This is a genomic window from Cupriavidus sp. 22TCCZM04-2 (assembly GCF_057798895.1).
In genome coordinates this window covers 1-56,798 of sequence record NZ_JBYOJS010000001.1, presented here as the reverse complement: position 1 = coordinate 56,798, position 56,798 = coordinate 1, and the positions used below count along the sequence as shown (strand labels likewise).

Sequence of the window (56,798 nt, the reverse complement as noted above, 5' to 3'; positions counted from 1 at the left end):
ATGCGCAGCGATCTGTCGGGGCATTGCCAACAGTTCGATGGTCCTGTTGGCTCCCCGCCGACATGGGCTTGCAGTCGATGTGACCTGCTCGCGCGCAACGTGGCGATCGCGCTGCGGCGTCGGCACGCGCGGTTTGCGGATGCCAAGAGTGCGCACTAGTATCCATCGTGGATGGGGCGTTTGCATGAGTGCGTTCCGCTTGCATCGATATCGGGGCAACGCCGGTGGCCAGTGTCAGAGACCTGATTCAGAAGTTCCAGAACGGCGGGTTGTCCGACGACGAATTCGTTGCGTCCTTCGACATGGCGCTCGCACAGGAGCGCACCACGCCGAGCCAGCTGGCGCGCGTCATCATCGAAGAGAATACCCGCTTCCCGTTTCCGCCCGGCGTGTACGCCGAAGTCATGCGGCGCATCGAGCGCAGCGGCACCACGCAGTTCGATCCGGCAGGCGATTCCACTCACATGGAAGGGCCCGTGACGGGCTCCCTCTATGCCACCGCGCCGGCGGTCGGCACGGTGCCGCCCGCGTCGCGGCCCAAGGGCGTGGGCGATACCCTGAACGGTCGCTTCGTGCTGGAAGAGTGCCTTGGCGTCGGCGGTATGGGAACGGTGTACAAGGCCCTTGACCTGCGCAAGCTGGAGGCATCGGACCGCAAGCCGTATATCGCGATCAAGGTACTCAACCTGCAGTTCAGCGGCCACCCGAAATCGCTGATCGCGCTGCAGCGCGAAGCGCGCAAGGCGCAGACGCTTGCGCACCGGAATATCGTCACCGTTTACGATTTCGACCGCGATGGCCCGGTGGTCTTCCTGACGATGGAATACCTGCCGGGCAGGCCGCTGAGCCAGGTTCTCAAGGCGCCCGGTTTCACCGGCATGCCCGTGGCCAAGGCCATGCCCATCATCGCCGGCATGGGCCACGCGCTGGCCTATGCGCACGAGCGCGGCTTCGTGCATTGCGACTTCAAGCCCGCCAACGTGTTCCTGTCCGACAACAGCGAAGTGAAGGTGATCGACTTCGGTATCGCGCGCGGCTTCCTGCCGCCGGCCGATGAATCGGACAAGACCGTTTTCGATCCAGGCTCGCTCGGCGGCATGACGCCGGCCTACGCAAGCCCCGAGATGTTCGAGCACCGCGAGCCCGATCCGCGCGACGACATCTATGCGCTGGCCTGCGTGACCTACGAATTGCTGACCGGCAGGCATCCCTATGAACGCATGTCGGCGAACCAGGCGCGTGCGGCTGGGCTGAAGCCGGTGCAGCCGCGCGAGCTGTCGCGCACGCAATGGAAGACGCTGCGCGAGGCCTTGTCGCTGGACCGCGAGACGCGCACGCCCACGGTCGATCGCTTCCTGGCGGGCATGAGCACGGCGCCCGGCGTGTCGGCGCGGCAGCGCTCCGCGCTGCTGGCGGGCGCCGCCGTGGCGGCCCTGGCAGGCGTCACGGCGGTGGGCTACTTTGCATGGCGCACCAGCCGGCCGGTGCAGACGCCGCCGGCGGTGGCGCAGGCCGACGGTTCGCCCTCCACGCCCTCCGCGCCGGCCGTTCCTCCTGCACCTGCTGCACGACCACCGTCCGAGCCCTTCTCGATGCCTGCCGTGCTGCGCGTGACGGCCGCGGTGCCATGCTCGCTGCTGGCCGCGACTTCGCCAGAGAACGGCAGGGTGCGCGTGCGTGGCTACCTGGCCGAAAGCGTGGGCGTGTCGCGCCTGCGCGAGCAGCTCAACGCGCTGCCCGGCGTGAAGTCGCTCGATGTCGATACGCAGCCGCTCAGCGCCGACAAGTGCGATGTCGCGCGCATGATCGCGCCGTACTGGTCGGGCCGCCGCGAAGGGGCGGTCGCATCGTCGCTGCGCACGCGCGGCGAAAAGCTGCAGCTCACCGAAGGCACGCCGCTGGTGCTCGAACTGCGTACGCCTGCGCAGGATTCCTACGTGTACGTCGACTACTTCGCGGCGGATGGCAATGTCGCCCATCTCGTCCCGAGTGCGCGCGTGCCGAACCACCAGGCGCCCGCCAGCTATAGCGCCACCATTGGCGATGGCGGCGACTGGGTGATCTCGCGTCCGTTCGGCACGGAACTGGTGGTGCTGCTGACGACGCCGGCACCGTTGTTCGACGTGCGGCGTTCCGACGTGGAGTCGTGGCAGGACTACCTCAAGGCGCTTGAAAAGCCGCTCGGGCAGATGGCCCGCAAGTATGGGCAGGACCGCATCAGCGCGGACCTCGTGGAGATCTCCACGCGCGCGAAATAGGCATCGGCAAAATAGTCATCGGCGAAGCCGGCCGCGTCGACGGCGCTACTTCATGTCGCGCGCGACGCGGAAGCCGTTCTGCGACTGGCGCACGCTCGCGCTGTACTTGAAGCGGGTCGATGACACCATGTAGCTCGCACCTTCAAGCCATGAGCCCCCGCGGATCACGCGCGCGCCGCAACTTGCTTCTTCCCAACTGCGGCCATCGACGGGCGCGTTCTTGTAGCTGCTGTGCCAGCAATCCCGTACCCATTCCCATACGCCGCCATTGACGTCGTAGAGGCCGAACGGGTTAGCCGCGAACGAGCCCACGTTGGCGGGCGCGTCCGCGCTCCACGGCTCGCCGCAGTCCTTGCAGTTGGCCGTGCCCTTGCGCATCTGGTCGCCCCACCAGAATGCCGAGGCGGTGCCGCCGCGTGCCGCATATTCCCATTCGGCTTCGGTCGGCAGGCGGTAGGCCTTGCCGGTGGTCTTGCTGAGCCAGCCCACGTACTGTTGCGCATCATCCCAGCTGACATCGCGGATCGGCGCGGTCTTCGCGCTGTTCGCCACGGTAGCGATGCGATCGCACCCGCCGGTGTCGACGCAGGCGTTCCATTGCTCGACGGTCACCTCATAGCGACCGATCGCGAATGGCTGGCTGATCGTGACATGGTGCGGCGGCCTTTCGGCCGGATCGCTGGCATTGCTGCCCATCGTGAAGCTGCCGGCCGGCAGGCTGACCATCACGGGGCAGACCGGGCAGTCGCGGATCTCGCTGCCCTTGGCTTCGGCCGGCTTGCGCTCCCCGCCCAGGCTGACCGAGCCGGACGCTGTCGTGCCTTGCCGTGCGGATGGCGCTGCCGATGTCGCGGCGCCGGCTGCAACCGCTGCGGGCGCTGCCGCGGTGGCGGGTGGCGTGGGACGTTGCTGCACCGGTGGCGTGGGCGCGGGCTTGGCGGGCTGCGCTGCGGCGGCGGGCGGCTGGGCCGGCTTGGCGTGCTCCGGCGGCGCGCCTTTGACGGCCGGGGCGCTGGCCGCGGCGAGACGTTCAATGCGCGCTTTGGCCAGCGACGCAAAGCGGCCGTTCGGATACTGCTTGAGATAGGCCTCGTAGTCGCCGGCGTAGTTGCTGTTCTTGATCGATTCCCAGAACGTCAGTTCGTATTGTTCATCGCTGTTCTTGGGCAGGATGCCGGCCAGGAACATCGGCGCCGCATCCGGCGCCGACATGGGGCTGGCCATGGCATCCGCAACCGTGCTGGCGGCCAGCACCAATGCGACGAGAAATACAGGAGATGTGCGCCACATTTTCGGACCCTGTTGGAACTGCGGCCAGCCCGATGCGCGCGCTTGGGCGGCGCCTGGGCGCATTGTGGTGTTGCGGTGACGTCGGCTTGCTTCAAGATAGCACAGCGTTTGTGAATCCGGAGGTGCTTGCATGCGGCGCGGTGGCGCGCAGCGCATCGGTGTTGCGGCAAGCCGTGCGCCGATGTCATGGCGAGTTCGCTTTTTGCGGGGTTCCGTTCTAACCTAATACCGAATCGCCGAGCGCTGGCCAAAAGCAACCAGAAGAACATGGGCTTGCGGAACCACGTGATCGGGTTTCGGACACTCTCCGGGGAGGCGCCGCGTATGTCCAGACGATTCCTGTTCCGCCTGCTGGCGGCCATGGCAGTTGCTGTGGTGCCGTCCATCTCGATGCCGACTGCGGCGCCGCAGAATGCCGAGGTCTATATCATCTGGCCGCCCGATGGTGCCGTCATCTCCGGCGGCAAGTTCTGGATCCGCATGGGCTTGCGCAACATGGGCGTGTGCCCCAAGGGGATCGAGTCGACCAAGTGCGGCCATCATCACCTGTTGATCGACACTGACCTGCCGCCGCTGGACAAGGAAATCCCCTCCGACAAGAACCACCTGCACTTCGGCGCGGGGGAAACCGATGCGCGCATCGAACTGCCGCCGGGCAAGCACACGCTGCAGCTGCTGCTCGGCGATGCGAAGCACGTGCCGTTCGACCCGCCGCTGTACTCCAAGAAAATCACTGTCACGGTGAAATAGCGCGAGGGGATCCACCATGCTCAAGCTGCTAGCCGCCGCCTTGCTCGGCGCGAGTCTCTTGCTGCCGGCCGCGGCCATGGCTGGGGAGACGCCGGCGCCGCCCGACGCCTACCTGTACATCGGCTTCCCGAACAACGGACAGGTGCTGCCCGCGGGCAAGCCGTTCCGCGTATGGTTTGGCCTGCGCAACATGGGCGTGGCGCCGAAGGACGTCAAGTTTCCGAAGACCGGCCACCACCACCTGCTGATCGACGTGGATCTGCCGCCCATGGACAAGGAAATCCCGAACGATCGCAACCACCTGCATTTCGGTGCCGGCGAAACCGAGACCATGGTCGAGTTGCCGCCCGGCAAGCACACCCTGCAGTTGCTGATGGGCGATGACAAGCACATCCCGACCAATCCACCGGTGTATTCGAAGAAGATCACCATCTACGTGAAGTGATCCACTTCCGCGCGGCGGCGTCCATGCAGCCGCGTACCGCAGGCCGGGCTGTCACCCTGTAGCCGACAGATTACGCGCAACTGTTGGTCGCAACCCGCCATACGGGGCGAGGTGTCGCGGTACCCGCACGCATGTCTTCCTTCGTAATGCCGCTGAAACCGGCTTGTTTTCAGGGCCCTGCGGCCGAACGCGCGCGCGCATCGCGAAGCTGGCACAGCCTGTGCGTCAGTGCTCCGGAAAGCAACACCAGCACTGCCGTCGTAACGAAGAGCCGTTGTCGCCGCTGCCATTTCAGGGTTGGTGCGCGCGCCGGCGCGAACCACAATACAGACACGCAAATGCAAGTCCGTTCACCGCGGTGGGCGGGCTGCGCGCGTGGTTGCAGGAAGACATCGTGATCAACGCCTCTGCCGATTTGCCACTGACTGTTTCGCGGCCGTGCCGTGCCACCGCATGGATCGCCGCTGCAGCCTGCGCGGGCGCGCTTGCCGGCTGCGCGGACTTCCGGCCACCGGTGTACGAACGTCCGCAAACGCCGGCCAAGACGGAGTGGACGCGACAGGGGTCGATCACCGTATCGCCGACGGAGACCGTGCAGCCCAACTGGTGGCAAGGCTTCCGCGATCCGTATCTCGACAAGCTGATCACGCAGGCGCTATCCGGCAATTACGACATCAAAGTGCTGGCCGCGCGCATCCGCGTCGCGCAGGCGCAGATCGGCGAAGCCAAGGCCGGCCAGTTGCCGGTGGTCGATCTCAACGCCGGCGGCAGCGTCACCAAGACGACCGGGCAGACGACCGTGCGCAGCTTCAACGCGGGCGCCCAGTTGAGCTGGGACATCGATATCTGGGGCAAGGTCGAAAAAGGCGTGCAGGCGCAGACCGCCGAGTTCCATGCCACCGAGGCGGACTGGCGCGCCGGCTACCTGACGCTGGCTGCCGATGTTTCGACGACTTACTTCCAGATCCTGCAGTTCGACGAACAGATCGACCAGCAGGCGCGCACAGTGCAGAAGAACGGCCAGATCCTCGGCACCTACCAGGCCATGTTCCAGAACGGGCTGGTGCCGAAGATCCGGGTGATGCAGCAACAGGCCGAAATCAACCGGCTCACGAAGGACCTGATCGAACTGCGCCGTTCGCGTGACGTGACCGAGAACGCGCTCGCCACGCTGGTCGGTGTGCCCGCAGGCAATCTCAAGGTACCGCCGGGCAGGCTGCAGGACCGCGTGCAGCCGCCGCCGGTGCCGGCGGGATTGCCGTCGCAGTTGCTCGCGCGCCGGCCCGACATCGTGGCCGCGGAGTATCGCGTACTCGCGGCGTACGACATCGTCGGCCAGGCCCGGCTCGCGCAGCTGCCGAGCATCAGCCTGACCGCAAATGGCGGCGCGGCCAGTTTCGCGCTCAGCAGCCTGCTGAAGACCTTTACCTTCGGCATCGCGCCGGCGATCAGCCTGCCAATGCTGGACCCGAACGTTCGCGCCCGCGTCAAGACCACGGAGGCGCAAGTCAAGGTTGTGGAGAACGAATACGGCCGCACCGTGATGAACGCGTTCGAAGAGGTGGAATCCGCGCTGGTCAATGTCGACGCGCACAAGAAACAGCGCATCGAGTTGCAGCAACAGGTTGACCAGCTGCGCGTGGTGTCGGCGCAGATCGAGGCACAGCTGAGGGAAGGCGTGGTGTCGCAGCTCGAAGTCTTCGAGACCGAGCGCTCGCTGCTGACCGCGCAACTGTCCTTGTTGGCCGTCCACCAACAGATCCTTGCCGATACTGTCACGCTGTACAAGGCGCTCGGCGGCGGCTGGTCCGACGTGCAGGTGCGCAACGCCGCGTCGAACCGCACGCCCTGACGACTGCGCGCCACGCAGCGTTCGCGATACATCGTTCCCTGGCAATACAGCACACCCCGACGGTTTGCGCCGCATGGGCGACACCCTGCGCGCAACGGCCGGCACCCAGCCAATTGACTAGCGAGAGGCGTCGCCTACTATGTTCATTGTCGATTCATCCTCGCGGTGCGGCAGCGGTCGAGGCTGCGCTGTTGGTTTCCTGGAAACATGGCTCCCGACGATGCACTGATCATGGAAATGCCGGTGAGGATGGGTCAGGAGTTCGACATTCTGCTGACGCCGGTCTCCCGGCCGGAGTTGGGCGAGATCCGCATCGGCGACGACCTGTTCGCCGTCGGACGGACCGAGGCTCCCTTCATTTCCTACCCCGAAGAACTGACGGCCGCGCTGTCGCGCCGGCATGCGCGCATCTTCGCGGAGCATGGCGCGGTCTATGTGGCGGATCTCGGCAGCAAGAACGGCACGCGCATCAATGGTGCCGACGTTGCCGGACATCCGCTGCGGTTGAGCGATGGCGACGAGTTGTCGTTCGGTTCGGCGCTCTCGTTCCATGTCAGGCTTTCGCCGCGCGTGCCGGCGGCGGAGCCGCCTCGCGTCGCGATCACGCTGCTGCCGGAGCGCAACGAACTGGGCCTGCAGCCGGTCGAGCTGAGCAGCTTCCCGTACCTGATCAGCAAGGCCGACGACACCTTCGCGCGCTACCGCGACAGCCATCCGCAGCAGGTCAACTACCTGTCGCGGCGCCACGCGCATATCTACCTGAAGTGCGGCGTCCCGTTCCTGGAAGACCTGGGCAGCACCAACGGGACGTTCGTCAACGGCCACCGGCTCACCGACCACGGCGTGCCGCTCAATGACGGCGACCTGATCGCGTTCGGCGGCAGCCACTTTGTCTACAAGGTCGCGGTGCTGCGTGAAGGCGATGCCGAAGCCACCGCGACGCGCACCGTGTTCGCGGGCGAACAGGTGGCGCCCGATGTGGAGCCCGTCGCCGGGCATGCCGCGGCACCGGTTCCCGATGACGCCGACAAGACCACCTTTGTCGGTGCAGCCGATTCGTTCCTCGATATCTTCTGTGTCGACTATGCGGCGCGGCAGGAAGACGAGGTCAACGCCGAAGCCGAGGCGCAAGCCGCGGCAGCCACCGATACGTCCGCACGCAAAGGAGGCCGCCCGCGCAGCCGCATGGCGATGCTGGCGGCGGAGATTGCCGGGCGCTTCGGCCTGAACGACCCGGCACGCATGAAGCGGGCAGGGCGCTGGGGCGCTGCAGTCGCGGCGCTGGCCGCGGTGGGGCTGGTCGCGCTCTACCTGCGCGGCATGCCCGAGCGCGACGTGAAGTCGCTGCTTGCCGATGGCCAGTATGCGAAAGCAGCGAAAGCTGCGGACGCCTATCTCGCGCGGCATCCCGACGATGCGCCGTTCCAGGCGATGGGGACGGAGGCGCTGCTGCGCGCCTACGTGCCGCAATGGGCCGGCAAGCTCGGGGCGCACGATTTCAGCGGCGCCGCCACGGTGCTGGCCGCGATGATCTCCGCCAGCCAGCACAACGCGGACGCGCGCCCCCTGGTGGGCGAGCTGGAATGGATCGGCAACCTCGAACGCTATTTCGCGCAGCGCGGCGGCGCTGACGCGCCAATCCGCCTCTACATGGACGAAGCGGTGATACGCAGCCTGCTGACGCACTGGAACCAGGACACCGCTGCGCACCAGCGCGCGCTGGGCCGCATCGCGGGATACGAGCCGGCATTCCGCGATGTCTATGCCAACGCACTGAGCGATGTGCGCAAGCTGCAGACGGACGAGTCGGTCTACCTGGCCGCGATCGATCGGCTCAACGCAACCATTGCCACCGAGCTTGCGCGCGACCAGCCGGAAGCGTTGCAGCCGGTGCTGGCCGACTACAAGGAGAAGTACCCGCGCCTGTCCGGCCTGGACAAGCTGCAGGACGACCTGCGCCGCTACACCGCGCTGATGCAGCCGCTGCGTTCGCGCAGCCCGGGGCCGCTGGTGGCGCGCATGGCCGACGCGAAATTCGCCACGCCGCCGTTCCAGGCGCAGTACGTACGACTGGCGCAGCGCCTGCCTGACGCGGATATGGCACGCCAGTACGCTGTGGCGGCTCAGGCCTGGCTGCGCGGCGACAGCGCCGCGGCCATTGCGGGGCTGCGCCGCATTACTGCGGGACCATGGGCCGACGATGTGGCGAAAGATGCCGCGCACAAGCAGCAGGTCGCCGCGCAATACGCGGCACTGCAAGGCACGCGCGGCGCCAGTGGCCAGGAAGACAAGCTGCTCGGCTTCTACGCCATGCTCGATCCCGACGAGGATAAGTACTACGCGAGGGCCGTGGATGCAGACGTCACGGCGATCCGCGACAGTGCGCTGCGGCGTGCGCGCGAGCAGATGAGCCGCGCCATCGCCGGCTGGAAGCAATACCGCGCCAACGGACAGATTGGCGCCGAGCAACGGCTGGAGCCCGGCATCTCACCGAAGTTCCGCGACCAGGCTCGGCGCCTGGCGCAGGCTCAGGAAGACGCACGGCAGGCGCTGCGCATCGTCGGCCAGCTCAAGGCGGGCGAGAGCGCCGACCTCGCGCAATGGAACAAGGGCGAGGAAGAGATCCGCGCCGAAGTGGACCAGCAGCGCCGCGCCCTGCAGGAACTGCGCATGGTGCTCGATCCGGCCGTGCTCAAGGCGAAGCTGGAATTGCTCGGTGGTGAAGGACCGGGTGCCGCAGCACCAGCCGCCGCGGCGCCGGACAAGGCGAAAGAGGGGCGGCCATGAACGACGCACAGGGCGGCAACCGTCTCAGGCCTCTGTCCGAAGCGCTTGAAGACCACGGCGGCGAGGGTCTCGCCATCCTCACCGCCGAACCATGGCGGCTGAGCCTGCTGACGGTCGTGACCACGTTTGCGTTGGTGGTGGTCGCGCTGATCTGGTCGTTCTTCGGCCACGCCGATGTCATCGTCACGGCCGAAGGCACGCTGGCGCCGGAGTCGGAGGTCAGGCGCTTCTATGCGCCCGTCGACGGCGAACTGGCCGACCTGTACGTCGCCGAAGGGCAGCCCGTATCCAAGGACGACGTGCTGGCGCGCCTGAACGCGCGCGGCGCGATCGAAGCGGCGGCCAACGCGTTGGAAGCACAACTGAAGCTGGAGGACTCGGAGCGCGAGTGGAAGCAGTTCCCGGAAAAGAAGGCACTGATGGAACGCCGCGCTGCCGCCCTCAAGCAGCAGATCGACGTGGCCACGCGCCAGCATGAAACGCGCATCGCCGAAGGCACTACCAAGCTCACCGAACAGCAGCGCGCGCAGGTGCAGGAGGCGCGCAGCAACGTCGAGAACTCGCGGCGCGCACGCGACTTCGCGCGCCAGGAGCAGGACCGGTATGCGCGCCTGTTCGCGCTGCCGGGGGGCGGCGGCGTGTCGCAGTCGCAGGTCGAAGCCAAGCGCGCGGCCACGCAGGAGGCGGACAACACCCTGCGCGTGGCGCAATCCCGACTGGCCGAACTGGAAGCGCGGCAAGGCCAGGAACTGACGCAGGCGAACGTTCAGCTCGAAAGCAGCGGACAGGAACTGGCCGGGCTGCGCGTGCAGTACGACGCGGCCATGCGCGACATCGCCAGCACCGAGGACAAGCTGCGCCTGCAGGTGCAGACCGCGCGCCTGGTGGCCGAGGCGGCCGCACGCATCCGCTTCGAGAATATCGACAAGGACAATTTCCTGCTGATCCTCGCGCCGGTGTCGGGCGTCATCACCGACGTTACCTCTACCCAGCGGGGCGACAAGATCCAGGCCAATACGCCGATCGGCGGCATCGCGCCCAATGACGCGCGCCCCGTGCTCAAGATCGCCATTGCCGAGCGCGACCGCGCGTTCCTGAAGGAAGGCCTGCCGGTCAAGCTCAAGTTCAACGCGTTCCCGTACCAGCGCTACGGGCTGATCGAAGGCACGCTCGAATACATCTCGCCGGCCACCAAGCCCGGGGCGGACAAGCAGCCGGTCTATGAAGGCCGCATCCGCCTGTCGCGCGACTACTACGCCGTGGGAGACAGCCGTTATCCGTTGCGCTATGGCATGACTGCCACGGCCGAGATCGTGGTGCGCGAGCGCCGGCTGATCGACCTGGGCCTGGATCCGTTCCGTCAGGTGGCGGGGTAGCGGGCGCTCACACGAACAAGGATCGCGACCGCGCGGCGCGGCCGATCAAGGAGGTAGGGCCATGACTGGCATCGTGCGTATCGACGACGAGGTACTGGGCGTCGAGGAATTCATCCGCCTGCTCAAGTTCACGGGGCAGTTCGAAGGCCTGGTCGAGCAGATGGTGCGCGACAAGCTGACGGTGCACGCGGCGAAACGGGCGGGCCTGGCGCTGGCGCAGGAAGATATCCAGGAGCGCGCCGACCAGTTCCGGCGCGTGCAGGGCCTGCACCGCGCAGCGGACATGAACCACTATCTCGACGCACTGGGCGTGAGCCTGGACGAGTTCGAGGTCTTCATCACCGACAGCCTCTACCAGGAGCGGATGATGGAGCAGGTCTGCAGCGAAGCCGCGGTGCACGAATATTTCCAGCTCAATTCGCCGCGCTTCGACAGCATCGAGGTCAGCCATATCGTGGTGGACAGCGAGGGCAAGGCCAAGGAGCTGATCTCGTACCTGCAGGATGATCCGGAGAGCTTCGCCGAGATGGCGCGCGAGCATTCGATTGCCGACACGCGCGAGCGTGGCGGCGACATCGGCAAGGTGCTGCGCGGCTCGCTCAAGACCGATATCGAGGCCAAGGTCTTCAACGCCGAGGCCGGCGACCTGCTCGGGCCGTTCGCCTCGCCGGACCGCTCGTTCTTCGAGGTCTTCCTGGTGCGCGCCAAGCACCCCGCGACGCTGGACAGCGACGTCGCGGTGGAGGTGCGCCGGCTCCTGCGTGAAGAGTGGCTGATGGCGAGGGCGCAGGAACATGTCATCGAAGCCCGCTAGCGAAGGCGGGGCGGCGGCAGAGGTGCCGCCGCCGTCGGCTACGTCCCCTGCGCCGGTGTCCACGTCGCTTGCCGATTTCCTGGCGACTGTGGAGATCCTCTCGGCCCTGACGCGCGAGGAACTGGAGCAGCTCGCCGCCGCGGCGCAGACCCAGACGTTCGGCTTTGGCGACACCGTGTGCAATGCCGGCGAGCCAGCCCCGGGCCTGTACATCGTGAAGGCGGGCTCGGTGCGCGTCTTCAACGAGGAACACGGCAAGGAAATCAGCATGGGCGTGCGCAAGACCGGCGAGGTGTTCGCCGACATTGCGCTGTTGCGCGAGTACCACCATGAGTCGTCGGTGCGCGCGTCGGGCAAGACCGAGCTGCTGATGATTCCGCGCAGCGTTGGCGAGAAGGTGGTGGCGGGCAACACCGCGGCGCTGGCGTTCATCACGAGCTATGTCGCCATCAGCTCCGCGGGCGGCTTCGTGGCGCGGTTGTTCGACCTGCGTGGCAAGCTGGACCGGCGCGAACTGGAAGACGCGGTGCGCAGCGTGGGCGTGAAGCGCGTGGCCGCGGGCAAGGAGATCCTGAAGCAGGACGGGCGCGAAGACCGGCGGCTCTACGTGGTGCGCCAAGGCACCGTGCGCATGGCGCGCACCGAGGACGGCGACGAGTTTTCGCTGGCGACGCTGGGCCAGGGCGATATCTTCGGCGAACGCGCCTGCGTGATGCGCCAGGAGCAGATCGCCTCGGCCATCGCCGAGACCGAGGTGCGCCTGCTGGTGATTCCCGAGAAGACGGTGCAGATCCTCCTGGAGCGCAACCCGCGCCTGCGCGAGGTGCTCGAGGAACGCATCCGCGTGGTCGACCGCGAACTGCACCGGCAGAAGAAGCTGGCCGAGCGCCGCAAGCGGCCGGTGCTGCTGGACCTTCATTCGAAGCCCGAGCTTGGTGAACGCCTGATCCGCCGTTTCGCGCTGGTCGAGCAGGCCGAGGAGATGGATTGCGGTGCCGCGTGCCTGGCCATGATCTGCCGGCACTACGGCATCCCGATGTCGCTGGGCAAGCTGCGCGAACTGGCCAACGTGACCACACAGGGCGCCACGCTGGAAAGCCTGGCGCGCGCCGGTGAGTCGCTGGGCTTCACCACGCGCGGCGTGCAGTGCACGCGGGACTCGCTAATGGGCTTCGAGCTGCCGTTCATCGTGCACTGGGAGGGCTACCACTACGTGATCGTGTACGGCGTGTCGGGGCGCTGGGTGTGGGTGGCGGACCCGGGCATCGGCTTCCGCAAGATGAGCACGGAAGAGTTCGAGCGCGGCTGGAGCGGCACCTGCCTGCTGTTCAGCCCCGGCGAGAGCATGACGCAGCTGTCGGTGCAGCGCTCGCCGTGGCTGCGTTTCATCAGCTACCTGGCGCCGTACAAGAAGATCCTGGCGCACCTGTTCCTGGCCACGTTCGTGATCCAGATGCTTGGCGTGGTGCCGCCGCTGATCATCCAGAACATCCTGGACGGCGTGGTGGTGCACCAGAACATCGGCCTGCTGCACCTGCTGATCGTCGGGCTGATCATTGCCAACGTGTTCTCGCAGCTGATGGCGACCATCCGCGCCTACCTGGCCAACTTCATGGTGCGCAACATGGACTTCGCCATGATGTCGCACTTCTTCAAGCACACGCTGTCGTTGCCGCTGTCGTTCTTCGCCAAGCGCAAGACCGGCGACATCTTCGCGCGCTTCCAGGAGAACCAGACCATCCGCGCCTTCCTGACCGAATCCACGGTGACGACGGCGCTGAACCTGCTGATGGTGTTCATCTACTTCACCATCATGTTTCTCTACAACGTCAAGCTCACGCTGCTGCTGATCGCGTTCGTGATTCCGATCGCGGCGCTGACGGTGGTGGTGACACCCAGGGTGAAGGCTTATGCGCGCGAAGTGTTCGCGACGTCGACGGACGCCAAGGCCTATCTCATGGAGACCCTGGGCGGCGCCGAGACCGTCAAGGGCATGGGCATTGAACGGCCCGTGCGCCTGCGCTGGGAAGCCAAGTACGCCAAGTCGCTGGAAAAGCAATACCAGGCGCAGGCCTTCCATATCCTCGTCGGCATGATCAGTCAGCTGCTCAACGCGGCCACGACCATCGCGGTGCTGTGGGTGGGCGCCACGCTGGTGCTGCAGCGCGAACTGACCATTGGCCAGCTCATCGCGTTCAACGCCTTCATGGGCAGCGTGCTGGCGCCGCTGATGGGCCTCGTGGCGCTGTGGGGGCAACTAAACGACGCCGGCGTGGCGATGGAGCGTCTCGGCGACGTGCTCGACCTGGAGCCCGAGCAGAAGCCGCAGGACGTGATGTCGCGCGTGATGCTGCCGGACTTGCAGGGCGAGATCGAGCTCGACGGGCTTTACTTCCGCTATGGCGGCGAGGACACGGCCTATGTGCTCGAGAACATCAGCCTGCATATCAAGCCCGGGGAGATGGTAGCAATTGTCGGGCGCAGCGGTTCGGGCAAGACCACGCTGGCCAAGCTGCTGGTGGGGTTCTATCGGCCGACGGAAGGCTCGATGAAGGTGGACGGCTATGACATCGGCGTGATCGATACCGAGTTCTACCGCGCGCAGGTGGGCTATGTGATGCAGACCAACCTGCTGTTCTCGGGCACTATCGCCGAGAACATCGCCTGTGGCGACGAAAGCCCGGACCGCCGCCGTATCGAGGAAGTGGCCCGCATGGCCGACGCGCACCCGTTCATCACCAAGCTGCCGCTTGGCTACGAGCAGATCGTCGGCGAGCGCGGCATGGGGCTGTCGGGCGGGCAGATCCAGCGGCTGTGCATTGCGCGGGCGCTGTACCACGACCCGCGCCTGCTGGTGTTCGACGAAGCCACTTCCGCGCTCGACACCCAGTCCGAGAGCAACATCCTGGCCAATATGCAGGAGATCCTGCGCGGGCGCACGGCGGTGATCATTGCGCACCGCCTCAGCACGATCATGCAGGCCGACAAGATCCTGGTGCTGTACGAAGGCGCCATCGTCGAACAGGGCCGTCACGAGGAACTGCTCGATCGCAAGGGCATGTACTACCAGCTGGTGCACAAGCAACTGAGTTCAGCATGAAGCTCTACAACCAGGGCGCCCGGCCGCCCGCCGCCGATGCCGCCAGCACCTCCGCCGTCTCGTTCGCGGGGCTGATGGAGAAGATCGAGATTTTGCGCTCCACGCTGCGCTGGTCGTCGCGGCTGGAGCGGGTCGATATCGAGAAGCTGCTCAAGCAGGCCACCACGCTGCGCGACGAAGTCATGGGGCTGTCGCACAAGGAGCGCTTCGTGCAGGCCGCGGCCGGCGGCGAGGCGCCGGTGCCCGAGGAAGTCGAACGCATGCCGCGCGAGCGGCGCCAGGCGCTGCTTGAACGCAGCTTTATTTTTGAAGGCACCTTTGGCGACAATCCGAAGCTGCTCGAATCGCTTGAGATCGCGGAGAAGGCGGCGCCCACCGACCTGCCGGTGCTGATCGACGGCGAGAGCGGCACCGGCAAGGAGCTGATGGCGAAGGTGATCCACGCCAACGGCTCGCGCCAGGAGCGGCCATTTATCTCGGTCAACTGCGGGGCGATCCCGGACAGCCTGCTGGAGTCGGAGTTGTTCGGGCACAAGAAGGGCGCGTTTACGGGCGCGAGCAATGACAGGCGCGGCAAGTTCGAAAGCGCGCATACGGGGACCATCTTCCTCGACGAGATCGGCGAGCTGCCGCTGACGGGGCAAGTCAAGCTGCTGCGCGTGCTGGAGGCGCACGAGATCCAGCGCGTGGGGTCGGACGAAGTGATTGCCGTCGATACGCGCATCGTCGCCGCGACCAACAAGGACCTGCGGCGCATGAGCCAGGAGGGGACCTTCCGCGAAGACCTGTTCTACCGGCTCAGCGTGATCCACGTGTCGCTGCCGGCATTGCGCGAGCGGCGCGATGAAATCCCGTTGCTGGTGGCCTACTTCAGCGACGAGGCCGCCGGGCTGCTCAAGCGCCGGCCGGTCAGGCTTACGCCTCGGTTGCGGGATTTCCTGATGCACTACGAATATCCGGGGAATATCCGCGAGCTACGGAACCTGTTGTACCGGGTGTCTTGCCTGGCTGGAGATACGGCGGACCTGGTCCACCTGCCGGTCGATATACGGCCGAAGCCCGCCGCGCTGGCCGTGGTGCCGATCGGTCCTGTCGGCGCGCTTTCAGCGCTGCCCACGTCCCTGGGCGAGGCCAAGCGGGCCGCCAGCGATGAGGCGGAACGGGCGTTTCTTGAACGCGGCCTGCAAGAGGTCGGGGGGACGGTGGCAGAACTGGCGCGGCGCTGCGATATGAACCGGTCGCACTTGCAGATGCTGCTCAAGAAGCATGGGATTCATTCGAAGGATTTCCGAGGGGCCAAGGGCGGAGGGGGATAAGGGGGCTTGGCAGTCGCCGCTGCTATCGCATACGCGGTGGGCTGCGAAACGTAGAGCCTATGCCTCTACCTCCGGATTTACCAGGGTCCTGTCCGCATAAGGATCCTCAGCACGTACTACCACCACGGTGACATTGTCGTGGCCCCCATGATCCAGCGCCATTTTTACGAGCGTCTGGGCGGTTGCATCAAGGTCGCTACCGCTGGCCAGTGCGGTTGCAATCGCATCATCCTCGACTTCATTGCTTAATCCATCGCTGCAAAGCAGGAACACGTCGCCATCGGCGACATCGACGAACAGCTGTTCAGGCAACAGCGTGTCGGCTGCGCCCACGGCGCGCGTTATGGTGTTGTGCGCGGGATGGTGCCGCGCTTCCTCTGCCGTGATGAGCCCGCGTGCGAGCAAACGCTCCACCTGGCTGTGATCGCGCGTAAGGCGCTGCAGCCGCCCGCCGCGTAGCCGGTAGAGCCGGCTGTCGCCGGCCCAAAGAAATCCGCAACGCCGGTCACCGGTTGCCAGCACCACGACAGTGGTGCCTACGCAGCGCACCTGCAGGCGCGAGGCTTCGGCGATCAGCGTGCGATTGACGTCCTGCAGCGCGGCGCCTACGTCGGCCAGCCGTTCTTCCAGCGACGGCCGTGCCGGCAGCGACGCCAGCGCCTGCGTGACGGCCTGGCTGGCGAAGTCGCCAACGGCATGGCCGCCCATGCCGTCAGCCACGACCCACAGGCCCTGATCCGGCAGATCGAGGCACGCGTCTTCATTGCGCTCGCGCACGCGGCCCACGTCGGTGCAGGCCGCCGATGCCCAGCGGAATTGCGTCACGCCAGTCAAGATGCCCTCCAAGGGTCAAGGACCGGTTGTTTATCTGACCAGCATAGAAGTTGTTGCTGGTCTCGCAAAAGTTGATCAACGTGGTCCCGGCCGATTGGTGAGCCTGGGCGCCCGTCCTTGCCTATGCCGTCCACCAGCGTAGTGGTGGCGCCAGGCCAACAACTGGGCCGTCGATGGCGTTGGCGGCGTCCCGACAGGCGCCGAGGCGCCGGGGGGGCACATTCCCCGCTATTGCCCAGGCGGCGCCAGCCGGGGGCACTGGCACATTTCCTGCTGAAATCTGGCACGACGCGGCAATGAGTGCCGCGACCAGACACCCTAGGCGGGCCAGCCAGTACAAGCATGGCCCAGGTCAGCCGGCGGGGGGCCTGAAACGTTTCCTGTACAGAACACGAAGGAGCCAGCCATGTCCGGACTGATCGTCAGAGCAGATTGCGCCGTGTATCGCGGTCGCCAGAGCCACCGCACAGGCCAGCCTGCCGCCGCGGCCGGAGGCCGGCATGCCGGCAGCCGGTTTGGCCGCCACGCGCCGCGCCGCGCGCGGCTGGCTTCGCAGGGACGGCCGCAGATCGCAGGCGAATGCCGGCGGCGGTGACTGTGGATGCTTGGGGAGATCTGTTGGGGATAAAGCGAGGGCTTGGTCCCGCCGACAGGAATCGAACCTGTATCTAGCGCTTAGGAGGCGCTCGTTCTATCCATTGAACTACGGCGAGGGACAGAGCTGTCAGGACCGCGGTTCCGCAGGTTTGCGGTGATCCTGAAGACGGGGCGGAGTATATCAAAAACCTCTCGCCTGGAGCGTGTTCCAATGGCTAGTAAGGCAGAACACCACCACCGGGCGCCGGCCATTGCCGACCCTGGGGACACGCAATCCGCCGAAGTTCACAAGTTCGCAGTTGCCAGCACGGATTCGCATGGAACCGCTGCGCTGCGGCTTCTCTTGGCTGCCACCGCGCGGTATCTGGCAATTACTTCTTGTGATGCACCAACCGGTCCCACCAATACTGCACCGGATGTTCATGCTCCGGATAGATCGGCGACTTATGGAAGAACTCGGCCCGCACGGCAAAGATGTACAGGGCGACGATGACTGCGGCGACTAGCAGGGCGGTAAGCATGGCGGTAAGCATGGCGGTCTCCCGTGGCAGGAACCGACTTTATTCTAGGCAGCCGCGGCGGCTAGTGGCCGCTGGTTTTGGAGAAAAGCTGGATCACCGCCACGCCGGCGATGATCAGGCCGATCCCGACGCAGGCCGCCAGGTCCGGCACCTGGCGGTACAGCGCCATGGCGACCAGCGTAACCAGCACGATGCCGGCACCGCTCCAGATGGCATAGGCGACCCCGACCGGCACGGTCTTCATGACCAGCATAAGCAAGTAGAAAGCGCAGGCGTAGCCGGCCACGACCAGGAGGCTGGGCACCAGCCGGGTGAAATTCTCGGCAGCCTTTAGGCTGCTGGTCGCGATGACCTCGGCAACAATGGCCAGCGCCAGGAGCAAATATCCGTTCATCATGGAAACGAGGGGATGCGGGCAGGCAGGGTCGCAAAGTGCGCCCGACCAGCCAGGTGTTGTACAGGCACAGCAGACAAGGACGGATCCCCACGTTGCGGTGGTTGTGCGACGCAGTATTGCAGTTTTGAATGATAGTGTGCAGCCTGCGCGGCATGACCGGCTGTCACGCATCGCAGCGGTTCCCGGCCGACCTTCAAAAAAAATCGTACGGCGGCGGGTTTTTGGTTTCCTGGGGGGAGCGGTATGACACATCAAGGCATTGACGGAGAAACCGTCTGGCCCGCCACGCGTATGGCCGCGGCCGACGCGGATGAATCGGGCGTCTGGCAGAACACCATCGCGGCGGCGGACTACGCGCTGGAGGAGGCAACCCGCATCCAGCGCGGGGTGCAGAGCAATCTCAAGCTGATGCAGGAAGTCCGGGCGCTGCGCGAGGAACTGCGCAAGGCGCATGCGGAGGCCGACCGCTACCGCGGCATGCATGCGCGCGTGGTGGTCAGCATGCGCCAGCTCGAGGAGGAGCAGGCCGCCGAGGTCGGCCGCCTGCAGTCCGAGAACGAGATGCTGCTGGTGCGCCACCGCGTCTACAAGCTGCTGTCCGAGCACTACGGCCTGGCGGCGCTGCGCTTCGACACCGCCGCCTTCTGCGAGCATCGCGACCGCGTGCTCCAGCACGTGCTGTTCCAGCGGCGCAAGGGCGTCGCACTCGAAGACATCCGGTTCCGCGATATCGCCTTCCTGCTGCTCTAGGTTTTCCGGGGCGGGCTCAGGCTGCCTTGTGGCGCAGCACCAGCAGCGCCATCATGCCGCCCGCCACGCCCCAGAAGGCCGAGCCCACGCCGGCCAGCGTCATGCCGGATGCCGTGATCATGAAGGTGAGCAGGGCGGCTTCGCGTTCGTCCGGCGTCTGCATGGCCACGGTCAGGCCATTGGCGATCGATCCGAGCAGCGCAAAGGCGGCCAGCGCCACCACCACGGCCTTCGGGAAGGCGGCGAAGAGTGCCGCAATGCTGGCGGCCAGGACGCCAGCCACCAGGTAGCCCACACCGCAGACCACGGCCGCAGTGTAGCGACGGGCCGGGTCGGCGTCGGCCTGCGGACCGGTGCAGATGGCGGCCGTGATCGCCGCCAGGTTGATGCCGTGCGAGCCGAACGGCGCCAGCACGGCCGAGGCGAAGCCCGTCACCGTGATCAGCGGGGATGCCGGCACGTGGTAGCCGTCGGCGCGCAGCACCGCCAGCCCCGGGATATTCTGCGAGGCCAGCGCCACGATGAACAGCGGGATGGCGATGCTGACAAAGGCCTGGAGCGAGAACGCCGGCGTGGTCCAGACCGGCACCGCCACCGCCAGCCGCAACCCCTCGAAGTGCAACTGGCCCAGCGCGCCGGCCAGCGCCACCCCGACCAGCAGCACGCCCGGTACCGCGTAGCGCGGCCACCAGCGGCGGCCGGCCAGGTAGGCCGCGAACATCGCCAGCATCAGCACGGTCTGGTCCTGGGCCTGCACGAACACATCCACGCTGATCCGGAACAGGATGCCCGCCAGCAGGGCCGACGCGATGCTTGCCGGCAGCGCGCGCATCAGCTTGTCGAACCAGCCGGTGAGCCCGGCGGCCGTCATCATCAATGCGGCCATCAGGAAAGCGCCGATCGCCTCGGGGTAGGGCACGCCGGGCAGGCTGGCGATCAGCAGCGCCGCGCCCGGCGTCGACCACGCCACCACGACGGGCACGCGCATGGCCAGGGACAGGCTGATGGTGGTCACGCCCATGCCGATGGACAGCGCCCACAGCCATGACGAAATCTGCGCGCTGCTCAGGTGAGCGGCCTGGCCGGCCTGGATCATCAGCACCAGCGAGCTGGTATAGCCGGTCAGCGTGGCAATCAGGCCGGCGACGAATGCGGAAAGGGAAAGATCGGAGAGCTTGACGGAGGTGGCAGGCATGGGGCGGCAGGGAGACAGGGAGACGTAAGCGGCACGCCCCCCATCTTCGCATGACTGCCGGCCGCGCTGCCATGCCTGCAGGCCTTGCCGTGACTCAGTCCGCGACCTTGTCGCTCGGGAACTTGAACGAATCGCGCAGCAGGTAGCTCATGGGGATGTCGAGCGTGATGCCATGCGGGGGAATCGGGGCCTGGAACCACTTGCGGTACAGCTTTGGCGTCTCCTGGTCGTAGACCGCGGCGACCAGCGTCTTGTCCACCAGCTTCTTGAATTCGGCGTCGCCTTTGGGAAGCATGATGGCGTAGGGCTCGATGGTCAGCATCTCGCCCGTGACCCGGAAATCGGTGGGGCGGCTGGCGTTGGCGCGCAGGCCGTACAGCAGCACGTCGTCCATCACGAAGGCGTCGGCCTTGCCGGCTTCCACCATGGCAAAGGCCTGGGCATGGTCCTTGGCCTCGATCAGGTGCCACTGCATCACGCCGCCTTCGTCCATCTTGCGCAGCATGGCCAGCGGCGTGGTGCCCGAGGTGGAAACCACGGTCTTGCCGCGCAGGTCGGCCCACCTGGCGATGCCCGAATCGCTCTTCACGATCATGCGGCTGCCGGCGATGTAGTGCGGGATGGTGAAGGCGACCTGTTCGCGCCGCTCGCGGTTGTTGGTGGTGGAGCCGCATTCCAGGTCGGCCTTGCCCCCGGCGATCGCGGCAATCCGGTTGGCCGGCGTGACCGGCACCCATTCGACGCGCAGCCCGGGCATATGCAGCGAACTGCGCACGGCATCGGCGATCTTCAGGCACAGGTCCACCGCATAGCCGACCGGCTTGCCGTTGGCCACGAACGAGAACGGCACCGAGCTTTCGCGGTGGGCAATGCGGATCACGCCGGTTTGCTGGATGTGCTGCAGGACCGGCGGCGGGGCGGCTTGCGCTGGCCCGGCGGCCAGCAAGCCGGCACAGGCGAGGGAAGACAAGACAAAGGCGACATCGGGGCGCGAAGCCCGGCGCGACTGACCCGGATCGATCATGGAAACCCTCGTCAAAAGATAACGAAAACAAGTGGCGGCCGTTAGGTCGGTTCCGTCTGGTCCCGTGCGGCTCTGAAGTGTCGTTGTCGTGCTGTAACCCCGGACGGGCGCTCGTGCCGGTAAGCTGCCCGGGAGCGCGAGCGCTGCGCGGGCTATTGTTCCATGTGGGCCCCATGGCGGACAACATGCGCAAACACAGCCGTGCGACGCTAGCAACGGCAAGCCGCCGTCCCAGTTGACGGGGCTTTCCCTTACGGATATCTCCGAACTGGAGCGTTGTGCCGGCGATTGATATGCTTGGTTCCGTGTCCTGCGAGCAGGGCACCGAGGAGAGACTCTTGGGCCCGCGTTGCGGGCCCTTTCTTTTTGCGCCGGCTGCCTGGCGCAAGACCCGCCATAAGCCGGCGCCTGCCGGTGGTCTACAATGCGGCCTGCTCCGCGCCGATGCCGCTTGCTGCCGGCGTAACTTCTGAATCTCCCGCCTGATTTCCTCCCATGGCCCTGTTTTCCATTACCGATGCCCAGCTTGCTTTCGGGCACGTGGCCTTGCTCGACCACACCGATTTTTCGCTTGAAGCTGGCGAGCGCGTCGGCCTGATCGGCCGCAACGGCTCGGGCAAGTCCTCGCTGCTGAAGATCGTGGCGGGGCTGGCCGCGCCGGATGACGGCCTGATTGCACGCCAGTCCGGCGTGACGTCGGCCTACGTGCCGCAGGAGCCGCAATTCGAGCCCGGCATCACGGTGTTCGACGCGGTGTCGCAGGGCATGGGCCAGGCACATGACCTGCTGGTGCGCTATGAAGCCGCGGCCGAGCGACTGGCCGACAGCCATGACGAGGCCGCGCTGGCGGAACTGCACCGCCTGCAGTCGGAGCTGGATGCCGCCGGTGCCTGGCATCTGCGCACGCGCGTGGAAAGCACGCTGGCCCGGCTGGGCCTCGATCCGCATACGCGCGTCGATGCGCTCTCCGGCGGCCTGCAGAAGCGCGTGGCGCTGGCGCAGGGACTGGTTGCGGAACCCGACATCCTGCTGCTGGACGAGCCGACCAACCACCTCGACGTGGAGGCCATCCGCTGGCTCGAAGACCTGCTGCTGGTGTTCCGCGGCAGCGTGCTGCTGATCACCCACGACCGCGCATTCCTGGACCGCGTGGCGACGCGCATCGTCGAACTGGATCGGGGCCGCCTGCTGTCCTTCCCAGGCAACTTTGGCGCCTATCAGGCGCGCAAGGAAGAACTGCTGGCGGCCGAGCAGGTCGAGCAGGCCAAGTTCGACAAGCTGCTGGCGCAGGAGGAGGTGTGGATCCGCAAGGGCGTGGAGGCGCGCCGCACGCGCAGCGTGGCGCGCATCCAGCGGCTGGTCGCCATGCGCAACGAGCGCGCGGTGCGGCGCGAGGCACAGGGCAACGTCAAGCTGGAGGTCTCGCAGGCCGATCGCTCCGGCAAGATCGTGGCCGAGCTGACCGGCGTGAGCAAGGGCTATGGCGACAAGGTGGTGGTGCGCGATTTCACCGCCACCATCATGCGCGGCGACAAGGTCGGCCTGATCGGCCCCAATGGGGCCGGCAAGACTACGCTGCTGCGCCTGATCCTGGGCGAATTGCCGCCCGACAGCGGCACCGTGCGCAACGGCAGCAACCTGCAGGTGGCGTACTTCGACCAGATGCGCACGCAGCTGGACCTGGAAAAGTCCCTGGCCGACACCATCAGCCCGGGCAGCGACTGGGTCGAAGTCAACGGCCAGCGCAAGCATGTGATGAGCTATCTCGGCGACTTCCTGTTCGCGCCGGAACGTGCGCGTTCACCGGTCAAGTCGCTGTCCGGCGGCGAACGCAACCGCCTGCTGCTGGCGCGCCTGTTCGCGCGGCCGGCCAATGTGCTGGTGCTCGACGAGCCGACCAACGATCTCGACATCGACACGCTGGAGCTGCTGGAAGAACTGCTGCAGGACTACAGCGGCACGGTGTTCCTGGTCTCGCACGATCGCGCGTTCCTGGACAACGTGGTGACTTCCACGATTGCCGCGGAGGGCGACGGCCAGTGGCGCGAATCGGTTGGCGGGTATTCCGACTGGGTCGCGCAGTCCGAGCGCAGCGCCGCGCTGCAGGCGGCGCGCAAGCCCGAGCAGAAAGCCGCAGAACCGGCCAAGGCGAAGGATTCGCGCGATGCGCGCGGCGCCAATCGCACGGTCAAGCTGTCTTACAAGGAGCAGCGCGAGCTTGATGGGTTGCCGGAGCGGATTGCTTCGCTGGAAGGCGAGCAGAAGACCCTCGCCGCGCAGCTTGAGGACGGCTCGCTCTATGTCAGCGACGCGGCCAAGGCTGCCACGCTGGCCACCCGTCACGACGAGATCGAGATGGAACTGCTGGAAGCGCTGGAGCGGTGGGAAGTGCTGGAGGCGAAGTCGAAGGGCGAGGCGGGCTAACCACACCACGCCAGCACCATATTCGTCAGATCCACCATAAACGACGGCCGCAGGTACCCGATAAACCCGAGCACCAGCGCCGCCGCCAGCGCCAGCAGGCCGGCGGCGCGCAGCACGTGCTGGCGGATGACGGAGGTCATGCCGCGGCGGGCTGCGGGCGCGCCAGCGCGTGCTCGCGGACCGGCAGGTTGACCAGCGCCGCCACGACGCCCAGCGCGATCGCGATCATCCACACCGTGTTGTAGCCGCCGGTCCGGTCATACAGGTAGCCGCCCAGCCATGCGCCCAGGAAGCTGCCGATCTGGTGCGAGAAGAACACCACGCCGGACAGCATCGACAGGTACTTCACGCCGAACACCTGGGCGATGATGCCGTTGGTCAGGGGAACCGTCGATAGCCACAGGAAACCCATCATCGCGGCGAACAGCCACGTGCTGGCGGCCGTCAGGGGCAGCAGCAGGTAGCCTGCGATCACCACCGAGCGCGTCAGGTAGATGGCCGACAGCAGATAGCGCTTGGGCATGCGCTGGCCCAGGGCGCCGGCGGAGTAGGTGCCGAACACATTGAACAGTCCGATCAGCGCGAGCGCTACCGTGGCGATCTTCGGATCGGTCAGGCCTTTGTCCTTCAGGTACGGCGCCAGATGCACGCCGATGAACACCACCTGGAAGCCGCACACGAAGTAGCCCAGCGTCAGCAGCTGGAAATTGCGGTTGCCGAAGGCCTCGCGGACGGCCTGTCCGATGGTCTGGTGATGCCCGCCATGATGCGAAGCCATGTTGGGCTCGCGCAGCGTGAACGCCAGCGGGAGCATCACGCAAGCCATCAGCGCCATCACGAACAGCGCGTTCTGCCAGCCCACCCCCGAAATCAGCGATTGCTCGACCGGAATCATCAGGAACTGCCCGAACGAGCCCGCCGCGGCGGCAATGCCCATGGCCCAGACGCGCTTCTCGGCACTGGCCACGCGGCCGATCACGCCGTACACGATGCTGTAGGTCGTGCCGGACTGCGCGATGCCGATCATGACGCCAGCACCGGTCGCGAAGGCCGTGCCGCTGGTCGACAGCGCCATCACCACCAGCCCGCCGACGTATAGCGCCACGCCGATCAGCATGATGCGCAGTGCGCCGAACTTGTCGGCGAGCGCGCCGGCGAACGGCTGGCTGGCGCCCCACATCAGGTTCTGCAGCGCCAGCGCGAAGGCGAAGGTCTCGCGGTTCCAGCCATGAGTCTGCGTGATCGGCAGGTTGAACAGGCCGAAGCCGTGCCGGATGCCCATGGAAAGGGTGACGAGCAGGCCGCCGCATAGCAGGACGGTGGTCAGGGAGAGTTGTCGGTTCTGGGTCTGCATATCGGGCTCGCTTCGGGCCGCGGGGTGCCTCGGTTGTTGTGGTTTTTGTCGTGCTGGCCGGCGCGGCGTTGGGGGTGCCCGATCCAGTTGCGCGAGTTTACCCCGGCTCGCCGGAGCGCGCCGGGCACGGTGCGCAAGTCCGGACGGGCGGCATGGTAATCCGGACGGCCGGCGACAAAGCCGGCTGGCGCCGCCGTCCTTTTGCCACGATTGACGGTGCGGGCTTCCATTACAATGCAGTGCCCGGCACCCGGCGGCGCCACATATGCGCGCCAAAAATGGCCGAAATGGCCGAAATGGCCGGGATCTCCACTTTCGTAGCGACTCCATGGCGAGCAAAACCAGTCAGTACAGCGAATCCTCCATCCGGGTCCTGAAGGGCCTGGAGCCGGTCAAGCAGCGCCCCGGCATGTACACCCGCACCGACAACCCCCTGCATATCGTGCAGGAGGTGATCGACAACGCGTCCGACGAGGCGCTGGGCGGCTTCGGTTCCGAGATCCTGGTCACGCTGCACCGCGACGGCAGCGTCAGCGTGGAGGACGACGGCCGCGGCATCCCGGTCGGCATCCATCCGGAAGAAGGCGTGCCGGTGGTCGAGATCGTCTTCACGCGGCTGCACGCGGGCGGCAAGTTCGACAAGGGCAAGGGCGGCGCCTACGCGTTCTCCGGCGGTCTGCACGGCGTGGGCGTGTCGGTGACCAACGCGCTGTCGACGCAGCTCGACGTCTCGGTCTGGCGCGACGGCATGGCCTCGACGCTCACGTTCTCCGGCGGCGATGTGACCGTGCCGCTCGCATCGCGCAAGCTCGAGCGCGGCGAGAAGAAGAACGGTACGCGCGTGCAGGTGTGGCCGGATGCGAAGTATTTCGACTCGGCCACGATTCCGCAGGCCGAGCTGCAGCGCCTGCTGCGCAGCAAGGCCGTGCTGTTGCCCGGTGTGAAAGTCACGCTGGTCACTGAAAAGACCGGCGAGTCCCAGACCTGGCAGTACGACCAGGGCTTGAAGGGCTACCTGGTCGAAGCGCTGGCGCAGGGCAGCGGTGCCGAACTCGTGATCCCGATGTTCGAGGGCGAGCATTTCGCCGACCCGGACGCCAACCCCGGCGAAGAAGGCTTTGCCCACGGCGAAGGCGCCTCATGGGTCGTGGCCTGGACCGAAGAGGGCTCGCCGGTGCGCGAGTCCTACGTCAACCTGATTCCCACGCCGGCCGGCGGCACGCACGAGTCCGGGCTGCGCGAAGGCCTGTTCCAGGCGGTCAAGAGCTTTATCGAGATGCACGCGCTGCAGCCCAAGGGCGTCAAGCTGATGAGCGAGGACGTGTTCGCGCGCGCCTCGTTCGTGCTCTCGGCCAAGGTGCTGGACCCGCAGTTCCAGGGCCAGATCAAGGAACGCCTGAACAGCCGCGACGCCGTGCGGCTGGTATCGACCTTCAGCCGTCCGGCGCTGGAGCTGTGGCTGAACCACCACGTCGAGTACGGCAAGAAGCTCGCCGAACTGGTGATCCGCCAGGCCCAGGCGCGCACGCGCGCCGCGCAGAAGGTGGAAAAGAAAAAGGGCTCGGGCGTGGCCGTGCTGCCCGGCAAGCTGACCGACTGCGAATCGACCGACGTCACGCGCAACGAGATCTTCCTGGTCGAGGGCGACTCCGCCGGCGGCTCGGCCAAGATGGGCCGCGACAAGGAATACCAGGCCATCCTGCCGTTGCGCGGCAAGGTGCTCAACACCTGGGAGACCGAGCGCGACCGCCTGTTCGCCAACAACGAGGTGCATGACATCGCGGTGGCGATCGGCGTGGACCCGCACGGCCCGAACGACGAACCCGACCTGTCCAACCTGCGCTACGGCAAGATCTGCATCCTGTCCGACGCGGACGTCGACGGCGCGCACATCCAGGTGCTGCTGCTGACGCTGTTCTTCCGCCACTTCCCGAAGCTGATCGACGCGGGCAACGTCTGCGTGGCACGCCCGCCGCTGTTCCGCGTCGACGCGCCTGCGCGGGGCAAGAAGCCCGCGCAGAAGCTATACGCGCTCGATGAAGGTGAGCTCGAAGCCATCCAGGACAAGCTGCTCAAGGACGGCGTCAAGGACGGCAGCTGGCAGATCTCGCGCTTCAAGGGCCTGGGCGAAATGAGCGCCGAACAGCTCTGGGAGACCACCATGAACCCGGATACGCGGCGCCTGCTGCCCGTGGCGCTGGGCGAGTTCGACCTGCCGCAGACCGTCGAGATGATGAACATGCTCATGGGCAAGGGCGAGGCCGCGCAACGCCGCAGCTGGCTGGAAGAGAAGGGCAACGAAGTCGAGGCCGATATCTGACGGGCTGTCTGTGCGCGGACAGACAAAGGGGCATAATGCCCCCTTTGGCTTCCCCGCACGCAAGCCGGACCGCATGATGAGAACGAGACCGACACCGACACGCAAACCATGGCATCACGCAGCCGCGGCCGTGCTGATGGTGGCCGGTCTCGTCTGCGCGCCGGCGGCACATGCCGAGCTCTACGGCTTCATCGACGCGGATGGCATCGCCCACTTTGCCGACCGCAAGCTCGACGAGCGCTACAAGCTGTTCATGCGCAACGGCGGCAGCTTCGATAGCTCGCGCGGTGCGCGCGGCTCGGGCGACGCAGGCGCTGGCGCGATCGATCTCGAGCAGCACAAGCTGTACCGCTACATCGTCAACCATCCGAACATCGCCAAGGTCGAGCCGATGATCCGCCAGATCGCGGACAAGCAGGACGTCGACCCGGCGCTGGTCAAGGCGGTGATGGCGGTGGAGTCCGGCTTCAACCCGTCGGCCGTGTCGCCCAAGGGCGCCATCGGGCTGATGCAGGTGATTCCCGACACCGGCGCGCGCTTTGGCGTGAGCGCCGACGCGCGCCGCAGTGTCGAGCAGAAGCTGGCCGATCCGCGCATCAATATCGCGGCCGGTGTGCGTTACCTGCGCTGGCTGATGGAGCTGTTTCCCGACAACCTGGAACTGGTGCTGGCCGCGTACAACGCGGGCGAGGGCGCGGTGCAGCGCTACAACAACCGCGTTCCGCCGTACCCGGAAACGCAGCAGTACGTGAGCACCGTGCTGCAGTTCTACCGGCTCTACCAGCCTGGCGGCGGTCCGGCCGTGATGCGGACCAGCGCGGCAGCCGGCGGGCCGTCGCGCGTGAAGATGGTGATCGGCGGACGGCGCAACATGCCCTGACCGGATTCCCCAAACAACAAGCCACCCGGCGCGCCGGCATCACAGTATGGCGCGCCGTCTTCTTGCCAATCCATGGAACAACAAGACATCACGTTTCAACCCGAAGAGCCGGCGGATTCGCTGACGCTGGCGCGCTACGCCGAGCGGGCCTACCTCGACTATGCCGTCAGCGTGGTCAAGGGCCGCGCGCTGCCCGAGGTCGCGGATGGCCAGAAGCCCGTGCAGCGGCGCATCCTGTTCGCCATGCACGAGATGGGCCTGCGCGCCGACTCCAAGCCGGTCAAGTCCGCACGCGTGGTGGGCGACGTGCTGGGCAAGTTCCATCCGCACGGCGACCAGTCGGCCTATGACGCGCTGGTGCGCCTGGCGCAGGACTTCTCGCTGCGCTATCCGCTGATCGACGGCCAGGGCAACTTCGGCTCGCGCGATGGCGACGGCGCCGCGGCGATGCGATACACCGAAGCGCGCCTGACGCCGATCGCGCGCCTGCTGCTCGACGAGATCGACGAGGGCACGGTCGACTTCATCGCCAACTACGATGGCTCGATGGAAGAGCCCCGCCTGCTGCCCGCGCGCATGCCGTTCGTGCTGCTCAACGGCGCCTCGGGCATTGCCGTGGGCATGGCCACCGAAGTGCCGCCGCACAACTTGCGCGAAGTGGCCGGCGCCACCGTGGCGATGATCCGCAACCCGAACATCACGCTGGCCGAACTGCTGGCGCTGATGCCCGGCCCCGACTATCCGGGCGGCGGCCAGATCATCTCGCCCGCCGCGGATATCGCCCAGATCTATGAATCGGGCCGCGGCAGCCTGAAGGTGCGCGCGCGCTGGACTATCGAGGAAATGGCGCGCGGCCAGTGGCAGCTGGTTGTGAATGAACTCCCTCCGTCTACGTCGGCGCAGAAGGTCCTTGAAGAGATCGAGGAGCTGACCAACCCGAAGATCAAGACCGGCAAGAAGGCCCTGACCCCGGAACAGCAGCAGCTCAAGGCCACGGTGCTGGCCGTGCTGGATGCCGTGCGCGATGAATCGGGCAAGGATGCGCCGGTGCGGCTGGTGTTCGAGCCCAAGAGCAAGAATATCGGGCAGCAGGAATTCATCCAGACGCTGCTGGCGCATACCAGCCTGGAATCGGGCGCGCCGATCAACCTCGTGATGATCGGCACGGATGGCCGTCCGCGCCAGAAGGGCCTGCGCGACATCCTGCGCGAGTGGATCGACTTCCGCTTCGCCACCGTCACGCGGCGCACGCGCCATCGCCTGGCCAAGGTGGAAGACCGCATCCATATCCTCGAAGGCCGGATGCTGGTGCTGCTGAACATCGACGAGGTGATCCGCATCATCCGCGAGAGCGACGAGCCCAAGGCCGCGCTGATCGAACGGTTTGGCCTGAGCGACCGCCAGGCCGAGGACATCCTGGAAATCCGCCTGCGCCAGCTGGCCAGGCTGGAAGCGATCCGGATCGAGAAGGAACTGAAGGACTTGCGCGAAGAGCAGGCCGACCTGGACGTGCTGCTGAAGTCCGACACCATGATGCGCCGTCGCATCATCAAGGAGATCGAGACCGACGCCAAGCAATACAGCCCGGAAGACAAGGACCCGCGCCGCACGCTGATCCAGGAAGAACGCCGCGCCAGCGCCGAGGTGCGCGTGGTGGACGAACCGGTCACGGTGGTGGTGTCGCAGAAGGGCTGGGTGCGCGCGCGCCAGGGCCACGGCCACGATGCGCAGCAGTTCACCTTCAAGGCGGGCGATGCGCTGTATGACACCTTCGAGTGCCGCACGGTTGACGTGCTGCTGGCGTTCGGCACCAATGGCCGCGTGTACTCGGTGCCGGTGGCCGGCCTGCCGGGCGGGCGCGGCGACGGCGTGCCGCTGACCACGCTGATCGAGCTGCAGCCGGGCAGCCAGATTGCCCATACCTTCGCCGGCAACGCCGAGCAGCGCATGCTGATCGCCACGCAGGGCGGCAATGGCTTCCTGACCAAGGTGGGCGACATGACCGGCCGCCAGAAGGGCGGCAAGTCGTTCCTGACGCTGGACGACGGCGACGCACCGCTCACGCCTGCGCCGATCGGCGACGAGGCCACGCACGTGGCCTGCCTGTCCGGCAACGGACGCCTGCTGCTGGTGGCGCTGGAAGAGGTCAAGGTGCTGTCGGCCGGCGGCCGCGGCGTGATCCTGATGGAGCTGGAGCCGAAGGAGACGCTGCTGCAGGCGGTTGGTGTGGGTGCGCCGGGATTGCTGGTTTCTGGTACGACGCCGCGTGGCGGCAAGCCTGACTCGCAGAAGCTGGCGGGGGCGAACCTGATGCCGTATGTCGGCAAGCGGGCGCGCAAGGGCAAGGCGCTGGAGAGCAAGCTGAAGGGCGTGCGGATCGATCCGGTGAAGATCGTACCGCCTGCTGGCAACTAACGCCGCAGCGGATTTTTTCCCCTCTCCCGCAAGCGGGAGAGGGGAGTACCGCCGTGGCAGGTTTCACGCTATCTCCGTCGCCGGCCCTTGCCTGTAATTCTTCCCATGTCCCCCCTGGCCCCACCCCCCACGCCCCGCGCCCTGTTCCTCGAATTCGCCCGCATGGGCCTGTCCGGCTTCGGCGGTGTCCTGCCCTTCGTGCGCCGCGCCGTGGTGGAGCGCAACCGCTGGATGGATGATCGCGATTTTGTCGAACTGCTGAGCCTGGGCCAGGTCCTCCCCGGGCCCAATGTCATCAACCTGGCCTTGATGCTGGGCCTGCGCTTTGCCGGCTGGCGCGGCGCGCTGGCCGCGTTCAGCGGCCTGGTCATGGTGCCGATGGGACTCGTGCTCGGTTTGCTGCTGCTATACCAGCACTATCAGGAAGTCCCCGCCGTGCAGCGCATGCTGGCGGGCATGACGGCGGTATCGGCCGGCCTGATGCTGGCCACGGCCATCAAGCTGGCTCACAGCCTGTCGCTGACGCTGCGAGCCGTGCTGATCGGCGGCGCAGCCTTTCTGCTGATCGGTCTTCTGAGCTGGCCGCTGGTGCCGGTCATGGTTGTGCTCGTGCCGCTCGCGCTGTGGCTCGAGTGGCGCGCAAACCGCGGAGGGCAGCCATGAGCTCAGCCGGGCTGCTGGCCAGCCTGTTCGCCCATTTCAGCGCGCTGTCGCTGCTGGCTATCGGCGGGGCGAGTTCCACCTTGCCGGACATGCATCGCTACCTGGTCGAGGCCAATGGCTGGCTGACCGATGCGCAGTTTTCGGCGATGTACGCAATCTCGCAGGCGGCGCCGGGTCCCAATGTGCTGTTCGTGTCGCTGTTCGGGTGGCAGGTGGCGGGCTTTGCCGGATCGCTTGCGGCAATGTTCGGCATGTGCGGCCCGTCCAGCCTGATCGCGCTCGCGTTCGAGTATTTCTCCGGGCGTTCGCCGCATGCGACCTGGCCCGGCCTGATCCGGCGCGGGCTGGCGGCGCTGACGATCGGCCTGCTGTTCTCATCGGGCTGGGTGCTGGCGCGCAGCGTCGACCACGGCTGGGGCGCAGCGGCTATCACCGTGGTGACGGTCCTGCTGATGCTGAAGACCCGCGCGCACCCGTTGTTGCTGGTAGTCATCGGGGGAGTGGCCGGCCTGCTCGGCGTGCTCTGACGCATCCAATAAGAAGCCCCGCCGGAGCGGGGCTTCATGGGGCGGTGAAACGGTCAGGCCACGTCAGTGGATGACCATCTGCGTGAACGGATGCACGTAGGCCTGCAGCGTGACGAAGATACCCACCAGGATCGCCAGCGCAATCGAGTGGAAGAACACATAGCGCAGGATGTCGCCTTCATGCCCGTACCACTTGGTAGCGGTGGAGGCCACCACGATGGACTGCGCGTCGATCATCTTGCCCATCACGCCACCCGAGCTGTTGGCCGCGGACATCAGCACCGGCGACAGGCCAAGCTGCTCCGCCGTGGTCTTCTGCAAACCGCCGAACAGCACGTTGGACGCGGTGTCCGATCCCGTCAGCGCCACGCCGAGCCAGCCTAGCATGGTGCCGAACAAAGGGTAGAGCACGCCGGTCTGCGCGAACGCCAGGCCCAGCGTCGCATCGAGGCCCGAGTAGCGGGTCAGGTAGCCGATGCCGAACATCGCGCTGATGGTCAGCAGCGAGAACTTGGTCAGCTTGATGGTTTCCCAGTATTCCCTGGCCAGGCGCGGGATCGAGTAGCCCATCAGCAGGCCGCCAATGACGGCGGACACCAGGATGCCGGTGCCGGCCATCGACAGCACGTTGAAGGCAAAGACGGCCGGCTCGGCGATTTCCTTGGGCGTGACGGGCGGATGCTTGATGATCGCCTTGTCGAGGCCCGGGATCGGGAATTTCCATTGCCACAGCGCGTCCATGAACTTCTTGAACTCGGGGATGCCCCAGACGAACACGAAGACGGTCAGGATGATCCACGGCAGCCAGGCCTTGGCGACCGAGATGCCGGCCGAAGCGGCGCTGGCGGCGGCTTCGGCGGCCACGGCTTCGGGGTGGTCGACCTTGGAGTCGTCGTGGCGGCCGAGGATCTTGGTCGAGGTCCAGATCTCCTTGGGGTGCCAGATCTTCAGGAAGAGCGTCAGGCAGCCCATCGAGATCAGCGAGGAGATCACGTCCACCAGCCATGGGCCGTGGAAGTTCGAGACCAGGAACTGCGGCACCGCGAAGGTCACGCCCGCAACGAGAATGGCCGGCCAGATCGCGATCATGCCGCGGAACCCGGCGAAGGCCCAGATCAGCCAGAACGGCACCAGCACCGAAAAGAAGGGCAGCTGCCGGCCGATCATGGCCGACAGCGTGACCTGGTCGATGCCCGTTACCGACGACAAGCCGATGATCGGCGCACCGAGCGCGCCGAAGGCCACCGGCGCGGTGTTGGCGATCAGCGCCAGGCCCGAGGCGGCCAGCGGCGAAAAGCCCAGGCCGATCAGGATGGCACCGGTCACGGCCACCGGCGTGCCGAAGCCGGCCGCGCCTTCAAAGAAGGCGCCGAAGCTGAAGGCCACCAGCAGCAACTGCAGGCGGCGGTCTTCGGTCACGCCCGAAATGGAGTTCTGCAAGACCTTGAACGACCCGTTCAGTGTGGTCAGCCGGTGCAGGAAGATGATGTTGAGGACGATCCACCCGATCGGGAACAGCCCGGAGACAATGCCCAGCCCGGCGGCCTTGCCCGCCATGGCCGCAGGCATGCCGAAGACCGCGGCAGCTACGACGACGCCAACGACCAGCGCCAGGCCGGCGGCCAGGTGCGCCTGCATATGAAAGAAGGCCAGCGCTGCAAGCAGCACGGCGACCGGGACGCCCGCGGCAATGGTGGACAGCGCCATATTGCCTAGCGGGTCATAGACTTGACTCCACACGATTGAAATCCTCCTCTGGTTTGGCTCGGGCGGCCCGGGCGATCTCCGTGCCCTTGGCTGCCGCTGTACACGCGTACCGACGTGCGGCGTCAGCCGCACACGCGAGTCGAACAAGGATTGTAAGGATGGGTTCCTGGTTCGCCGCCTTAAATCCGGTCATGACATACATGAACCGGTTTCAGGGATCAGGGTTTGCCAGGGGGCAGCATGGCGCACGTGCTGCCTGAAGCCCAGAGTACTCTAAACGGCGCCTCTTAGAAATGTATGCCAGCCAGGAAATCACCATAATGTCGGCTTGGCAATGGCGCGCGGCGTGCGTAGCCTGTCTGGCGGATGCCGTAGAGATCCGGGATCCCGGATCCGATCAAGGAGACACCATGCCTGAGTTCCTCCCCCCATGGCCGCTGCTTGGCGCATTCGTGCTGGCGAGCCTGGCGTTGGCCGTGACCCCCGGGCCGGCCGTGGTCTATATCGTGACGCGCACGCTGGCGCAGGGCCGGCGCGCCGGGCTGGCGTCGGTCGGCGCCGTGGCCCTGGGCAACCTCGGCAATGCTGCGGGCGCCGCGCTCGGGCTGGCGGTGCTGTTCTCGATTTCGGCGCTGGCCTTCACGGTCGTGAAGTACGCCGGGGCGGCCTATCTGATCTGGCTCGGCATCCGCACCTTGCGCACCGCGCCCGCGGTGGATGCGGATACGCCGCCTCCGGCGCGTCCGCTGCGCCAGGTATTGCGCGATGGCTTCGTGGTGGCGCTGCTCAATCCCAAGACCGCTATCTTCTTTGCCGCCTTCCTGCCGCAGTTCATGAATCCGGCGGCTTCAGCACTGACGCAGAGTCTGGCGCTGGGCGTGGGTTTCGTGCTGATCGCGGCCACGACGGACGTCTGCTACGTGACGGCAGCGGCGGCCGTGATGCCGGCGCTGCGCCGTGCCGGGCGGGCACGGGCGGCCGGCCGCTACCTGACGGCAGCGGCCTTTATCGGACTCGGGGTGTTCACGGCGGCGTCGGGTTCGCGCGCCGGCAAGTAAGGGCGGGGCCGCCGCAGCGCGCTTAGCGCAGCGGCAGTTCCAGGATGCCCTCGGCGGCCGGGCGTGCGCGCATGGCGGCGAGCCAGCGCTCGAGTTCCGGCCGCGGCTCGTGCTCGACCGGCGTGCCCATCCAGCGATGGGCGGCGCAGGCCAGCGAGATATCGGCCATGGTGAAGCGATCGCCGCCGATGAACTCGCGCCCGGTCAGGGCCTTGTCGAGCATCGCAGCCAGCGGTTTCGTGCGCGCGCATGACGCGGCCACGGCGGCATCGTCGCGCTTCTCGGGCGCAATGCGCACCATATTGAGGAAGGCGGTGACCATGGCCGGGCTGAAGGTGGTGGTCTGCCAGTCCATCCAGCGATCGGCCGAGGCGCGTGCCTTGACGTCTTCCGGCCACAGCGTGCCCTCGCCATACTGCGCGCACAGGTAGCGCACGATGGCATTGGACTCCCACAGCACGAAGGGCTCGCCGCCGACATCCGTGCCGCGGAAGTCCTCGATCACGGGAATCTGGCGGTTGGGATTGAGGCGGACATAGGCCTCGGTGTCCAGGTCGCCCTGGCTGACGCCGATGTCGACGCGCTCATGGTCCAGGTGCAGCTCGCGCGCGCACCAGACCACCTTCTGTACATTGATCGACGACAGTCGACCCCAGATCCGCAGCATGAAGATTCTCCCCTGATCATTTGCGGTGTTTTTCAGGCCGCGCGGGCCTGCGATGCCGACGCGATGGCTTTGCGGAACACTTCGCCCAGGATCGCCACGCCCTGCTCGATGCGCTCGGGCGGCACCGTCACGAACGCCAGGCGCAGCGTGTTGCGCTGCGGGTTGCTGGCGTAGAAGGGCGCGCCCGGCACATAGGCGACATTGCGCTTCACGGCTTCTTCCAGGATCGCCATGCTGTCCAGGCCCAGCCCTTCAGGCAGCTGTACCCAGATGAACATCCCGCCCTCCGGCTCGTTCCAGCTTACGCCTTCGGGCATGTGGCGCGCCAGTGCGCCGAGCATGACCTGGCATTGCTTTCCGTACAGTTCACGGATGGTCGGGATGTGGCGGTCAAGCAACCCGTCGCGGATAGTCTCGTAGGCCACGCGCTGGGTGAACGTCGGCGTATGCAGGTCCGATGCCTGCTTGGCCTGGCACAGCTTGAAGTGGAGCTCAGGCGGGGCGATCACGAAGCCCAGGCGCAGGCCCGGCGCCAGCACCTTCGAGAACGAGCCCATGTAGATCACTCCGTCGGGGTTCATCGACAGCAGCGTCGGCAGCTGGTCGCCGGTGTAGCTCAGTTCGCCGTACGGGTCGTCTTCGACCAGCAGCACGCCGAATTCCTTCGCGCGCGCCACCAGGGCCTGGCGGCGTTCCAGCGGCAGGCGGCGGCCGGTCGGGTTCTGGAAGTTGGGCAGGGCGTACAGGAAGCGCGCGCCGGCGGTCAGTTCGGCGGTCAGCGCTTCAGGCTGCAAGCCCTTGTCGTCGGTGGGAATGGAGGTGAATTCCGGCTCGAACAGCGAAAACGCCTGGAGCGCGCCGAGATAGCTCGGCGTTTCCACCAGCACCTTGCTGCCCGGGTCGATCAGCACCTTGGCGATCAGGTCCAGCGCCTGCTGCGAGCCCGTGGTGATCAGCACGCGCTCCACGTCCACGTTGTGGCGCCTGGCGATGAACTCGCGCAGCGGCAGGTAGCCTTCGGTGGCCGCGTACTGCAAGGCCGCGGCCGGGTTGTCGGCGAATACACGGGCCGTCGCCGCCTCCATGGCCGCTACCGGGAAGGAGGCCGGCGAGGGCAGTCCGCCGGCGAAGGAAATGACTTCCGGACGCTCGGTCACCTTCAGGATTTCGCGGATGGCCGAGCTGGTCAGTTGCTGCGCCCGGCGGGAGATGGCCCATTGCATGATGTTTCTCTTTTCTCTGGGGAGAACCGCCTGGCGGGCGGCTCAGTCAACGATGAATAGTCTGGCCCCGGTCGGCGTCGACGATCGGTGCGGTTCCGCCTGGTCGGCAACCTGGTAGCTCGTGCCCGCGCGGAGCACGAACTGGCGGCCGTCTTCCAGTTCGGTATGCAGTTCGCCGTCCAGCACGAACAGGATATGGCCCTTCGAGCACCAGTGGTCCGCCAGGTAGCCGGCCGAGTACTCGACCATGCGCACCCGGATCTCCCCAAACTGGCGCGTGCGCCAAAGCGCCTCGCCCCGTTCGCCGGGGTGGCGCGTGGGTTCGACCGCGGACCAGTCGGTGGTGCCGAAGGGCAGGTTGTCGATGCGCATCGCGGCAGCGGCCGATGGTTCAGTTCACTTCGACGATCATTTCGATCTCGACGCAGGCGCCCAGCGGAATCTGCGCCACGCCGAACGCGCTGCGCGCGTGCTTGCCCTTGTCGCCGAAGATTTCGGCCAGCAGTTCCGAGGCACCATTGGTCACCAGGTGCTGCTCGGTGAAGTCTTCGGTGGAATTCACCAGGCTCATCACCTTGACGATGCGCGTGACGCGGTTCAGGTCGCCCACGTGGCCGTGCAGCGTGGCCAGAAGGTCGATCGCGATCGACCGCGCGGCGGCCTTGCCGGCTTCGGTGTCGATGTCCTTGCCGAGCTTGCCGGCCCATACCTTGCCGTCCTTGCGGGCGATATGGCCCGACAGGAACACGGTATTGCCGGTCTGCGCGGCCATGACATAGGCGGCGGCCGGGGCGCCGGCGGTGGGTAGTTCGATGCCCAGGCGTGCAAGGGTGTCGTAGACGGACATGTGATCTCCTGTCAGTGAGTGCGTTTCGGAAGGATAGGGGGCGTTTCGGCGGCGGTGCCGGCGACCGTGGGCGCGGCCTGCTGCACGGCGGCGCGCCGGCCCAGCGCCACCACGGCGATCACCGCCACGGCGAAGGCGATGGTGGCCGGATCCAGCGGCTCGGCCAGCAGCAGCGCGCCGCCTGCCAGCGTCAGGAACGGCTGCAGCAATTGTATCTGCCCGACACGCGCCACGCCGCCTTTTGCCAGCCCGGCGTACCAGAACAGGAACCCGATGAACATCGAGAACACGGACACATAGGCCATACCGATCCAGGCACGCGGCGATGCGGCGGCGATCACGGCGCTGTCGCGCCAGCCGAGCCAGCCCACCACGGGCAGCAGCACCGGCAGAGACACCACGAGCGCCCAGCTGATGGTCTCCAGCCCGCCCAGCTCGCGCGACAGCTTGCCGCCTTCGGCATAGCCAAGCGCGCCGAGCACCACGGCGGCGAACAGGTACCAGTCCGCATGCTGCAGCGCCCCGGCACCCTGCCATACGGCAAAGCCGGTCACAAGCGCGCTGCCGGCCACGGCCGACAGCCAGAATGCGGGCGAAGGCCGTTCACGCCCGAACCAGGCGGCGAACACCGCGGTGGCGAGCGGCAGCAGGCCGATCACGATGGCGCCATGGCTGGCCGGCACTTCGCGCATGGCCTGCGAGGAGAACAGCGGAAAGCCCACCACCACGCCAAGCGCGGTCACGGCCAGCCTGGCCCATTGGCCGCCACGCGGGCGTCGCTGCGCATCGAGCGCGCCGCGCATGGCCAGCAGCGCCAGTGCCAGCACGGCCGCGATCACGGCGCGGGCGAGTGCGACGAAGTTCGCGTCCAGTTCCGTCACGGCCATGCGCGTGAACGGCAGCGTCTGGCTGAAGATCGCCACGCCGGTAAAGCCCAGCAGCATGCCGCCGGAATGCGGCGGGTGCGAGGGGGAGGAACTTGCCTGCGGATCAGTCATGTTGATGCTGGTGGATCAGGGCGCCGCGGGGCGCACGCTGACGGCGATCCACACGGCGGTAAGGGCCAGCGCCAGACCCATGGTGCGGTTGAACCAGCGCACGCGGTTGCCTTGCATCAGCCATTGCCGCAGCGAGGCGCCCAGCACGCCGTACAGGCTGTTGCTGACGAAACCGAACATGCCGAACGTGGTGCAAACCAGCAGCACGCGCTGCGCGGGCGAGGGCGCGCCGGCCATGTACGACGCGGCGGTGGCCAGCGCCATCATCCACGCCTTGATGTTGGCGTACTGCAGCACGGCGGACTGCCACACATTGAGCGGGCGCAAGACCTGCTTCTCCGCCAGCACGGTGCTGCGCGCGATCCTGGCGGCCAGCCACAGCAAGTAGCCCACGCCGGCCATATGCACGATGGTGGCCAGTGCCGGACTGCGCAGGATCAGCGCGCCGACGCCGACCGCGCACAGCGCCAGGATGCTGGCAAAGCCGAAGGCCACGCCCACGCAATGGGGCAGCGTGGCGCGCAGGCCGAAATTGGCTCCCGTCACGGCGGCGATGGTGGTGTTGGGTCCTGGTGTGAAGGAACCCACTGCAAGCAGCGTGATGAGCGCCAGGAATTGCGCTGCCGAGAGGCCGGTCAGGAAATTTCCGGTCATGGCGCCCAGGCGAAGTTGACGACCACGCGCCGGTCGGTGCCGTGGCAAGGATCGTCGTCGAAGCGTTTGCGGGTGACGGTCATCGGTGAATCTCCGTGGTCTTGTTCTTGTTGGCGTTCGGCTAGCGCAGGGTGCGGATGCCCTGCGGGGTTTCGATTTCAGCGATCAACCGCGGCGGACCATCGCACTGTTCCAGCGATATCAGCGTCTCGCCGCCCAGCCATGCCAGGCCCTGGCGCAGCAGTTCGGCATGCGGATGCTGGCCGGTGAGACGGCGCAGCGCCAGGTCCTGCCGCGGCAGGCTGGCGCCAGGATGCGGGGAAACGTCCCACTGGATCAGGCTCGGCAGCAGGCCGTCGCCGGCGCTGGCGGCTTCACCGTGCCAGGCGGGCAGGCTGCCGTCTTCCGGCACCGTGATGCGCCAGCGCAGGTCCCCACGCTGCATCGGAATGACCGGCGCGATCCGGTCGGGATATTGCGCCTGCCAGCGCGTCAGGTCGGCGGGGCGCTCCACGCGCGCGGCCCAGTGCAGCAGGAAGGGGCCGGCCTGCAGCCGCGCGCGCACGCGGTCGCTGTCGAGCCCGAACCAGCGCGGGCGCTGCGGCGCAGGCGCGTCCGGATCGACCGCGATTACCTCCAGATACATCCCGCCAAACAAGCCGAGCACGCGGTTGTGCGTGCCCATGGCCGCATGGGCGCCGCCTCCGTGCGGAGCGATGCCAAGCGCGTCGGCGACGTATGCCGTGCCGGTGTCGAGGGTCGATGCAGCAATGACGAGGTGATCGAGGGCGAGCTTCATGTTGGCTTGATGGTAGACAAGGTAGTCGGTACAGTACCGGTACAGTTATGCGGATCGTATTCAGTACAGTTGCAGGAGCACCACATGGACGGCAGCCAGCAGCAGGATTCCTCCGCCGCGCCCGATCGCAAGGATAGCGGAAGCGGCGCGCAGGACACATCAGGGCGCGCGTTGCGGCTGGTCGTGCCACCCGGCGCGGCAGGCAGTACGGAACGCATGCCCGACCCGGTGCCGTCGGCGCAGATGACGCTGGTCGAGCAGCTCACAGAATGGGCCCGCATGCGCATCGACGAACGCGTGTTCCGCGCCGGCATGCGCATGCCGTCGATCCGCCAGCTGGCGCAGGAAAAGGGCATTTCGCGCTTTACCGTGGTGGAGGCGTACGAGCGGCTGGTGGCGCTGGGCTACCTCGAATCGCGCCGCGGCTCGGGCTTCTACGTGCGCGAACGCGTGGCGCAGGCCTCGGCCGCGCCGGTGGCGCCCGTGGCGGTGGCCGCGCGCAATATCGACGTGACCTGGCTGCTGCGCAGCATGTTCCATACCGCCGAGACCCGCAAGGCGCCCGGTCTCGGCTTTCTGCCCAACGAGTGGCTCGATGGCGAACTGATCGCCAGCGCGCTGCGCGGACTGGGCCGCCAGCCGGGCAACCATTTCCTGGCCAGCGGCACGCCGCAGGGCTTCCTGCCGCTGCGCCAGCAGCTGCGCACGCGGCTGGAGGAGCTGGAGATCGGCGCCACGGCAGAGCAGATCGTGCTGACGTCGGGCATCACGCAGGCGCTCGACCTGATCGCGCGGCTTTACCTGTGCCCCGGCGACACCGTGCTGGTCGGAGACCCGGCCTGGTTCGTGATGTTCGGCCGTTTTGCCGCGCAGGGCGCGCAGGTGATCGGCGTGCCCTACACGGCCGAAGGGCCGGACCTGGAGGCGCTGGAGCGCATCGTGCAGGCGCACCGGCCGCGGCTGTTCGTCATCAACTCGGTGCTGCACAACCCGACCGGCACCTCGCTGTCCGCCGCCAAGGCGTTCCGGCTGCTGCAGATGGCCGAGCAGTACGATTTCCTGATCGTCGAGGACGACATCTACTGCGACCTGTGCCCGCCCGGCCATGCCGCCACGCGGCTGGCCAGCCTGGACCAGCTGCGCCGCGTGATCTACCTGGGCAGCTTCTCCAAGACGCTGGCGGCGAACCTGCGCGTGGGCTTCATCGCCGCGCACCCGGACCGGGCCGCGACGCTGACCGATAGCAAGCTGCTGGCAGGCCTGGCCACGCCGGAAATCAACGAGCGCGTGCTGTACAAGGTGCTGACCGAGGGCCACTACCGCAAGCATGTGGAGCGGGTGCGCGGCCGGCTGGACCGGGCCCGCGACGACACCCGGCGCGAGCTGGAGCGCCGCGGCCTGCGGCTTTTCCCGGGCCAGCATGCGGGCATGTACCTGTGGGCCGATACCGGCCGCGATACCAATGCCATCGCCACGGCTGGGCATGACAAGGGCTACCTGTTCGCGCCGGGAAGCCTGTTTTCGCCGTCGCAGATGCCGTCCGGCTGGATGCGCTTCAACGTCGCCAGCAGCGGCGACCCGGACATGCTCGACTTCCTGTCCCGGCAGCTGGACCGGCGCTGAAGCCGCCGGCCGGTCTTGAAATTGGCCGGAGCCGGCCCTATTTCCGTGAGCACTGGCCTTGCGCCACCCTCACACCCTGATTTTCCGGATTCGAAAAGGAGAACCATGTCCGCACCGCACGAAACGATGAGCTTCCAGGCGGAAGTGAAGCAACTGCTGCACCTGATGATCCACTCGCTGTACAGCAACAAGGAGATTTTCCTCCGCGAGCTGGTCTCGAATGCTTCCGACGCCACCGACAAGCTGCGCTTCGAGGCGATCGCGAACCCCTCGCTGCTCGAAAACGACGCCGACCTGGCCATCCGCATCGAAGCTGACGCCACCGCCCGCACGCTGAAGATCACCGACAACGGCATCGGCATGAGCCGCGACGAGGCCATCCGCAACCTGGGCACCATCGCGCGCTCGGGCACCAAGGAATTCTTCCAGCAACTGTCCGGCGACCAGCAAAAGGATGCCGCGCTGATCGGCCAGTTCGGCGTGGGCTTCTACTCGGCCTTTATCGTCGCCGACAAAGTCACGGTCGAAACCCGCCGCGCGGGCCTGGCCGCCGACGAAGCCGTGCGCTGGGAAAGCGCGGGCGACGGCGAGTTCAGCGTCGACGCCATCACGCGCGCCGAACGCGGCAGCACCATCACGCTGCACCTGCGCGAAGGCGAGGACGATTTCCTCTCGGCCTGGCGCCTGAAGAGCATCATCCAGAAGTACTCGGACCATATCTCGCTGCCGATCCGCATGCCCAAGGAAGTGTGGGATGCCGAGGCCAGCACCTACAAGCGCACCGACGAGTGGGAGAGCGTCAACCAGGCCAGCGCGCTGTGGACGCGTCCGAAGTCGGACATTACCGACGAGCAGTACACCGCGTTCTACCAGCACATCGGGCACGACAACGAAGCGCCGCTGGCCTGGACCCACAACCGCGTGGAAGGGCGCAGCGAATACACGCAGCTGCTGTACATCCCGGCGCGCGCGCCGTTCGACATGTGGGACCGCAACCACAAGCACGGCCTCAAGCTCTACGTGAAGCGCGTCTTCATCATGGACGACGCCGAGCAGCTGCTGCCGTCGTACCTGCGCTGGGTCAAGGGCGTGATCGATTCAGCCGACCTGCCGCTGAACGTCTCGCGCGAACTGCTGCAGGAAAGCCGCGACGTCAAGGCGATCCGCGAAGGCAGCACCAAGCGCGTGCTGTCGATGCTGGAATCGCTGGCCGACAGCGAAGACGAAGCCGAGCGTACCAAGTACGCGACCTTCTGGCAGCAGTTCGGCCAGGCGCTGAAGGAGGGCATGGGCGAGGACCAGGCCAACCAGGAGCGCATCGCGAAGCTGCTGCGCTTCAGCTCGACGCACACCGACAACGCCGACCAGACCGTGTCGCTGGCCGCCTATGTCGGCCGCATGAAGGAAGGGCAGGACAAGGTCTACTACGTGACGGCCGATACGTGGGCCGCCGCGAAGAACAGTCCGCACCTCGAGGTCTTCCGCAAGAAGGGCATCGAAGTGCTGCTGCTGACCGACCGCGTCGACGAGTGGATGCTGTCGTTCCTGCGCGAATTCGATGGCAAGGAGCTGGTGTCGGTCGCCCGCGGCGACCTCGACCTGGGCACGCTTGCCGACGAGGCCGAAAAGGCCGAGCAGGAGAAGGCCGAGACTGAATGGAAGGATGTTGTCGCTCGCGCCAAGACCGTGCTCGAAGGCAAGGCCAAGGATGTGCGCGTGACGCTGCGGCTGACCGAGTCGGCATCGTGCCTGGTTTCGGACGAAGGCGACATGAGCGGCTACCTGCAGCGCCTGCTGAAGCAGGCCGGCCAGAAAGCGCCGGATGCCCAGCCGATCCTGGAACTCAATCCCGAGCACGCGCTGGTGAAGAAGCTGCGTGACCTGCCGGAAGGCGATGGCTTCAATGACCGTCTGCTCGTCCTCTTCGATCAGGCGCTGCTGGCTGAAGGGGGCATGCTGGATGACCCGACGGCCTATGTGCAGCGTGTGAACAAGTTGCTTGCCTGAACACGGGCGTAAGGAAAAGGGCCGGGCGACCGGCCCTTCTTGCCTGCGGACGTAAGCGATAACGACGCATGACGCTGAAGCGCTGTTTTCCCCCTGTCGTGGATGCCGAGACCCGCGTATTGATCCTCGGCAGCCTGCCCGGCGAGGCGTCTTTGGCGCAGGGCCAGTACTACGCGCACAAGCAGAATCAGTTCTGGCGGCTGGTTGGCGATACGATCGGCGTGGACCTGCGTTCTATGGAGTACGACGCGCGGCTGCAGGCGTTGCTCGCGCGCTGTATCGGCCTGTGGGACGTGGTGGCCGAGGCGCGGCGCGAAGGCAGCCTCGATAGCAGTATCCGAGACCATGCGGGCAACGACCTGACCGGCCTGGTCGAGTCCTTGCCCAGCCTCGTGGCGATTGCGTTCAATGGCGGCACGGCGGCGCGCATTGGCGCGAAAGCGCTGGCGCATCACGCGGATCGGCACCAGCTTGTGATGCTTCCCTCCAGCAGCCCGGCCTACACGCTGGCGTATGCACAGAAGCTGCACGCCTGGCAGGCATTGCAGGCATGGCTGCCTGCCAGGGCGCGGGAACGACGCTGATATTTCGACCGGTCAGCCAAGATCCGGCTGCGTAGCCGCATAGCTCGGCCGCGCGCGCATGACCGCATGACCCCGCCGGATATTCGGCCGCGTCTCCAGCATCGCCGCGCTCTCGGGGAATCGCCCCAGGTACTCGACGATCGGCGCGAAGAACAGGTCGGCCATCGACAACGCATTCCCGACCAGGAAATCTCGGCCGCCATAGGCCTGCTCCAATGCATCCAGCTGCCGCTCGATATCGGGTAGAGCCGCCTCGATGATTGCGCGATCAGGCTTGCCGTCCGGGCCCTTCGGAAACACGTAGTGCAGCACGTAGCGCCGCACCATCGCATCGTAGCCGTGGCAGTTGATCAGGCTGATCCACTGCTCGCAGCGCGCGCGGGCAGTGGGTCCGGTTTGCGGAATCAGGTTCGGGCCGCCAAAGACTTCGTTGATATAGCCGAGGATGGCGCGCGTCTCGTAGAAGTCGATCGGACCATCGGTGAATGCCGGGATGCGGCCGAACGGGTTATGAGTCAGCAGTTCGTCGACGTGCGGCGCCACGGGCTTGAACGTGTAGCGCACGCCTTTCTCCGCGAGCGCCAGCCGCACCGTGCGCACGTAGGTGCTGCGCGCATCGCCGTAGACAGTCAGCGTGCCGGCGCTGCCTTCGGCATCCACATAGTCGCTGAGGTTGTTGAAGACCGATTGCCAGCCCATGTTGTGCGAATCGCGCGTGGCGGCGTCGGGGAAGCCGCTATGGCGCATGTGCAAGTGCGTGCCGCCATCCTTGTCGGTCAGCGTGATCTCGATCAGCGTGCGCACGCCGGCCGGTAGTTCGCTGCCTTCCCATTGCCACGTATAGGCCAGGAAGTTGGCGCGATCGATCGTCTGGTACTCGCCACCGACGATGTGTTGCTCGCCGTCCTTCGCTCCCATCACCAGCCGGTAACGGCCGCCCACTCGCGCATCGGCGCTGGCTTCCCGCACCTGCATGCCACGCGGGCAATGCCAGGCAGCCAGAGCGCTCTGGTCCGTGAATGCATCAAAGACCCGCTCGCGCGGCGCGCGGATCTGGCGGGTCATCTCCAGGTGAAACGTTGCAGCTTCAGTCATGACTTGATCCCCTTCTTTCGATCGGTGACAGCAGTCTCGGTTTGCGTCTGCTCGACAAAAGCCACCAGCCTGTCGAGATTGCCTTCCCAAAGCCGGCGATAGGTCTCCAGCCAGCCGTGCGCATCGCGCATGGCCCCGGGGCGCAAATGGCAGATGCGCCAGCGGGCGCTGATTTCGCGCTCGATCAGGCCCGCATCGGCCAGCACACGCAGGTGCCGGGAGATGGCCGGGCCAGAGATATCGAACGGGCGCGCCAGTTCGCTGACCGGGGCATCGCCCTCGGACAGCCGCGCCAGGATCGCGCGGCGCGTCGGGTCGGCCAGGGCGGCGAAGATGGTGGAGAGCGGGTCGCTGGTGTTTGGCATGTCTTCATTTAACGTGTTGGTTAAATGAAGATCAAGGGCTGTTACATCTGCCGTTTGCTCCATGCCCGCCGATACGGTGGCATCGGCTCTTCCTGTACGATGGCGGCACGCCCCACCGCCCCGGTCCCTCCGCAGACCGGGCCTGTCACTCGCAGTATTGCCGGGGAAGTGCCATGCCGCATTCAGCCTGGACCCACGAAGCGATCCACCGCATCGAGGCCGATTTCAACCGGTCCTCCGATACCCACCTGATTCCTCTGGACCTGCCGGGCTATCCGGACATCCGCTTCTACTTCAAGGACGAATCCAGCCACCCGACCGGCAGTCTCAAGCACCGGCTCGCGCGGTCGCTGTTCCTGTATGCGCTGTGCAATGGATGGCTGCATGAGGACAGCACGGTAGTGGAGGCATCGAGCGGCTCGACCGCGATCTCGGAAGCCTATTTCGCGCGCCTGCTGGGGCTGCCGTTCGTGGCGGTGATCCCGGCCGGCACCTCGCGTGCCAAGGTGGAGGCCATCGAGTTCTATGGCGGGCGCTGCCATCTCGTCGACAACCCGTCCGAGATCTACGTCGAGTCGCACCGCATCGCGCGCGAATCGGGCGGGCATTTCATGGACCAGTTCACCTACGCCGAACGCGCGACGGACTGGCGAGCCAACAACAATATCGCCGAGTCCATCTTCAAGCAGATGGCGCAGGAACTGCATCCGGTACCGGCGTGGATCGTGGCCAGCGGCGGCACGGGCGGCACGGTGGCCACGCTGGGGCGCTACGTGGCCTACCGGCGGCACCAGACGCGCATCCTTTGCGCGGATCCGGAGAACTCCGTGTTCTTCGATCATTTCCGTGGCTGCCTGGCGGGGCAACCCGATCCGGCACTGACGCTTGATACGGGCTCGCGCATCGAAGGCATCGGCCGTCCGCGCGTGGAGCGGTCTTTTCTCCCGACCTGCATCGACGCCATGCTCAAGGTGCCCGACGCCATGTCGTTCGCCGCGATGCGCTACCTGGCGCAACGGTTCGGGCGCCGCGTGGGCGGATCGACCGGCACCAACTTTGTCGGCGTGCTGTACCTCGCGCAGCGCATGCGCGCGGCCGGGCAGGGCGGCGCGATCGTCACGCTGCTGTGCGACAGCGGCGAACGCTATGCCACAACCTATTACGACGACGACTGGTACCAGGAACAGCGCATCCAGGTGGACGCGGCGGACGCACTGATCGGCCGTGCCGTGAAAGGTGAACCGGTGCTGACGCCGCTGGCAGTGGACGGCCTGGCGGCCGCGGGTGACGGGTTTCCCGGCGGCGCCGCGGAATGACCGCGCGCGTTTCTGTCACAATCGCGGCTTTCCTGCGCTGGCTGCTGGCCTGCCCGAACAAGCAAGACATGACCCTACTGAAACGCAAATCGATCGAGGCCGTGGCCTCGCGCCGCCCCGCGCGCGGCACCCGTACGCGCGGCGAACGCCCGGCCAAGGAAGAAAAGCGCATGACGCCGCGCTTTGCCCCGGTGACGTTCTCCGAAATGGACGGCGTGCGTTACCTGCACTTCGGCACCGAGTGGGTACAAGGCGCGATGCGCCTGCGCAAGCCCGATGCTATCGAACTCGAATACGCCCAGCAGATGATGGCGTGGCTGCTGTTCCTGTCGCCCTCAGCGCCGGACTTCCACGTGGTGCAGCTCGGTCTGGGCGCGGCGGCGCTGACCAAGTTCAGCCACCGGCATTTCGCGCGGGCCCGCGTGACCGCGGTGGAGCTGAACCCGGCGGTGATCATCGCCGGCCGCAGCATGTTCGGCCTGCGCGAGGACGACGCGCGCCTGAGCGTGCGCGAGCAGGATGCCTGGGATTATGTGATGGACGCCGCCAGCACGGAGTCGGTCGATGCGCTGCAGGTGGACCTGTACGATGCCACGGCGCGCGGCCCGGTGCTCGACACCACCGCCTTCTACCGCGCCTGCCGCCGTACGCTGAAGTCGCCGGGCGTGATGACCATCAACCTGTTCGGCGACCACGACAGCTTCCCGAAGAACATCGAGCGCATCTGCGATGCCTTCGACAACCGCGTGCTGGTGTTCCCGGAAGTCCACGACGGCAACGTCATCGCCCTGGCGTTCAACGGGCCGGCCATCGACGTGTCGTGGGAAACGCTGGAAGCGCGTGCCGACGTGGTGGAAACGACCACCGGGCTGCCGGCGCGCGACTGGGTGAAGAAGCTGCGCGGGGCCAATGCGCGCCAGGAAGAGAAGCTGGTGATCTGATGGATAGCTGATGCGCGGGGCCCGCCCCGGCATCAGCGGGCCGTCACTCCTTGTGGAAGAACTGCGCGAGCGACCACTCGTCGGTACGCGCTTCGTACTTCAGGCCCTTCTTCATCGCCCACATCGCGAGCTGGCTGTGCGACGGAATGATGGCGTGGTCATCCAGCGCGAATTTCGCGGCGGCCTTCGCGTTCTCTTCGCGCGCCTTGTCGCTGCTGACTGTGGTGAGCGATTTTTCGATCAGCTTGTCCAGTTGCGGATTGCTGTACTTGCCCCAGTTCCATGTACCGTAGCCGGTCTTGGGATCGGGTGTGCCGACGATCGAGCGCAGCGCCACGTCGGCCGCGGCGGAGCCCCAGCCCAGCATCTCGAACGAGAAATCGCCCTGGCGCGCGCGCGTGAAGTACACCGCCACCGGCATGGTTTCAACCTTGGTCTGGATGCCCACTCGCGTCAGCATGCTCGCGGTGGCCTGCGCCACGGCGGCATCGTTCAGGTAGCGGTTGTTGGTCGCGTGCAGCGTCAGCCCGAAGCCGTTCGGATAGCCGGCGGCGGCCAGCAGCTTCTTCGCGCCTTCCGCGTCGTAGGCCTCGGGCTTGGTCCCCGGGTGCCCGAAGATCTGCGGCGACACCAGCGACGATGCCGGCACCGCCAGGCCCTCCATGATGCGGCTGACGATGGCGTCGCGGTTGATGGCCTTGGAGATCGCGGCGCGCACGCGCGCATCCTTGAACGGGTTCTTGCCCAGCGGCTTGCCCGCCTTGTCGGTGACGTACGGCGGGTTGTCGCGCGACTGGTCCATCTGCCAGAAGATCGTGCGCCATGACACCGTCTGCTCGATGCGGAACTTCGGGTTTTGCTTGAGCTTGGCCACGTCGGCCGCCGGCACGCTTTCGATGACATCGACATCGCCCGCGAGCAACGCGGCGGAGCGGGCGCCGTTGTCGGTGATGATGCGGAAGATCGCGCGGTCCCATTCGGGCTTCGGACCCCAGTAGTCGGGATTGCGCGCCATTACGATCTCCTGGCCGCGCGCGAAGCGCACGAACTTGAACGGGCCGGTGCCGATCATGGCCTTGCCCGAGTCGAAGTCGGCCTGCGTGAGCGTGGCGGCCACCTTCTTTGGCAGGATCGGCACGCTGTTCAGGTCATTGGCCAGGTTGGCGTAGTTCGGCACGTTCATGGTCAGGCGCACCGTCAGGGCGTCGGGCGTGTCGATGCGCGCGATCGGCTTGGTGTAGCTGGTGAACGAGCCGGGGCTGTTGACCAGCTTCTCGGGCCGCTCCAGCGAAGCCTTGACGTCCGCACTCGTGAACGGCGAACCGTCGTGCCATTTCACGTTGGGGCGCAGCTTGATTTCCCACGTGGTCGGGTTAAGCGGCTTCCAGGACAGCGCGAGCCCCGGGATGTAGCGCGCGTTCTTGTCCATGAACACCAGCGACTCGAACATATGCAGCGCGATGGCGTTGTTCGGGCCGGCGTTGTTCCATTGCGGGTCCATCGACGTGACATCGGCGGCCAGGCCAATGCGCAGGTCTTCGGCGCGTGCGCCGCCAATGGCCGAAAGCGTGAAGACGGCGCCACAGAGCAACGCGGCGCGAATGGCGCGGGAGGGGTTGGAAGGGCGGCGGAAAGGCATGGCGCTAGGCTCCTCATGCTGGCCCGGTCGGCCGCGGGCGAGGCGGGCGCGCGGCCATGGGCGGTTGTCGGGCAATTTGCCCGCATTGTGCCGGCAAAACGACATCCATGCAGGCTTTCCAGTCAGGCGCGGGTGCCCGGCGCCGTTAAAATGGCGGCCATGTTTGCCAATTCTCCCAACATTGTCTCGGCACAGTCCGACATACACGAACACCTCGCGGCACGCGTGACACGCCATCTTGCCGAGCCGTTTCGCAAGCCGATCGGCGATGTCAGCCGACGCGCGCTCGACCAGGCGTTGGCGCAGTGGCGGCAGGCCGGCGACGTACCGCTGATCCTCGACGCGGGCTGCGGCGTGGGCGAAAGCACGCTGCGCCTGGCCACGGCATTCCCGGACCATTTCGTGATCGGCGTGGATCAGTCGGAGAAGCGCCTCGGTGCCGGCAAGGACTGGTGGGGCGACGCGCCCATGCCCGGCAATTTCTGCTGGGCGCGCGCCGACCTCGTCGATGTGTGGCGCATGTTGCAGGAAGCCCGCGTGCCGGTGGCGCGGCACTATGTGCTCTATCCGAATCCATGGCCGAAGATCGGGCATCTCGGACGGCGCTGGCAGGGGCACGCCGTGTTTCCCGCGCTGGCAGCCTGTGGCGATTACCTGGAATGCCGCAGCAACTGGAAGATCTACATCGACGAGTTCGCGGCGGCGCTGGGCATGCTCGGCCGCTCGTCCGCCACCGAGGCCTGGCAGCCGGAGCCTGCGATGACGCCGTTCGAGCGCAAGTACGCGGCATCAGGGCATGGCCTGTGGCGCTGCGTGACGCAGCGCTAGCCGCAAAGCACAACGGCCCGCAGTGCGGGCCGTTGCGTGGAAGCGGGAGAAATCCCAGCTTCAGTGGAACAGGGGCTGCTGCGTCGGCGCGTCTTCGGGCAACTCGGCGTGAACGATCTCGCCATTGCGGTCCGCATAGAGCGGCGTGCCGCAGTCTTCGCAGTATTCCGGATCGAACAACGCGGCGTGGCGGAAGATGTCCTCGACGCCGGCATTGCGCAGCTCTTCGCAGATCTGCTCGAGCGGGTTGCCCTTCTCGTCGGCATCCACTTCGCCGGCTTCGCGGCCATAGACTGGCCAGACGATGCCGTAGATCACGTCCTTTTCGCCACGCATGGTGAAGCCGACGCGGTACTCTTCCACCACTTCCTCGCCGAACGCCGCCACCACCGCCGCGAGCTGGCCGGCCGGTACGTCCAGCGTGCCGCTCAGGTAGTTCACGGCCGCGCGCACGGTCAGCGGGCGGATGCTCTTGTCGGATTCGCGGCAGGACAGGAAGAAGGCGTCCGGCAGCAGCAGTTCGAACTCGCAGCCCGGCAGCAGCAGGGCCACGGTGGCCTGCACCTGGCTGCGCCACTGTTCGAGACAGGTCGAGCGCTCGGCGTGGTGTTCCTTGGCATCTTCCTGCCAGCGGAACAGCCCTTGTTCGTGCGGTGCCACCACCACGGCCAGCAGGTAGCGCGGATCGGCCAGGATCGGCGCGGTTTCGGGCAGGTCGCGCAGGTCCACCTTGGGCACCGTACCGCTCAGTGCGGCGGCGGCCAGCTTGTGGGTCAGCGCGAAGGTGTCGCTATGGGTGCGCGGCAGCTGGTCGATGCTGTACAGGTACGGCGACAGCGCCACTTTGGTGCCGGTGGCTAGCACGTGTGCCTGCAGGTGCACGGCCAGCGTCTGCGCCAGGTCGGGCTTCAGCGAGCCGGACGGAATGGCGTAGCGGGTATGGGCCAGGATGGGCGCGGCGACCAGCAGCGCATCATAGCGCACGCCATCGGCTTCCACCGTGGCCGATTCGGCCAGCGTCTCGGCCTGCTCGGCCAGCACGTCGGAGGCGTCCGCGTTGTGCTTGAACAGGTGTTCGAGCGCCGCGTCGAGCGCGGTCTGGCTGCCATTCTTCAGCAGCCGGCCCAGGCGTTGCGAGAGCCGCCGTTCCCAGTAAGCGTCCTCCATGCGGCTGCCCGATGCATCGAGGGCGAGCGCATCGGCCACCAGTCGCTCGGCATCGGGCGAAAGACGCGGGGAAGCCTTGGGGCGAAAACCTGCCATATAGAGAAACCGTCCGTTTTTTCGTAAAACGGTATTCTACTCGCTGCGCTGACAGGAATGACGCCTGTCCGAGCGGACTGGCGCCATGTCCGGGTGTCTGTCCTACTTTTGCTCGGCGGCAGCCGGTGCGTGGGTTTCGGTGCCGTGCTGCTCACCGCCCATCGACACATCGCCGCCGCCCTTGCTGAGCAGGTAGAAGGCGGCGCCGGCGACGACGACGAACGCAATGATGATCTTGACCATGGTGTCTCCTGGATTCGTGGATCGGAGGACTGTGGCTGGCTGGCCTCCGGGCGTTGAACGCCATTCTTGTGAGGCACAGTGTGGCAGCGCTGGCTTGCGTGGAACTTACACGCGGCTAGCCCGAAAAGTGATGAACGAATTTCCTGCGCCCCAATGAAAACAGCCCGCCCCGCCAGGCACAAGGCCGGGCAGGGCGGGCGGCGGTCGTCAGTACGCGAGCCGCTCAGGCGGCCAGCAACTGGCGCAGCACGAACGGCAGGATGCCGCCGTGGTTGTAGTAGTCGACTTCGATCGGCGTGTCGATGCGCAGCAGCACCGGTACGCGCTGCACGTCGCCGTTGGCGCGCTTGATCACGAGCACCACGTCCTGCTGTGGCTTGAGTTCGCCCTCGATGCCTTCGATGTCGAAGGTCTCGTTGCCCGTGATGCCCAGCGTCTGCGCGCTGTCGCTGCCCTTGAACTGCAGCGGCAGCACGCCCATGCCGACCAGGTTGGAGCGGTGGATGCGCTCGAAGCTGCGGGCGATCACCGCCTTCACGCCAAGCAGCTGCGTGCCCTTGGCCGCCCAGTCGCGCGATGAGCCGGTGCCGTATTCCTCGCCGCCGAATACCACCGTGGGGGTGCCTTCGGCGATGTACTTCATCGCGGCGTCGTAGATCGACATCTCGTCGCCGGTCGGATGGTGGATGGTCAGGCCGCCTTCCACGCGCGAACCGTCGGCCTTCGGCGGGATCATCAGGTTCTTGATGCGCACGTTGGCGAAGGTGCCGCGCATCATCACCTCATGGTTGCCGCGGCGCGAACCGTAGCTGTTGAAGTCCGCCTTCAGCACGCCATGCGACAGCAGGTACTTGCCGGCGGGCGAGGTGTCCTTGATCGAGCCGGCCGGGGAGATGTGGTCGGTCGTCACGGAATCGCCAAAGACGCCCAGTGCCCGGGCGCCGCGCACGCTGGGGCTGACGCCGGACGGCTCCAGCGTGAAGTCATCGAAGAAGGGCGGTTCGGCGATATACGTCGACTCCGGCCAGTCGTAGACCTGGCCCTTGGTGCCCTTGATCGCGCCCCACAGCTTGCTCGGCTTCTTGACCTGCTCGTAGTTGCCCTTGAAGGTCTTGGCATCCATCGCAAACTTCATCAGCGCATGGATTTCGTCCGAGCTCGGCCAGATGTCGCCGAGCCAGATGTCCTTGCCGCCCTTGCCCTTGCCGACCGGCTCGGTCATCAGGTCGCGCGTCACGTTGCCGGCGATGGCATAGGCCACCACCAGCGGCGGCGACGCCAGGAAGTTGGCGCGGATATTCGGGTGGATGCGGGCTTCGAAATTGCGGTTGCCCGACAGCACGGCGGCTGCGACCAGGTCGTTGCTGACGATGGCCTCGTTCAGTTCGGGCGTCAGGTCCCCGGCGTTGCCGATGCACGTGGTGCAGCCGTAGGCGGTCACGCCGAAACCGAGTTTTTCCAGGTAGGGCAGCAGGCCGGCGGCCTTCAGGTACTCGGTGACCACGCGGCTTCCGGGGGCCAGCGAGGTCTTGATGTGCGGCGCCACCGTCAGCCCCGCTTCCACGGCTTTCTTCGCCAGCAGGCCGGCGCCGAGCAGTACGCTGGGGTTCGAAGTATTGGTGCAGGAGGTGATGGCCGCGATCAGCACGTCGCCGTTCTTCACGTCGATGCCATCGGCGGTCTGGTAAGTGCGGTCCAGCTCGGCCGGCTCCTTGTTGAAGCCGTTTTCGGCCACGGGCTTGCTGAACAGCGAGCTGAAGGTGCTCTTGACGTTGCCGATCTCGATGCGGTCCTGCGGACGCTTGGGGCCCGCCAGCGACGGGGCCACGGTGCCAAGGTCCAGCGAGACCACCTTGCTGTAGTCAATATCGCCAGCCTTGGGGATGCCGAACATCTGCTGCGCACGGAAATAGCCCTCGAAGGCGGCGATTTCCTCGTCCGAGCGGCCCGTGCCCTGGAAGTAGTCAATGGTCTTCTCGTCCACCGGGAAGAAGCCCATGGTGGCGCCATACTCGGGCGCCATGTTGCCGATGGTGGCGCGGTCCGGCAGCGCCAGGCTGGCGGTGCCTTCGCCGAAGAATTCGACGAACTTGCCGACCACCTTTTCCTTGCGCAGCATCTCGGTGATGGTCAGCACCAGGTCGGTCGCGGTCACGCCTTCACGCAGGCGGCCAGTCAGCTCCACGCCCACCACATCCGGCGTAAGGAAGTACACCGGCTGGCCGAGCATGCCGGCTTCCGCCTCGATGCCGCCCACGCCCCAGCCCACCACGCCGATGCCGTTGATCATGGTGGTGTGGCTGTCGGTGCCGACCAGGGTGTCGGGGTAATACACGCCGTCCTTCTTGTGGACGCCGCGTGCCAGGTATTCCAGGTTGACCTGGTGCACGATGCCGAAGCCCGGCTGCACCACGCCAAAGGTGTCAAAGGCCTGCATGCCCCACTTCATGAACTGGTAGCGCTCGTTGTTGCGCTGGAATTCCAGTTGCATGTTCAGGTCCAGCGCCTTTTTCTCGCGGAAATGGTCGACCTGCACCGAGTGGTCGACCACCAGGTCCACGGGAACCAGCGGTTCGATCTGCTTGGGATTCCGGCCCATTTTCTCGGCCACGTTGCGCATGGCGGCCAGGTCGGCCAGCAACGGCACGCCGGTGAAATCCTGCAGGACGACGCGGGCCACCACAAACGGAATCTCGTCGACACGGTCCGCGTTCGGCTGCCAGCCGGCAAGCTGGCGGACATGTTCCTCGGTCACCTTCTTGCCGTCGCAGTTGCGCAGCACGGACTCGAGCACCACGCGAATCGACACGGGCAGGCGTTCGATCGCCACGTTCAGTTCCTCGCCCAGCCGGGGCAGGGAATAAAACTGGCCCTTGCCTGAAGAGCCGATCTTGAATTCTTGTAGGGTCTGCGTCTTATTGAGGTTGTGGGGCATTGCCATACTCCAGTCGAGGAATGTTGCGGTGGCGTTGAGTCGGACCTGACCCCGGCGGCGCTGTCATGGCGTTCACCGCGGTCCGATGTCGTTGCGACTGATACTCTAACCGCCGCGCACGCCGCCCGCCAGCGCGTGCCGGCGAACGCTGCGTTCGCGCAATGACTGCCATGCCGGCAACCATCCCGAGCCGGCATGGCGCCCGATGGCCCGGCCCTGAGAGGGCCGGCCCGGGAACCGCCGGATTTACTGCTTCGGCACAGCCGACTGCTGGGTCGCGTCGGGCAGTTGCTGTTGTTGTTGCTGCGGCGGCGCGGCCAGCAGCGGCGAGGTCACCGGCGCGCGCAGGCCACCAGCCTGGGTCGGCGCGGCACCGCCGGCCTGCATCTCGGCGTTCTGGCATTCATCGGCCAGGCGCTGGCCGAGGTTCTTGTTGAACAGCATGGCCTTGCTCGGGATCACCACCAGGTCCAGGCCGCTACGGGCGTCGAAGTAGCGGTCGGCACCGGTCACGGTGGACTGGCGCGGCAGCTTGTATTCGCGGCCCTGCCAGTTCACGGTCAGGACTTCATCGCGCAGCATGTTGCCCGAGATGTACAAGGCGTTGCCCAGTTCGCACTGCCATTTTTCGCCGGTCGGCGTCACGGCGGCCGCTGCAGCCGGGGCGGCCTTGCTGCTCTTCTTGGCCGGCGCCTTCTTGGTGGTCTTGTGGGCCGGTTCCTGGGCCATCACGGTGCCGGCGGTGCCGAGGGTGAACGCGCCGAGGCACGCTGCGAGGACGAGCTTTTTCATAGAAATAACCTTTCGGGGTCTGTGTCTTTATGGTCTGGCACGCCTGGGAGGATTCCCGGGCGTGGGCAAGATTCCGCCGATATTCTCTACGATTTGCGGAACAGGGCAAGTAGCCTGCCCTTTCGTTACATAATCGGGCGCAAGTCGGGGGAATGTGGCGGACGCGAGCCTCACATGCGCTTTACTTCCGCGCTTTACTTCCGTTTCGCGATCGGGACGAACTTCAGATTTTCGGGGCCAGTGTAGTTGGCGCTCGGGCGGATGATCTTGTTGTCGATGCGCTGCTCGATGATGTGCGCAGCCCAGCCCGACGTACGCGCGATCACGAACAGCGGCGTGAACATCGCGGTCGGCACGCCCATCATGTGATAGCTCACGGCGCTGAACCAGTCCAGGTTCGGGAACATCTTCTTGATATCCCACATCACCGTTTCCAGGCGCTCGGCGATGTCGAACATCTTCATCGAGCCGGCTTCCTTCGACAGTTCGCGCGCGGTGGCCTTGATGACCTGGTTGCGCGGGTCGGCAATGGTGTACACCGGATGGCCGAAGCCGATCACGACTTCCTTGTTCTCCACGCGGCGGCGGATATCCGCCTCGGCTTCGTCGGCGTTGTCGTAGCGTTTCTGGATCTCGAAGGCCACTTCATTGGCGCCGCCGTGCTTGGGGCCGCGCAGCGCGCCGATCGCGCCGCAGATGGCCGAGTGCATGTCCGAGCCCGTGCCGGCGATGACGCGGCCGGTGAAGGTCGATGCGTTGAACTCGTGCTCCGCGTACAGGATCATCGAGGTGTGCATCGCGCGTTCCCACTGGGCCGACGGCTTCTTGCCGTGCAGCAGGTGCAGGAAGTGGGCGCCGATGGAGTCATCGTCGGTTTCGACTTCGATGCGGCGGCCGTTGTGGCTGAAGTGGTACCAGTACAGCAGCATCGAGCCCAGGCTGGCCATCAGCTGGTCGGCGATGTCGCGCGCGCCCGGGGTGTTGTGGTCGTCCTTCTCCGGCAGCACGGTGCCCAGCACCGACACGCCGGTGCGCATCACGTCCATCGGGTGGGCCGAGGCCGGCACGCATTCCAGCGCGGCCTTGACGTTGGCGGGCAGGCCGCGCAGCGACTTCAGCTTGGTCTTGTACGCGGCCAGTTCGGCCTTGTTCGGCAGCTTGCCGTGGACCAGCAGGTGGGCGATTTCCTCGAACTCGCAGGCATCGGCCACGTCCAGGATGTCATAGCCGCGGTAGTGCAGGTCGTTGCCGGTACGGCCAACGGTGCACAGGGCGGTGTTACCGGCGGTCACGCCCGACAGGGCAACGGACTTCTTGGGCTTCGG

47 protein-coding genes and 1 tRNA gene are annotated in these 56,798 nt (G+C 66.4%); 23 read left to right on the top strand and 25 right to left on the bottom strand.

The window, feature by feature from the left end:
- The first annotated feature begins 209 nt into the window (after positions 1-209).
- Positions 210-2,258: a serine/threonine-protein kinase gene (locus AC3FKG_RS00240; RefSeq protein WP_488742405.1), complete on the top strand. Its 2,049-nt coding sequence runs from the start codon at positions 210-212 to the stop codon at positions 2,256-2,258.
- A gap of 45 nt (positions 2,259-2,303) precedes the next feature.
- Here the strand turns inward: AC3FKG_RS00240 and AC3FKG_RS00235 are convergent, their stop codons facing one another.
- Positions 2,304-3,548 carry a formylglycine-generating enzyme family protein gene (locus AC3FKG_RS00235; RefSeq protein WP_483708751.1) on the bottom strand — a complete coding sequence of 415 codons (1,245 nt, stop codon included), beginning with the start codon at positions 3,546-3,548 and terminating at the stop codon, positions 2,304-2,306.
- A gap of 324 nt (positions 3,549-3,872) precedes the next feature.
- On the opposite strand from AC3FKG_RS00235, the gene AC3FKG_RS00230 reads away from it, so the two are divergent.
- The 8 genes from AC3FKG_RS00230 (at position 3,873) to AC3FKG_RS00195 (ending at position 15,988) form a co-directional block, all read left to right on the top strand.
- Positions 3,873-4,298, top strand: a complete 426-nt coding sequence (locus AC3FKG_RS00230; RefSeq protein WP_483708750.1) for a DUF4399 domain-containing protein — start codon at positions 3,873-3,875, stop codon at positions 4,296-4,298.
- A gap of 16 nt (positions 4,299-4,314) precedes the next feature.
- Positions 4,315-4,743 (top strand): DUF4399 domain-containing protein, encoded by a 429-nt coding sequence (locus tag AC3FKG_RS00225; protein ID WP_483708749.1) that lies wholly within the window; start codon positions 4,315-4,317, stop codon positions 4,741-4,743.
- A 394-nt stretch (positions 4,744-5,137) separates the two neighbouring features.
- Complete coding sequence (locus AC3FKG_RS00220; RefSeq protein ID WP_483708748.1) at positions 5,138-6,595, top strand: efflux transporter outer membrane subunit; 1,458 nt, start codon at positions 5,138-5,140, stop codon at positions 6,593-6,595.
- A 207-nt stretch (positions 6,596-6,802) separates the two neighbouring features.
- Positions 6,803-9,382 (top strand): FHA domain-containing protein, encoded by a 2,580-nt coding sequence (locus tag AC3FKG_RS00215; RefSeq protein ID WP_488742127.1) that lies wholly within the window; start codon positions 6,803-6,805, stop codon positions 9,380-9,382.
- Positions 9,379-10,758, top strand: a complete 1,380-nt coding sequence (locus AC3FKG_RS00210) for a beta-barrel domain-containing protein (protein ID WP_483708746.1) — start codon at positions 9,379-9,381, stop codon at positions 10,756-10,758. The genes AC3FKG_RS00215 and AC3FKG_RS00210 overlap by 4 nt, the downstream gene beginning before the upstream one ends.
- A 61-nt stretch (positions 10,759-10,819) precedes the next feature.
- Entirely contained in the window at positions 10,820-11,572 is a 753-nt protein-coding gene (locus AC3FKG_RS00205; protein WP_483708745.1) for a peptidylprolyl isomerase, read from the top strand.
- Positions 11,553-14,672, top strand: coding sequence for a peptidase domain-containing ABC transporter (locus AC3FKG_RS00200; protein ID WP_488742126.1), 3,120 nt, complete (start codon positions 11,553-11,555; stop codon positions 14,670-14,672). Before AC3FKG_RS00205 ends, AC3FKG_RS00200 begins: the two co-directional genes overlap by 20 nt.
- Positions 14,669-15,988 carry a sigma-54 interaction domain-containing protein gene (locus AC3FKG_RS00195; RefSeq protein ID WP_488673768.1) on the top strand — a complete coding sequence of 440 codons (1,320 nt, stop codon included), beginning with the start codon at positions 14,669-14,671 and terminating at the stop codon, positions 15,986-15,988. Before AC3FKG_RS00200 ends, AC3FKG_RS00195 begins: the two co-directional genes overlap by 4 nt.
- 57 nt (positions 15,989-16,045) lie before the next feature.
- Here AC3FKG_RS00195 and AC3FKG_RS00190 read toward each other — a convergent pair whose 3' ends face one another.
- The 4 genes from AC3FKG_RS00190 to AC3FKG_RS00175 all read right to left on the bottom strand — a co-directional run bounded on the left by AC3FKG_RS00190 (position 16,046) and on the right by AC3FKG_RS00175 (position 18,334).
- Positions 16,046-16,822 (bottom strand): PP2C family protein-serine/threonine phosphatase, encoded by a 777-nt coding sequence (locus tag AC3FKG_RS00190; RefSeq protein ID WP_483708742.1) that lies wholly within the window; start codon positions 16,820-16,822, stop codon positions 16,046-16,048.
- 638 nt (positions 16,823-17,460) lie between these two features.
- Positions 17,461-17,535 (bottom strand) — tRNA-Arg (locus AC3FKG_RS00185).
- A gap of 255 nt (positions 17,536-17,790) precedes the next feature.
- Positions 17,791-17,952 carry a hypothetical protein gene (locus tag AC3FKG_RS00180; RefSeq protein ID WP_488742125.1) on the bottom strand — a complete coding sequence of 54 codons (162 nt, stop codon included), beginning with the start codon at positions 17,950-17,952 and terminating at the stop codon, positions 17,791-17,793.
- A gap of 49 nt (positions 17,953-18,001) precedes the next feature.
- Positions 18,002-18,334, bottom strand: coding sequence for a DMT family transporter (locus tag AC3FKG_RS00175; protein WP_483711519.1), 333 nt, complete (start codon positions 18,332-18,334; stop codon positions 18,002-18,004).
- 246 nt (positions 18,335-18,580) lie between these two features.
- Here AC3FKG_RS00175 and AC3FKG_RS00170 point away from each other — a divergent pair, with 246 nt between their 5' ends.
- Positions 18,581-19,087, top strand: coding sequence for a hypothetical protein (locus AC3FKG_RS00170; RefSeq protein ID WP_483708740.1), 507 nt, complete (start codon positions 18,581-18,583; stop codon positions 19,085-19,087).
- Positions 19,088-19,103: 16 nt separating this feature from the next.
- Here AC3FKG_RS00170 and AC3FKG_RS00165 read toward each other — a convergent pair whose 3' ends face one another.
- Positions 19,104-20,282 (bottom strand): benzoate/H(+) symporter BenE family transporter, encoded by a 1,179-nt coding sequence (locus tag AC3FKG_RS00165; protein ID WP_488742124.1) that lies wholly within the window; start codon positions 20,280-20,282, stop codon positions 19,104-19,106.
- A 94-nt stretch (positions 20,283-20,376) separates the two neighbouring features.
- Positions 20,377-21,306: an amino acid ABC transporter substrate-binding protein gene (locus tag AC3FKG_RS00160; RefSeq protein ID WP_483708738.1), complete on the bottom strand. Its 930-nt coding sequence runs from the start codon at positions 21,304-21,306 to the stop codon at positions 20,377-20,379.
- A gap of 495 nt (positions 21,307-21,801) precedes the next feature.
- On the opposite strand from AC3FKG_RS00160, the gene AC3FKG_RS00155 reads away from it, so the two are divergent.
- Positions 21,802-23,730: an ATP-binding cassette domain-containing protein gene (locus tag AC3FKG_RS00155; RefSeq protein WP_488742123.1), complete on the top strand. Its 1,929-nt coding sequence runs from the start codon at positions 21,802-21,804 to the stop codon at positions 23,728-23,730.
- Here the strand turns inward: AC3FKG_RS00155 and AC3FKG_RS00150 are convergent.
- Both AC3FKG_RS00150 and AC3FKG_RS00145 read right to left on the bottom strand, forming a co-directional pair.
- Positions 23,727-23,870 carry a hypothetical protein gene (locus AC3FKG_RS00150; protein WP_483708736.1) on the bottom strand — a complete coding sequence of 48 codons (144 nt, stop codon included), beginning with the start codon at positions 23,868-23,870 and terminating at the stop codon, positions 23,727-23,729. The two genes, AC3FKG_RS00155 and AC3FKG_RS00150, sit on opposite strands and share 4 nt — an antisense overlap.
- Positions 23,867-25,084: an MFS transporter gene (locus tag AC3FKG_RS00145; protein ID WP_488742122.1), complete on the bottom strand. Its 1,218-nt coding sequence runs from the start codon at positions 25,082-25,084 to the stop codon at positions 23,867-23,869. Before AC3FKG_RS00145 ends, AC3FKG_RS00150 begins: the two co-directional genes overlap by 4 nt.
- Positions 25,085-25,412: 328 nt before the next feature.
- On the opposite strand from AC3FKG_RS00145, the gene AC3FKG_RS00140 reads away from it, so the two are divergent.
- The 5 genes from AC3FKG_RS00140 (at position 25,413) to AC3FKG_RS00120 (ending at position 31,889) form a co-directional block, all read left to right on the top strand.
- Positions 25,413-27,404 (top strand): DNA topoisomerase IV subunit B, encoded by a 1,992-nt coding sequence (locus AC3FKG_RS00140; RefSeq protein WP_483708734.1) that lies wholly within the window; start codon positions 25,413-25,415, stop codon positions 27,402-27,404.
- 76 nt (positions 27,405-27,480) lie between these two features.
- Positions 27,481-28,284, top strand: coding sequence for a lytic transglycosylase domain-containing protein (locus tag AC3FKG_RS00135; RefSeq protein WP_483711518.1), 804 nt, complete (start codon positions 27,481-27,483; stop codon positions 28,282-28,284).
- A 72-nt stretch (positions 28,285-28,356) separates the two neighbouring features.
- A complete protein-coding gene (gene parC / locus AC3FKG_RS00130; RefSeq protein WP_488742121.1) occupies positions 28,357-30,699 on the top strand; it encodes a DNA topoisomerase IV subunit A in 2,343 nt (780 codons plus the stop codon).
- Between the two features lie 105 nt (positions 30,700-30,804).
- Positions 30,805-31,362, top strand: a complete 558-nt coding sequence (locus AC3FKG_RS00125) for a chromate transporter (RefSeq protein ID WP_483708732.1) — start codon at positions 30,805-30,807, stop codon at positions 31,360-31,362.
- A complete protein-coding gene (locus AC3FKG_RS00120) occupies positions 31,359-31,889 on the top strand; it encodes a chromate transporter (RefSeq protein ID WP_488742120.1) in 531 nt (176 codons plus the stop codon). The genes AC3FKG_RS00125 and AC3FKG_RS00120 overlap by 4 nt, the downstream gene beginning before the upstream one ends.
- 63 nt (positions 31,890-31,952) lie before the next feature.
- Here AC3FKG_RS00120 and AC3FKG_RS00115 read toward each other — a convergent pair whose 3' ends face one another.
- Positions 31,953-33,629: an L-lactate permease gene (locus AC3FKG_RS00115; RefSeq protein WP_483708730.1), complete on the bottom strand. Its 1,677-nt coding sequence runs from the start codon at positions 33,627-33,629 to the stop codon at positions 31,953-31,955.
- 377 nt (positions 33,630-34,006) lie between these two features.
- Here AC3FKG_RS00115 and AC3FKG_RS00110 point away from each other — a divergent pair, with 377 nt between their 5' ends.
- The gene (locus tag AC3FKG_RS00110; protein WP_483708729.1) at positions 34,007-34,654 is read left to right on the top strand and encodes a LysE family translocator; all 648 of its coding nucleotides are present in this window, start codon (positions 34,007-34,009) and stop codon (positions 34,652-34,654) included.
- A gap of 22 nt (positions 34,655-34,676) precedes the next feature.
- On the opposite strand, the gene AC3FKG_RS00105 is transcribed toward AC3FKG_RS00110, so the two are convergent.
- The 7 genes from AC3FKG_RS00105 to AC3FKG_RS00075 all read right to left on the bottom strand — a co-directional run bounded on the left by AC3FKG_RS00105 (position 34,677) and on the right by AC3FKG_RS00075 (position 39,842).
- The gene (locus tag AC3FKG_RS00105; protein WP_483708728.1) at positions 34,677-35,321 is read right to left on the bottom strand and encodes a glutathione S-transferase family protein; all 645 of its coding nucleotides are present in this window, start codon (positions 35,319-35,321) and stop codon (positions 34,677-34,679) included.
- Positions 35,322-35,353: 32 nt separating this feature from the next.
- A complete protein-coding gene (locus tag AC3FKG_RS00100) occupies positions 35,354-36,544 on the bottom strand; it encodes an aminotransferase-like domain-containing protein (RefSeq protein ID WP_488742119.1) in 1,191 nt (396 codons plus the stop codon).
- A gap of 42 nt (positions 36,545-36,586) precedes the next feature.
- Positions 36,587-36,916 carry a DHCW motif cupin fold protein gene (locus tag AC3FKG_RS00095; RefSeq protein WP_483708726.1) on the bottom strand — a complete coding sequence of 110 codons (330 nt, stop codon included), beginning with the start codon at positions 36,914-36,916 and terminating at the stop codon, positions 36,587-36,589.
- A gap of 19 nt (positions 36,917-36,935) precedes the next feature.
- The gene (locus AC3FKG_RS00090; RefSeq protein ID WP_483731581.1) at positions 36,936-37,391 is read right to left on the bottom strand and encodes a RidA family protein; all 456 of its coding nucleotides are present in this window, start codon (positions 37,389-37,391) and stop codon (positions 36,936-36,938) included.
- An 11-nt stretch (positions 37,392-37,402) separates the two neighbouring features.
- A complete protein-coding gene (locus AC3FKG_RS00085) occupies positions 37,403-38,389 on the bottom strand; it encodes a DMT family transporter (protein WP_488742118.1) in 987 nt (328 codons plus the stop codon).
- A 15-nt stretch (positions 38,390-38,404) separates the two neighbouring features.
- A complete protein-coding gene (locus AC3FKG_RS00080) occupies positions 38,405-39,043 on the bottom strand; it encodes a LysE family translocator (protein WP_483708723.1) in 639 nt (212 codons plus the stop codon).
- A 121-nt stretch (positions 39,044-39,164) separates the two neighbouring features.
- Positions 39,165-39,842 (bottom strand): VOC family protein, encoded by a 678-nt coding sequence (locus AC3FKG_RS00075; protein WP_488742117.1) that lies wholly within the window; start codon positions 39,840-39,842, stop codon positions 39,165-39,167.
- A gap of 84 nt (positions 39,843-39,926) precedes the next feature.
- On the opposite strand from AC3FKG_RS00075, the gene AC3FKG_RS00070 reads away from it, so the two are divergent.
- The 3 genes from AC3FKG_RS00070 to AC3FKG_RS00060 all read left to right on the top strand — a co-directional run bounded on the left by AC3FKG_RS00070 (position 39,927) and on the right by AC3FKG_RS00060 (position 44,056).
- Positions 39,927-41,465, top strand: coding sequence for an aminotransferase-like domain-containing protein (locus AC3FKG_RS00070; protein ID WP_483708721.1), 1,539 nt, complete (start codon positions 39,927-39,929; stop codon positions 41,463-41,465).
- A 105-nt stretch (positions 41,466-41,570) separates the two neighbouring features.
- Positions 41,571-43,472, top strand: coding sequence for a molecular chaperone HtpG (gene htpG, locus AC3FKG_RS00065; protein WP_483708720.1), 1,902 nt, complete (start codon positions 41,571-41,573; stop codon positions 43,470-43,472).
- Positions 43,473-43,540: 68 nt separating this feature from the next.
- Entirely contained in the window at positions 43,541-44,056 is a 516-nt protein-coding gene (locus AC3FKG_RS00060) for a DNA-deoxyinosine glycosylase (protein WP_483708719.1), read from the top strand.
- Positions 44,057-44,068: 12 nt separating this feature from the next.
- Here AC3FKG_RS00060 and AC3FKG_RS00055 read toward each other — a convergent pair whose 3' ends face one another.
- Positions 44,069-45,151, bottom strand: a complete 1,083-nt coding sequence (locus AC3FKG_RS00055) for an SRPBCC domain-containing protein (protein WP_483708718.1) — start codon at positions 45,149-45,151, stop codon at positions 44,069-44,071.
- Positions 45,148-45,516 (bottom strand): ArsR/SmtB family transcription factor, encoded by a 369-nt coding sequence (locus AC3FKG_RS00050; RefSeq protein ID WP_488742404.1) that lies wholly within the window; start codon positions 45,514-45,516, stop codon positions 45,148-45,150. The genes AC3FKG_RS00055 and AC3FKG_RS00050 overlap by 4 nt, the downstream gene beginning before the upstream one ends.
- Before the next feature lie 173 nt (positions 45,517-45,689).
- Here AC3FKG_RS00050 and AC3FKG_RS00045 point away from each other — a divergent pair, with 173 nt between their 5' ends.
- Together AC3FKG_RS00045 and AC3FKG_RS00040 are read left to right on the top strand one after the other, a co-directional pair.
- Entirely contained in the window at positions 45,690-46,832 is a 1,143-nt protein-coding gene (locus AC3FKG_RS00045) for a PLP-dependent cysteine synthase family protein (RefSeq protein ID WP_488742116.1), read from the top strand.
- Positions 46,833-46,900: 68 nt separating this feature from the next.
- A complete protein-coding gene (locus tag AC3FKG_RS00040; RefSeq protein ID WP_488742115.1) occupies positions 46,901-47,773 on the top strand; it encodes a class I SAM-dependent methyltransferase in 873 nt (290 codons plus the stop codon).
- A gap of 43 nt (positions 47,774-47,816) precedes the next feature.
- Here AC3FKG_RS00040 and AC3FKG_RS00035 read toward each other — a convergent pair whose 3' ends face one another.
- On the bottom strand, positions 47,817-49,412 hold the full coding sequence (locus tag AC3FKG_RS00035) for an ABC transporter substrate-binding protein (protein WP_483708715.1): 1,596 nt from the start codon (positions 49,410-49,412) through the stop codon (positions 47,817-47,819).
- A gap of 150 nt (positions 49,413-49,562) precedes the next feature.
- On the opposite strand from AC3FKG_RS00035, the gene trmB reads away from it, so the two are divergent.
- Complete coding sequence (trmB, locus tag AC3FKG_RS00030) at positions 49,563-50,240, top strand: tRNA (guanine(46)-N(7))-methyltransferase TrmB (protein ID WP_483708714.1); 678 nt, start codon at positions 49,563-49,565, stop codon at positions 50,238-50,240.
- A 60-nt stretch (positions 50,241-50,300) separates the two neighbouring features.
- Here the strand turns inward: trmB and AC3FKG_RS00025 are convergent, their stop codons facing one another.
- The 5 genes from AC3FKG_RS00025 to prpC all read right to left on the bottom strand — a co-directional run.
- A complete protein-coding gene (locus AC3FKG_RS00025) occupies positions 50,301-51,503 on the bottom strand; it encodes a DUF2863 family protein (RefSeq protein ID WP_483708713.1) in 1,203 nt (400 codons plus the stop codon).
- 102 nt (positions 51,504-51,605) lie between these two features.
- Positions 51,606-51,746 carry a hypothetical protein gene (locus AC3FKG_RS00020; RefSeq protein ID WP_483708712.1) on the bottom strand — a complete coding sequence of 47 codons (141 nt, stop codon included), beginning with the start codon at positions 51,744-51,746 and terminating at the stop codon, positions 51,606-51,608.
- A gap of 223 nt (positions 51,747-51,969) precedes the next feature.
- Positions 51,970-54,681, bottom strand: a complete 2,712-nt coding sequence (acnA, locus tag AC3FKG_RS00015) for an aconitate hydratase AcnA (RefSeq protein WP_483708711.1) — start codon at positions 54,679-54,681, stop codon at positions 51,970-51,972.
- Positions 54,682-54,927: 246 nt separating this feature from the next.
- Entirely contained in the window at positions 54,928-55,473 is a 546-nt protein-coding gene (locus AC3FKG_RS00010) for a hypothetical protein (RefSeq protein ID WP_483708710.1), read from the bottom strand.
- 194 nt (positions 55,474-55,667) lie between these two features.
- Positions 55,668-56,798: bifunctional 2-methylcitrate synthase/citrate synthase (gene prpC / locus AC3FKG_RS00005; RefSeq protein ID WP_488742114.1), on the bottom strand; the 1,131-nt coding region annotated here is incomplete at its 5' end.

Bases quoted from the DNA above. Each gene is read 5' to 3' on its own strand.
- AC3FKG_RS00235 (WP_483708751.1), bottom strand. From the start codon at position 3,548: ATGTGGCGCACATCTCCTGTATTTCTCGTCGCATTGGTGCTGGCCGCC.
- AC3FKG_RS00230 (WP_483708750.1), top strand. From the start codon at position 3,873: ATGTCCAGACGATTCCTGTTCCGCCTGCTGGCGGCCATGGCAGTTGCT.
- AC3FKG_RS00225 (WP_483708749.1), top strand. From the start codon at position 4,315: ATGCTCAAGCTGCTAGCCGCCGCCTTGCTCGGCGCGAGTCTCTTGCTG.
- AC3FKG_RS00215 (WP_488742127.1), top strand. From the start codon at position 6,803: ATGGCTCCCGACGATGCACTGATCATGGAAATGCCGGTGAGGATGGGT.
- AC3FKG_RS00210 (WP_483708746.1), top strand. From the start codon at position 9,379: ATGAACGACGCACAGGGCGGCAACCGTCTCAGGCCTCTGTCCGAAGCG.
- AC3FKG_RS00205 (WP_483708745.1), top strand. From the start codon at position 10,820: ATGACTGGCATCGTGCGTATCGACGACGAGGTACTGGGCGTCGAGGAA.
- AC3FKG_RS00200 (WP_488742126.1), top strand. From the start codon at position 11,553: ATGTCATCGAAGCCCGCTAGCGAAGGCGGGGCGGCGGCAGAGGTGCCG.
- AC3FKG_RS00195 (WP_488673768.1), top strand. From the start codon at position 14,669: ATGAAGCTCTACAACCAGGGCGCCCGGCCGCCCGCCGCCGATGCCGCC.
- AC3FKG_RS00180 (WP_488742125.1), bottom strand. From the start codon at position 17,952: ATGCTTACCGCCATGCTTACCGCCCTGCTAGTCGCCGCAGTCATCGTC.
- AC3FKG_RS00175 (WP_483711519.1), bottom strand. From the start codon at position 18,334: ATGAACGGATATTTGCTCCTGGCGCTGGCCATTGTTGCCGAGGTCATC.
- AC3FKG_RS00170 (WP_483708740.1), top strand. From the start codon at position 18,581: ATGACACATCAAGGCATTGACGGAGAAACCGTCTGGCCCGCCACGCGT.
- AC3FKG_RS00165 (WP_488742124.1), bottom strand. From the start codon at position 20,282: ATGCCTGCCACCTCCGTCAAGCTCTCCGATCTTTCCCTTTCCGCATTC.
- AC3FKG_RS00160 (WP_483708738.1), bottom strand. From the start codon at position 21,306: ATGATCGATCCGGGTCAGTCGCGCCGGGCTTCGCGCCCCGATGTCGCC.
- AC3FKG_RS00155 (WP_488742123.1), top strand. From the start codon at position 21,802: ATGGCCCTGTTTTCCATTACCGATGCCCAGCTTGCTTTCGGGCACGTG.
- AC3FKG_RS00150 (WP_483708736.1), bottom strand. From the start codon at position 23,870: ATGACCTCCGTCATCCGCCAGCACGTGCTGCGCGCCGCCGGCCTGCTG.
- AC3FKG_RS00145 (WP_488742122.1), bottom strand. From the start codon at position 25,084: ATGCAGACCCAGAACCGACAACTCTCCCTGACCACCGTCCTGCTATGC.
- AC3FKG_RS00140 (WP_483708734.1), top strand. From the start codon at position 25,413: ATGGCGAGCAAAACCAGTCAGTACAGCGAATCCTCCATCCGGGTCCTG.
- AC3FKG_RS00135 (WP_483711518.1), top strand. From the start codon at position 27,481: ATGAGAACGAGACCGACACCGACACGCAAACCATGGCATCACGCAGCC.
- parC (WP_488742121.1), top strand. From the start codon at position 28,357: ATGGAACAACAAGACATCACGTTTCAACCCGAAGAGCCGGCGGATTCG.
- AC3FKG_RS00125 (WP_483708732.1), top strand. From the start codon at position 30,805: ATGTCCCCCCTGGCCCCACCCCCCACGCCCCGCGCCCTGTTCCTCGAA.
- AC3FKG_RS00120 (WP_488742120.1), top strand. From the start codon at position 31,359: ATGAGCTCAGCCGGGCTGCTGGCCAGCCTGTTCGCCCATTTCAGCGCG.
- AC3FKG_RS00110 (WP_483708729.1), top strand. From the start codon at position 34,007: ATGCCTGAGTTCCTCCCCCCATGGCCGCTGCTTGGCGCATTCGTGCTG.
- AC3FKG_RS00105 (WP_483708728.1), bottom strand. From the start codon at position 35,321: ATGCTGCGGATCTGGGGTCGACTGTCGTCGATCAATGTACAGAAGGTG.
- AC3FKG_RS00100 (WP_488742119.1), bottom strand. From the start codon at position 36,544: ATGCAATGGGCCATCTCCCGCCGGGCGCAGCAACTGACCAGCTCGGCC.
- AC3FKG_RS00095 (WP_483708726.1), bottom strand. From the start codon at position 36,916: ATGCGCATCGACAACCTGCCCTTCGGCACCACCGACTGGTCCGCGGTC.
- AC3FKG_RS00090 (WP_483731581.1), bottom strand. From the start codon at position 37,391: ATGTCCGTCTACGACACCCTTGCACGCCTGGGCATCGAACTACCCACC.
- AC3FKG_RS00085 (WP_488742118.1), bottom strand. From the start codon at position 38,389: ATGACTGATCCGCAGGCAAGTTCCTCCCCCTCGCACCCGCCGCATTCC.
- AC3FKG_RS00080 (WP_483708723.1), bottom strand. From the start codon at position 39,043: ATGACCGGAAATTTCCTGACCGGCCTCTCGGCAGCGCAATTCCTGGCG.
- AC3FKG_RS00075 (WP_488742117.1), bottom strand. From the start codon at position 39,842: ATGAAGCTCGCCCTCGATCACCTCGTCATTGCTGCATCGACCCTCGAC.
- AC3FKG_RS00070 (WP_483708721.1), top strand. From the start codon at position 39,927: ATGGACGGCAGCCAGCAGCAGGATTCCTCCGCCGCGCCCGATCGCAAG.
- htpG (WP_483708720.1), top strand. From the start codon at position 41,571: ATGTCCGCACCGCACGAAACGATGAGCTTCCAGGCGGAAGTGAAGCAA.
- AC3FKG_RS00060 (WP_483708719.1), top strand. From the start codon at position 43,541: ATGACGCTGAAGCGCTGTTTTCCCCCTGTCGTGGATGCCGAGACCCGC.
- AC3FKG_RS00055 (WP_483708718.1), bottom strand. From the start codon at position 45,151: ATGACTGAAGCTGCAACGTTTCACCTGGAGATGACCCGCCAGATCCGC.
- AC3FKG_RS00050 (WP_488742404.1), bottom strand. From the start codon at position 45,516: ATGCCAAACACCAGCGACCCGCTCTCCACCATCTTCGCCGCCCTGGCC.
- AC3FKG_RS00045 (WP_488742116.1), top strand. From the start codon at position 45,690: ATGCCGCATTCAGCCTGGACCCACGAAGCGATCCACCGCATCGAGGCC.
- AC3FKG_RS00040 (WP_488742115.1), top strand. From the start codon at position 46,901: ATGACCCTACTGAAACGCAAATCGATCGAGGCCGTGGCCTCGCGCCGC.
- AC3FKG_RS00035 (WP_483708715.1), bottom strand. From the start codon at position 49,412: ATGCCTTTCCGCCGCCCTTCCAACCCCTCCCGCGCCATTCGCGCCGCG.
- trmB (WP_483708714.1), top strand. From the start codon at position 49,563: ATGGCGGCCATGTTTGCCAATTCTCCCAACATTGTCTCGGCACAGTCC.
- AC3FKG_RS00025 (WP_483708713.1), bottom strand. From the start codon at position 51,503: ATGGCAGGTTTTCGCCCCAAGGCTTCCCCGCGTCTTTCGCCCGATGCC.
- AC3FKG_RS00020 (WP_483708712.1), bottom strand. From the start codon at position 51,746: ATGGTCAAGATCATCATTGCGTTCGTCGTCGTCGCCGGCGCCGCCTTC.
- acnA (WP_483708711.1), bottom strand. From the start codon at position 54,681: ATGCCCCACAACCTCAATAAGACGCAGACCCTACAAGAATTCAAGATC.
- AC3FKG_RS00010 (WP_483708710.1), bottom strand. From the start codon at position 55,473: ATGAAAAAGCTCGTCCTCGCAGCGTGCCTCGGCGCGTTCACCCTCGGC.